Genomic DNA, 56443 nt, shown 5'->3' on the forward strand with positions numbered 1-56443 from the left:
AAGGGATAAAAGAAAAGAAAGAAGGACCCGCCATGACTGACGCAATGAAGACGCTTGCTCAGCTGAAAAAGGCAAGCAAACTGACCCGCCTCGCTTTCCACAAGAACGGCCCGAAGAGCTTCAAGCGCGGCCAGGGCGCACTGCTCAAGTTCCTGCTTGAGGACGACGGTGCTACCCAGCGCGATCTCGTGAAGAAGCTCGGCGTCGACCGTCGCGAGCTCAAGGGCATCGTGAAGAAGGCTGAGCGCAACGGCTACATCACCATCGAAGAGGCCGAGGGCGAGCGCACGTACGCCGTCAAGCTGACCGACGAGGGCAAGAAGATCGCCGAGAAGCGCGCTGCGGCGAACGAGGAAACCGCCGAGGACATCCTCGGTTGCCTGAGCGACGAGGAAATCGCCCAGCTCAACGCTATCACCGAGAAGCTCATCGTCTCCATCAAGGAGAAGGGTGTTAACGGCAAGAAGAAGGGCCGCAAAGCTCATCACTGCCACGGCCATCGCCATCATCGCCGCTAATCAAGGATCAGCGCTTCAAGCTGGCTTGCGGTCTTTTTGAAGGGACGCGTTTTTTCGCGTCCCTTTTTTACTTTTGCCGCGACTTTGCATTCAATACCTATAAAATATGAGGGTGTTTATCATCGGATGAAGGTGGGCATGTGCAATGAAAATCTCTACGAAGGGCTTGTATGCGGTGCGCTTTATGCTGAATCTTGCAGAGCGCGGCGGAGATAAGCTCGTTTCCTTGAAAGAAGTGTCCGAGGCCGAATCCGTTTCGAAGAAGTATCTCGAGCAAATCGTTCCCAATTTGGTATCCGCGCAGCTGGTCAAGTCGGTTCGCGGCGCTGCCGGCGGATATCGGTTGGCTCGTCCGGCGAGCGACATCACCGTCCTCGATGTGCTTGCCGTCACCGAGGGGACGCTTGCACCGGTGTCGTGCCTCGCCTGCGAAGATGACTTCGATTGCTCGCAGCCCCATATTTGCATCGAGATTGGGGTTTGGAAGGGTCTCGACAAGCTGATCAAGGACTATCTCTCTGGGATTACCTTGCAGGATATTCTCAATCAGGCATCTTCCGTTGCAGCTGATAGCTATTCGATTTAACAAAAACGTCGCCCAAAAAGTCGACTAATACTGTAGGATTTACCCAACAGCAATTGAGTCGAGGGGGCGCTCATGTCGAAAGTTGAGCAACGGCCTGTTATCGGGATTGTGCCAACGCAGGTTCCTGACGAAGATATCGTGCGTGTGAACGATCATTATACGAAGGCTGTCATTGCATCAGGTGCAGCCCCGCTCGTGCTGCCGATTGCATTTAACGTTCTCTTAACACTGCTAGTCCAACGCCTTCCCAGATGGGGGGCGTTTTCATTTTTCAGCGAAAAAAGTAGGCCAATCTTATTGACAAAACCTATAAGCATAGTAGGATAAATGCCATCACATAGGAATCGACGAAAGGCGAGAGTCATGACCATCCACAAAAGCGTATCGGAGCTTATCGGCAACACCCCTCTTGTAGAGCTTTCGAACTTTGAGAAGAACCACGATCTTGGGGCGACCATCCTCGGCAAGGTCGAACTGTTCAACCCGGCGGGGTCGGTGAAGGATCGCATCGCGAAGGCAATGATCGACGAGGCTGTGAAGGCTGGCAAGGTGAACGACGACACGGTGCTCATCGAGCCCACTTCGGGCAATACGGGTATCGGCCTTGCCGCGATAGCTGCTGCTCGGGGTAACCGCCTCATCATCACGATGCCGGAGACGATGTCAATCGAGCGTCGCAACCTCATGAAGTCCTACGGTGCCGAAGTGGTTCTGACCGACGGCTCAAAGGGCATGAAGGGGGCTATCGCCAAGGCTCAGGAGCTCGCAGGCGAGATTTCCAACTCATTCATTCCGAGTCAGTTCACCAATCCGGCGAACCCGTCAATCCATGAGGCGACGACTGGCCCTGAGATTTGGAGGGATACCGAGGGCAAGGTTGATATCCTCGTTGCGGGTGTTGGCACGGGTGGCACGGTTACCGGCACGGGTCGCTACCTGAAGTTCCAGAATCCTGACGTGAAGGTCGTCGCGGTCGAGCCGGCGGGATCCCCGGTTCTTTCCGAAGGCCATGCGGGTGCTCACAAGATTCAGGGCATCGGCGCGGGCTTCGTTCCCGATACGCTTGACACGTCGGTGTATGACGAGGTCATCGCTGTTGCCGACGAGGATGCGTTCGAAACGGGCCGTGAGCTCGCCGCAAAGGAGGGTCTGCTTGTCGGCATCTCGTCAGGTGCTGCCGTGTGGGCTGCAGGCCAGCTTGCGCAGCGCCCCGAGAACAAGGGCAAGACCATCGTGGCCATTCTCCCCGATACCGGTGAGCGCTACTTGTCGACGGCGATGTTCAAGTTCGAGTAGCGAATTAGCTTGGGAGCGCGGCGCTCTCGCCGCACAACCTGAGCACTGCTGATTCTTCTTCAAATACCCAAGGCGGCACGACGGCTTTCTTCCCCTCTCTCCGTCTAGGCTGTTGATGCCGCAAAGCGAAGCCCTCTCGATGAATGAACTCGGATCGAGAGGGCTTCGCTACATATCGATGATGGTGCCGCCGCCGACGACGGTGTCGCCATCGTAAAGGACGAGCGCTTGGCCTGGTGCTGCGGCTCGTTGCGGCTCATCGAACTCCATCACGAGCATGTTGTCCTCGATGCGCGCCCATCCAGGTTGCGCCTTCATGCGGTAATGCGTCTTGGCCGTCACGCGCAAAGGCTCGTCGATGGAGGCGACGGAAATCAGGTTCACGTCGTTTGCTCGCACGGTTGCGGCGCGCGTTTCGGAGTCGGTTCCCACGACAAGCGTGTTGGTCTCAGCGTCTTTGCGGAAAACGAATAACGGCTCACCTGCGGCAACGCCGATTCCCTTACGCTGGCCGATGGTGTAGCGGTCGATCCCCCTGTGCTCGCCGAGGACCTTGCCATGCACATCGACGATGGGACCGGGCCCGAAAGTGTGCCCGCAACGCCGTTCGATGAAGCTTGTGTAGTCGCCATCGGGCACGAAGCAGATGTCCTGGCTTTCGCTTTTCCCCGCGTTGTCGAACCCCGCCTCGCGTGCGAGCTCGCGAACCTCGGGCTTCGTCAGTTCCCCAAGCGGGAAAAGCATATGGGCGAGTGTGTCCTGCGTGAGGTGGAAAAGGACATAGCTCTGGTCCTTCTTTGGATCAAGCCCGCATTTTAGCAGGTAGCGGCCTGTTTTCTCATCGTAAACGCGCCTGGCGTAATGCCCGGTCGCCACGTAGTCGAAATTCAGCTGGCGGCGGCGCTTCTGCAGGGCGTCGAACTTCACGTAGCGGTTGCAGTCGATGCAGGGGTTGGGTGTTCGGCCGCAGAGGTACTCCTCGCAGAAGCGGTCAATCACTTCGCGTCCGAAAAGTCCCTGGTAGTTGAAGACGAAGTAGTCCATCCCCAAACTGAAGGCCACCTGACGCGCGTCTTCGATATCGCGCGAGGAGCAGCAGGTGCTCTCGCCCACGATGCCCGAGTCGGGGTTGCCCCCGTCGATTCCGCACGCTGATCCCTCGAGGTCGTCGTTGCCGAAGAGTTTGCAGGTGGTGCCCGTGGCCTCGTAGCCCTGACGGCACAGCAAGAGGGCGGCAACGGAGCTGTCGACGCCGCCGCTCATTGCGACAAGAACGCGTTCCCTACTCACTGCGCAACGCCTCCACCGGGTCTTTGCGGCTCGCCGCGCTTGAGGGGATAAGCCCCGACAGGAACGTGAGGAACACGCTGATGGCGACGAGGATCACCGCCGCTTGCCAGGGAAGGATGGCGACGTTTGGCACGTCGAACAGCGCATAGACGATCGCGTTTGCGGGAATGCACCCAAGTGCGGTCACCCCGATGCCGATAAGCCCCGCGACCAGGCCGACGATTACCGTCTCTGCGTTGAACACGCGTCCTATGTCGCCTTTGCTCGCGCCGATCGAGCGCAGGATGCCGATTTCCTTCTTGCGCTCGAGGACGCTGATGTAGGTGATCACGCCGATCATGATCGAGGACACCACAAGCGAGATGGCCACGAAGGCAACGAGCACGTAGCTGATCATGTTCACGATGGTCGTGACCGAGCTCATGAGCGCGCCGACGATATCGGTGTAGGAAACCGCCTTGTCATCTTCGCCTTCTGCCTTCATCTTGTCGTTGTACCCGTCGAGGATGTCGATGACGCTCTGCTTGCTCTCGAAGTCCTTCGGGTAGATGTCGATGCTCGCGGGCTTCGCGTAGTCGGCGTAGCCGAGCTTGTTGAGATTGCCGTCGAAGGACGTGGTCTCGGAGCTCATGAGCGACATCATGAGCTCGGTGAGCTCCTTCTCGTCCATGTTCATCTGGAACGCGTCGGCGAAGGCGCTCTCGTCCACGTGCATCGCGGTGGCCATATTGGCGGAAAGCTGCCCCATGACCTGGGTCATCGCCGCTTGCATCTGCGTTTGCATGGCGCTTACCACCTGATTCATGTAGCTGCTCATGGTGGCTTGCAGGTAGGCTTGGATCTTCTGCGCGAACTCGGCTTGCATCTCACTCGTGTCGATGATGCCCGGCAGCGCGTCGCTCACGAGCTTCTGTGCTCGTTCGGTTGCGAAGTACTCGTTGAAGCTAGGCGCCGGCTTGCCCTGTTGTACCTGCTCGCTGTAGTAGGCGAAGTAGTCTTTCTCGACTGCCGCCATGAGCGCCGCCGCCGCTTCCTTGTCGATGGTCGGCTGGCCGCTGACCTGGAACTCCGAGGGGTCCATCTCGGGTGCGGCGGGAAGGTCGCTCGCGGCGCTCGACAAATCGAGCGAGCTCATGTCGACCGAAAGCGCGTCGGGGTCGATCTGGAACGCCGCCTGCAGCTTGTTTCCGTCGATGGTGAACAGGGAGCTCATGTCGAAGCTCGAGCCCTCGGCGTCCGCTTCCTCCACGAACGACTTGCCGGTGAAGACGTTCGTCGCGCTGTCTGCCAGCTGGTCTTTGACGATCTGCGAATCTGCGGCCTCGTCGATGATGTGGCTCACCATGTCGCTCGTGTAGTAGAAGCCGGTTTGCAGCGAGGTGATCTTCGCGCCCGCCTTCGGCTTCACGATGCCGCAGATGTGCACGTCTTCTCCCGAGTTAACCAGGTCGCGCATGTAATCGGCGTCGTCGCTTTTGTTCTTCCACACGTGGTAGTCGGAATCGTATTGATAGTAGTCGGTGGCGGCGACCAGCTTGAGCGTCACGCCCATGAGCTGGTCGTACGTGAGCGTCATGTAGTCGTCGGGCGCGTTGACCTCTTCCTCGTTGGCGAACGCGCGCACCATGTCGTCGAGCTCGCTGTGATCGCGCAGCCCCATGGTGTAGAGCATGAAGTCGCTCACCTTGCCATTGGGGGTGAGCACGAGCACGATGTCGTTGTATCTTTGCGGCCATGTGCCCGCCACGACGTCGTATTGGTCCTGGTAGAGGTCGGGATCGCTCGGCATCTCATAGAAGACGTTGGTGGACATCATCGAGGACATGATGCTGTTGGTGGAAGTGGCCGATCCGAACCCGATGGAGGAAAAGGACTTGTCGGGGTTGACCTGCCGCACGCCGTCTTCGGTGTCGGAGCTGAACAGCTGCGGGGTGATGCTGTAGCCGTACTCGATGGAATTCACGTACTGGTCGATCCCCGAACCGCCGTTGTCCAGGTACTCCTTTAAGCTGGCAAGGTCGTTGCTGCCGATGCTGCCGAACATGCCGGTCACCATCTTCGACTCGCCGACGGTGCCGCCGTCCGCATCGCCGTTCGAGCTGCCGGTTTGCCCCGCGTCCTGCGAGTCCCCGCTGCTCGAGGAGCTGCCCTGGGCGCCCATGCCCATGGTCATGAGGCTCGTCATGTCGAAGCCCTGGTTCTCGATGGAAAGCGGATACTCGGAAAGCGTTTCCTCCTCGACGTTGGCGATGTAGCTGTTCACGCCGTTCGCGAGCGAGAGGATCGCGGCGATGCCGATGATGCCGATCGAGCCCGCGAAGGCGGTCATGAGGGTGCGGCCCTTCTTCGTAAGCAGGTTGTTCCAAGAAAGGGATAGTGCCGTGAGGAAGCTCATCGACGTGCGGCGGACTTGCTTCTTGCTCGCGCGCATGTCTTCGGGCGCTGGATCGAAGGGGTCGGAGTCGCTGCGAATGACGCCGTCCGCCAGGTTGACGATGCGCGTTGCGTATTGTTCGGCCAGTTCAGGGTTGTGAGTGACCATGATGACGAGCCGATCGTTTGCGATTTCGGTCAAGAGGTCCATGATCTGCACGCTCGTTTTGGAATCGAGCGCGCCGGTGGGCTCGTCGGCTAAGAGGATCTCGGGGTCGTTGATGAGCGCACGCGCGATCGCGACGCGCTGCATCTGCCCGCCCGACAGCTGGCTCGGCTTCTTGTCCACGTGATCGCCAAGCCCTACTTTCCGCAACGCATCGAGCGCGCGGGTGCGCCGCTCTGCGCGCGAGACGCCCGACAGCGTGAGCGCCAGCTCCACGTTCGCCAGGATGGTTTGGTGGGGAATGAGGTTGTAGGCTTGGAAGACGAACCCGATGCGGTTGTTGCGGAAGGTGTCCCAGTCGCGGTCCTTGTATTTCTTGGTCGAGATGCCGTCGATGACGAGGTCACCCGTGTCGTAGTGGTCGAGTCCGCCGATGATGTTGAGCAGCGTCGTCTTCCCCGAACCCGATGGCCCAAGGATCGCCACGAACTCGCTGTCGCGGAAGGAGATGGACACGTCGTCGAGTGCGGTTTGGGTGAAGCTGCCGGTGGTATAGGCTTTGCGGATATTGCGAAGCTGGAGCATCTACGTCGCCTTTCGATACTGATTGAATTGCCTTATTGTACGTACCCTACTCGCGTGCGTGGATCCTGTTTCCGAATCGACACGAAAGGACTTGTAAAAACTAATGAGACGAAATACTATTAACTGGTTGACATCCTAAACGGTGCCGACCGGCATCGGGAAAGAGAGGGCGGTAATGGACAAGAAGGTATACGAGCTTCTGAACGACCAGATCAACAAGGAGTTTTACTCGGCGTACCTTTATCTTTCGTTCGCCGACTACTACGAGGAGGAGGGGCTTTCCGGCTTCGCGAACTGGTATGAGATCCAGGCGCAGGAAGAGCGGGACCATGCGCTCATCTTCCGCAACTACCTGCACGAGAACGGGTGCAAGGTGAAACTCGGCGCGATTGCCCAGCCCGACCTAGAGTTCACGAGCCATCTTGGGCCGCTTGAGGCGGCGCTTGAGCACGAGAAGTACATCACGTCGACCATCAACGACATCTACGACGCCGCCATGGAGGCGAAGGATTGGCGCACGATGAAGTTCCTCGACTGGTTCATCTCGGAGCAGCAGGAAGAGGAAGACAACGCAGACACCATGGTTACGCGCATGAAACTCTTCGGTGGTGACGCGAAGGCGCTCTACGACCTCGACCAGGAGAATGCGGCGCGCGTTTACGTCGTGCCCTCGCCGCTCGCGAACGCGTAGCGCGGAGGGTCCTGCGCGCGGGGCTGCCTGGGGGCGCTGGGCGCTTCCCAAGGGCGCGATTCCCGTTGCCGTCCCGAGAAAGTGAAGAGCCCGCATGGATGTGCGGGCTCTTCTCGTTTTACCTGATAGTTCGCGACTCCAACTCGCGGCTACTGGTTGTTCTGCGTGGGGTCTTGGGGCGGCTGCTGCTCGCTGGGGGGCTGGCCCTGCGCGTCTTGTTGCTGCGCGAAAGGCTGCTGCGGCGCGCCTTGCGCGTACGGCTGCTCGTAGGGTTGGCCGTAGGGCTGCTGCGGCGCACCCTGCGCGTACGGGTTCTGTCCAGGCTGGACGTAGGGCTGCTGATAGTAGCCGGGCTGCGGCGCCTGGTATGCGCCCTGGTTGGCGTAGGGTTGCGCGCCCGCGTAGCCCATCTGCTGCTGTGCGAAGGCTTCGAGCGGCAGCTTCTTCATCTTGTTCACGTACACCGCCACGATGATGAACAGCACGAGCGTTATGACGCTGCAGGTGAGCACCGAGACGACGATGCCGGCAATCGTCCAGCCGAACAGCTTCGAGAACTTGCTCGGATCGGCGCAGCTCTTGATGCCGATGACGCCCGCGATAAGCTGCACGACGACGCAGAGCAGGCCCATCACCAGCAGGAATGCGGAAATTCCGACGGTGGCGTTCAGCATCGCGAGGATGTCGCCGCTGTCTATGCCGCCCAGATAGATGTAGTCGTCGTCGAAGTAGTTGCCGGAGCTGTAGGCGGTGCCGTTGAGCTCGTTTTGGATCTCGGCGATAACGGTGGGGTCGTTTACCGCAACGCCGAAAATCGCGATGATCGCGAACCCGACGATGACGCTAAGGATGCCCAGTGCGGCAAGCACCACGATGGCGATGCTCAGGCCGCGTACGGTTTTGGAATCGGAGTTCATTGTCTTCTCCTTTGGGAGGATTGTCGGACGGGTTCAGTATACTATGGGCAAATCGCGAGAGGTCTTTCGCGGAGGTCAAATTACAGTGACGGTTCTAAAACGGAAAGGTAACGCCGCACGTCGCAAGCGATTTTTTACAACGTGCGCATCGGGAAAGGATGTTTCCATGCTTGATTTCGAGTTCATGTCCCCGACGCAGTTCGTCTTCGGCCGGGGCGCCGAGGAGAAAGTGGGCGGCAAGCTCGCCGAGCGCGGCGCGAAGAAGGTGCTTCTGCACTTCGGCGGGCAGAGCGCGGTGCGAAGCGGGCTCATCGACCGCGTGTGCGCGTCGCTCGATGCGGCGGGCGTCGAGTGCGTGAAGCTCGGCGGCGTGCGACCGAACCCCGAGATCGGGCTCGTGCGGGAGGGCGTGGCCCTGTGCAAGAAGGAGGGCGTCGACTGGGTGCTCGCCGTCGGCGGCGGATCGGTCATCGACTCGGCGAAGGCGATCGCGAACGGCGCCTGCATCGACGAGGACGTGTGGGAGCTCTTCGCCACGAAGAGCCCCAACGAGAACGTGCTCCCCATCGCCGTGGTCCTCACCATCCCTGCGGCGGGCAGCGAGGCGTCGAAGAACACCGTGGTCAGCAACGACGCGCTCGGCATGAAGACGGGGTACGGCAACGAGCATCAGCGCCCGAAGCTTGCGTTCATGAACCCCGAGCTCACCTTCACGCTGCCCCCGTACCAGACGGCCGCGGGCATCACCGACATGTTCTGCCACCTGCTCGAGCGCTTCTTCGACGACGTGGGCGCGGTCCCCGTGACCGACAACCTGAACCTCTCGCTCATGAGGACCGTGCGCGCCGAGGCGCCGCGCGTGCTCGCGGACCCCGAGGACTACGAGGCGCGTGCGAACATCATGTGGGCGGGGATGCTCTGCCACCAGGGGCTCGCGGGCGTCGGGCGCCACGAGGACTGGGCGACGCACGGCCTGGAGCACGAGCTGTCCGCCTTCGACACCTCCATCACCCACGGCGCCGGGCTCGCGTGCCTGTTCCCCGCGTGGATGGAGCACGTGCACGCGGGGAACCCCGCGCGCCTGGCCTACTACGGGCGCGAGGTTTTCGGGCTCGCCCCCACGGGCGACGTCTGCGCCGACGCGCTTTCGGCTGCCGACGAGACGCGCCAGTTCTTCGCGTCGCTCGGCATGCCGACGACTCTGACCGAGCTCGGCATCGGCGAGGATAAGATCGACGAGGCCATCGAGAAGATGATCCCCACGCTGAAGAAGAACAAAGGCGAGGTGTTCGGCAGCTTCAAGAAGCTCACGATGGAAGACGCCGAGGAGATCTACCGCTCGGCGGTGTAGCGGGCGCGGCAGTGTGCTATTTGTCCCCGATGAGGGAGTTCACCAAAGACGAGACGATGCTGATGACGATGGAGGCGACAAACGCGCTCCCGAAGGTCGCGATATGCAGGCCCATGCCGAACAGGCCGTCGGTGAGCCATGATGCGATGTAGAGGAGCAACGTGTTCACAATGAGGTAGAAGATACCGAACGTGAGGAATGTGAGCGGCAGGCTCAGCGTCTGCAGGATGGGCTTCAGGCCGATGTTCACGAGCGAGAGCACGAGCGCGAACACGGCGATGATAATCCACGCGTTGTCGCCTCCGACGATGTCGATGCCGGGGACGATCCAGGCGGCGGCGGCCACGGCAACGGCGGTGGCGAGCCAGCGGGCGATGAAGTTCATGAGGGGGCCTTTCTCGTTGATGCGCCTGACGGCGCGGTGTTTTCGGTTCATTGTACGACACGTTCGCCTTCGCGTCCGTGCGGGTCGCTCTTTTGAAACGGTCTTGTAGCGAACGCGTTACTTGGGATGTTCGGCCTTGCCTGCTTGTTGGCGGGAAGCGGCGCGCGCTTCGACGGCGCGGGGCGGGCGAGTGACCTGAGGGGGTATGTGCTGTACTTTTTTCGCATGCGCGGGTTTTCTGAGAGATGGGCGCCGCTGCGGCGTTCTTGTGACACAATGAGTGGCATGGCTAATCATGAGAAACGGCGTCAAGAAGACGCGAAGAAAAAAGCAAAATCGAATACGCGCGCGAAATCGGGCGCAGGCTCGAAGAACGCGGGGCGCTCTCGCGCGCAATCGAACGCGGGGAAGTCGGGCGGCTCGGGGCAGCGCGGTCCCTCAGGCTCGAAGGGTCCCCAGCGCTCGCGTTCGAAGGCGCATCCGACCGCGAAGCCGGCATCTTCTCGCGCTGTTCGGCGCACAGCGGCGAGCGATTCGCCTTGCCCGGTCGATGCTCGCTGTGGCGGGTGCAAGAACCTGTGCGTCCCCTACACCAAGCAGCTTATCGACAAGCAGCTGCGCATTGAACGCCTGTTCGCGCCGCTCGCGCCCGACGGGACGATATCTCTCATCAAGGGTATGAAGGACCCTTATCACTATCGCAATAAGGTGATTTCGCCTTTCGCGCCGGGCAAGAAGCTGCCCTCGCGTGGGCAGGATCGCAAGGCGGCGGACGCGCGTGCTGCGAAGGGCGGTAAGGGGAAGCGCCCCCAGGCTCGCTATGAGATCCTCACCGGCATGTACGCCGCGGGGTCGCACGAGCTGGTTCCCACGGACAAATGCCTGATCGAGAACGAAACGGCGAAGAAAGTCGTGCTCGCGGTGCGCGACATCATGCGCAAGCACGATGTCGCCCCCTATCGCGAGGACACGGGTACGGGGTTCATGCGCCATGTCGTGGTGCGCATTGGCCACACCTCGGGCGAGGTGCTCGTCACGCTTGTCACGAACAGCGACGATTTCCCGTCGTCGAAGTCGTTCTGCCGCGAGCTCATCCGCCTCTGCCCTGCGGTGACCACGGTCGTGCAGAACGTGAACGAGCGTCAGACGAACGTCATCTTAGGTGACAAGGAGCGCGTGCTCTACGGCCCCGGGTTTATCCTCGATGAGCTGTGCGGGCTTTCCTTCCGCATCTCCTCCAAGTCGTTTTACCAGGTGAACGCGACGCAGACGGAAGTGCTTTACCGCGCGGCCATGGATCTTGCGGGCTTCGACGGCACCCAGGTCGCAATCGATGCGTACTGCGGCACGGGAACGATCGGCCTTGTGGCGGCGAAATCGGGCGCGGCGCGCGTGATCGGCGTCGACTCGGTGGAGTCGGCCATCCGCGACGCGCGGACGAACGCCCGCCACAACGGCGTCGAGAACGCGGAGTTCGTAGCTGGTGACGCCACCGATTTCATGTGCGAGCTTGCGAAGGAAGGTGTGCTTGGCGCGAGCGAGCAGGAGGAAAGCGTCCAGGCGGGCGGGCTTGTCGTGCTCATGGACCCGCCGCGCGCGGGCTCGACGGAGGAGTTTTTGCGCGCAGCGGCGGCACTCGCCCCGAAGCGGATTGTCTACATCTCCTGCAACCCCGAAACGCAAGCGCGTGACGTGGAGTTTCTCGACTCGATAGGTTATGCGGTCGTGGCGGTGCAGCCGGTCGACATGTTCCCGCACACCGACCATATCGAGTGCATCGTGGCGCTCGAGCCGGTGGATTCCCTTTCGCCCGAGCGCTGGGGCAAAGAAGGCGGGGAAGAAGATGCCGCTGAGGAGGAAGCCCCCGACGACGAAGAGGCCGCCGACGGGGAAGCCGACGGGCTCGCCGAGCCTGCCGACGTTGCCGCCGACCCTGCAATCGACGAGGAGGTCGAATAGTTGTGGACGTGATCGAGCGCATGAGGTCGGCCATCGCGGCGCACGGGATGGCCGATGCTGATACCCCGGTGCTCCTCATGGTGTCGGGCGGGTCGGACTCCACGGCGCTCGCCTATGCCGCCTGCGAGCTTGCCCAGGCGGGCGAGCTCGGGATGCTCGCGATGCTGCACGTGAACCACCATCTGCGCGGCGAGGACGCCGACGCCGACGCCGCCTTCGTGTCCCAGTTGGCCGACGCCTTGGCGATCCCCCTGTTCATGTGCGATATCGACGTGGCAGGAGAAGTCGCTCGCATGGGCGGCAACGTGGAGGCGGTCGCACGCAGCGAGCGCTACCTCGCGGCGAACGAGGCGCTCGAGAGTCTGTGCCGCCATGCGGGCGCGCCGCTTTCCAGCGGGCGCATCTTCACGGCGCACACCGCCGACGACCGCGTCGAGAGCTTCTATATGCGCTCGATCGTCGGCACGGGCCCCGGCGGCTTTCGCGCGATGCGCTACGAGAACGGCCCCATTGCGCGCCCGTTGCTCGACGTTGGTCGCGAGGATTTGCGCGACTACCTGCGCAAACGCGAACAATCCGGCGAGACGTGCGTATGCGATGCGCAGGGGAATCTCTGGCGCGAGGACGCCACCAACGCGCACACGGACCACTTCCGCGCCTTCGTCCGCCACGAGATCGTGCCGCGCGCGAAGGAGCGCAACCCGCAGCTGACAGAGACGCTCGGCCGCACGATGGACCTCATCGCCGACGAGGACGACTTCATGGAAAGCCTCGCTCGCGAGGCCGCGGGCAAGCACCTCACCTGGGTCTGCCAGGCGGAGGGTCGCGACCCCAACTGGCAGGAAGGCTTCAAGCTGTCTCCGTCGTTCGGGCAGGTGGCGATCCCCGTCGCCCGCCGTGCCATCACGGGCGCGCTCCAACGCATGCTCGGCGCTGACGCGCGGGTGGAGACGGCGGCCGTCGCGGGCGTGCTCGACGCGTTCGAGGAGGAGCGCCCGAAAAGCGGCTATGTGACAAATATCCAGGGCGACCTGGCCGTGAGCGCGAACAAGCGCGGCGTGCTGGTGGAACCCATGAGCGCCTTTCGCGCAAGGAGGAAGAAATAGATGAGCGATAACGCCAACCATCAGGAGAAACCCGTCGAAAAGCCCTTCCGTGTCGTGCTCGCCTCGGCAAGTCCTCGCCGTCGCGAGCTGCTCGAGCAGGCGGGCGTCACCTTCACCGTGCACGCCTCCGAGGTCGACGAGTCGCTCGAACCCGACCTTCTTTCCAACCCGCCCGAGGCATGCAAAAAGCTCGCCGAGCGCAAGGCGGGCGCGGTCGTGCAGGAAATCCTGGCAGACCCTGCCTTCGAAGGGATGCTCATCGTGATCGGCTCGGACACGATGGTCGTGAAGGACGGCGACATCTTCGGCAAGCCGAAAAGCGCCTCCGACGCCACGCACATGCTGCGCCGCCTGTCCGGCGCGACCCACGAGGTGATCACCGCGGTGTCGGTGTGGATGGTGTCCGCCGAGGCGGTCGACCCGGCGCTTGCGGCCGACGACGACTCGGGCAACATCTCGCTCGGCTTCCGCACCTTCTGCGACACCTCGCGCGTCACGTTCCACGAGCTCACCGACGAGCGCATCCGCGAGTACCTGGCGTGCGGCGAGTCTTTCGACAAGGCAGGCGCCTACGCGGTGCAAGGCGAGGGCGCCAAGCTTGTCAAGCACATCGACGGTTACAAGAGCACGGTGATCGGCCTTCCCGTCGAGCGGCTCGTGAAGGAGTTCCCCGACCTGATTTAGTTGTGTGTCGTTACCGTATCGTCGCTTTTGCGGGCTGACGTTGCGTTACACTTATCGGGTTACAGAAGAGAGGGCAGGCGCGCCTGCCGTATCGAATCAAAGGACTGCACGTGCATAAGGACGTTAGCGAGATTCTGTTCACTGAAGAGCAGATTCACGACCGTGTCGCCGAAATCGGCGCTGCCATTACGGAAGACTTCAGGGAAAAAGCCGGCGACGACGGAATTATCCTCATTTCGGTGCTGCGCGGTGCGGCTATCTTCATGGCCGACCTCGCTCGCGAGATCAAGATTCCCTGCGAGATGGACTACATGGCCATCTCCTCTTACGGCAACGGCGTGAAGAGCTCGGGCGTCGTGCGCATTCTGAAGGACCTCTCCTCGCACATCGAGGGACGTCACGTGGTCATCGCCGAGGACATCCTCGACTCCGGCCTCACGCTGACGTACCTGCTGAAGAACTTGGCCTCGCGCAACCCCGCGTCGCTTACCGTGGCCACGCTCCTTCGCAAGAAGACAAAGGTGCAGGCGGACGTCGATTGCGCGTACGTCGGCTTTGAATGCCCCGACCAGTTCATCGTGGGCTACGGCCTCGATTACGCGGAGCGATACCGCAACCTACCCTACATCGGCGTGCTTAAACCGGAAGTTTACGAATAGCATCGAGGCGGCGCCGCAAAAGGCGCCGTTTCGCGATAAACGCAACAGAAAAGGCTCACTCTACATGACGCAACAGAAGAAACCATCGTCTCCTCAGCAACCGAATCCTCGGGTGACCATCATCTCGGTCATACTGTTCCTTGTTGTGGCGTTTTTCGTCGGCCAGCAGTTCATGGTCATGTCGAACGCGAGCTCGACGCCCACCGACTCCCTCATCACCTCGGAGTTCACCCAGGCGGTCGAGCAGGATCGCGTGACGAAGGTCGTGTACTCCGCGGGCGATTACAAGGTCACGGGCACGTATTACCCGGCGATCACCGCGGGATCGAACGCGGCCGACGCGTTCAACAAGGCCTTCGACGCGATGAACGCCCGCATGGCCACGAAGAAGACCCCTGCGGGCGGCGTTCCCGCAGGCGTGGGCACGACTTCCATCGAGTCGTCCGCGCTCGGCTCCGAGCGCGGCTACTCCTCGACGTTTGTGGGCCAAGATGCGCTCGCTGCGCTCCTGAAGGACCATCCGGAGGTGTCCTACCAGGTCACGCTTCCTTCTGAGTGGCTTGGCATCCTGAGCACCCTGCTTCCCATCCTGCTTATCGGCGCGCTTTTGTTCTTCTTCTTCAATCAGATGCAGAAGGCGAACAACTCGCAGATGAGCTTCGGCAAGGCGAAGACGAAGAAGAACGCCGAGGAACGCCCCGACGTGAAGTTCTCCGACGTCGCCGGCGTCGATGAGGCAGTCGAGGAGATGCAGGAAATCAAGGACTTCCTGTCGAACCCCGCGAAGTACCAGTCCATGGGCGCGAAGGTGCCGCGCGGTTGCCTGCTCGTCGGCCCTCCGGGCACGGGCAAGACGCTGCTCGCGCGCGCCGTTGCGGGCGAGGCGGGCGTGCCCTTCTTCAGCATTTCCGGCTCCGACTTCGTCGAGATGTTCGTCGGCGTGGGCGCCTCCCGCGTGCGCGACCTGTTCCAGCAGGCGAAGGACGCCGCGCCTTCCATCATCTTCATCGACGAGATCGACGCCGTCGGTCGCCAGCGCGGCGCCGGCTTGGGCGGCGGTCATGACGAGCGCGAGCAGACGCTCAACCAGCTGCTCGTCGAGATGGACGGCTTCGAGTCGAATGAGTCTGTCATCCTGATCGCGGCGACCAACCGCGCCGACATCTTGGACCCGGCGCTTCTGCGTCCCGGCCGCTTCGACCGCCAGATCGTGGTAGACGCTCCCGACGTGCGTGGCCGTGAGCGCATCCTGCAGGTCCACGCGAAGGACAAGCCGATCGGCTCCGACGTCGACCTGAAGAGAATCGCCCAGCTCACGCCTGGTTTCACGGGCGCCGATCTGATGAACCTCATGAACGAGAGCGCGCTTCTGACCGCGCGCCGCGGCAAGAAGATCATCACGATGCGTGAAGTGAACGAGTCGATGGAGCGCGTCATTGCCGGCCCCGAGCGCAAGGGCCGCGTGATGGACGAGATCACCAAGCACACCATCGCCTACCACGAGAGCGGCCATGCCCTCGTGGGTCACCTGCTTCCGCATGCCGACCCGGTGCACAAGATTTCGATCATCTCCCGTGGTCGCGCGCTCGGTTACACCCTGTCCATCCCCAAGGAGGACAAGGTGCTGAACACCGTGGGCGAGATGCTCGACGAGCTGGCGGTCTTCATGGGTGGCCGTGTGGCGGAGGAAATCTTCTGCGACGATGTGACCACGGGCGCGAGCAACGACCTCGAGCGTGCGACGAAGATGGCGCGTGCGATGGTGACGCAGTACGGCATGTCCGCGGCACTCGGCACGCAGGTGTTCGGCCAGCCCAACCACGAGGTGTTCCTCGGTCGCGACTACGGCAACACGCAAGATTACTCCGAGGAGACGGCGCGCCGCATCGACGACGAGGTTGCGCGCATCATGAAGGAAGCGCACGACCGCGCCTACGAGATCTTGAGCTCGCATCGCGAGCAGATGGACCTCATGGCGAGCGTGCTTCTCGAGCGCGAAACGGTTGATGGCGCCGCATGCCAGGCGCTTCTCGACAATCGCTGGAGCGAGTATCTCGAGCACGAAGACGAGATCATCGCGAAGAAGGATCGTGAAGAGGCCGAGGCCCGTGCGCGTGACGCTAAGCTTGCCGATCCGAACTGGAACGGTAACGCGATGGACAGCAACGATGTGGACGGTTCCGACGGTGCGCCGACCAACGTGGAGGCCAAGCATACCGACGCGTTCACGCCCCATGGGATCTTGAGCGACCTCGAGGCTGGTTTCCGCGACATCGCCCACGGCGACCACGCCGACAACGGCAAAGACGACAAGGATAGCAAACACTAAGGAGCGCATACGTGAATTGGCAATGTGCCTCGTATAGCTTCGACGTCAAGATGCCCATCGTGATGGGCATCTTGAATGTCACGCCCGATTCGTTCTCCGACGGGGGAGAGCACAATACCCACGACGCCGCGATCGCGCATGCGAAGAGCATGGTCGATCAGGGTGCGAAGATCATCGACGTGGGCGGTGAGTCCACGCGCCCCGGTTCCGCCGAGGTGTCGGTCGCGGAAGAACTCTCGCGCACGGTTGAGATTGTCCGCGAGCTCGCTGGGGCGGGCATCTGCGTGAGCATCGACACGCGCCACGCCGAGGTTGCGCGCGCCTGTGTGGAGGCGGGTGCCGCCATCATCAACGATGTGTCGGGTTTTCGCGACCCAGCGATGGTCGAGGTCGCGCGTTCTTGCGATGCGGGCCTCGTCGTCATGCACATGAAGGGCGAGCCGCACACCATGCAAGACGATCCCGTCTATGACGATGTTGTCGTTGAAGTGCGCGATTACCTGGCAAAACGCGCGGCAGAACTGGAAGCGGCGGGTATTGCGCACGACCGCATCTGCCTCGACCCGGGCCCTGGGTTCGGCAAGACCGCCTCGCAGACGATGGAGCTCATGCGCAACTTCCATGAGATCGCGCGTCTGGGCTACCCTTCGATGGTCGCGGTCTCGCGCAAGAGCTACATCGGCAAGGCCTACGGAATCGAGGACCCTCACGATCGCGATCGCGCGTCGGCGGCCGAGGCGCTCATGGCGTGCGAGCTGGGCGCAGGTGTGGTGCGCGCCCATAACGTGGAGGAAACCCTGAAGGCGCTGAAGGATTTGCGCCCGTATTGCTACCTGGGCCTGGGTTGCAACGTGGCGCTCGTGGCGGAGCCTGGCGAGGAGCGCGAGGGCAAGATTGCCCAGATCGAGCACGCGATCGGCCAGCTGTGCATGATTCCCGACTCGCAGATCGTCGACGTGTCGAGCTACTACGAAAGCGAGCCTGCGTACTATCTTGATCAGGAGCCGTTCGTGAACGCCGTCGTGCTCATGCGCACGGGCGTGGCGCCGAAGGAGCTGCTGGAGTATCTGCACGCGATCGAGAACAGCCTGGGCCGTGTTCGTGAAGTCGAGAACGGCCCGCGTACCTGCGACGTCGATATCCTGGACTACCAGCTCTATGTCGTGGACAGCGATGTGCTCACGCTGCCGCACCCGCGCATCTGCGAGCGAGACTTCGTGGTGAAGCCCCTGCTCGAGATTTCCCCTAACCACGTTCTCGCCGATGGCACGCCCGTCGCGAGCGTTCCCGAAGACCAACGCGTCGGCCGCGCCGTGAAGCTGTAAGTGCCGCTCCGTCTGAGTTTCCCGACTAGCAATCCCGCCACCGAGCACCTCGATGGCGGGATTTTTGCTTCTTGAGGGCGCGGTGCTTTCGTGAACGAGTCGGCGAAGGCATTACACTTGATGACAGTCCTCAATTGTGTTCTGCGAAAATGTGCTGGGCTTTGCGGAAAATGAGGGGGTAACTGCCAGATAATCGGCAGTTTTCATCATCTGGCAGGCAATTTGCCGCCCAATCCAGCCCACCCTATGATGTCTCCTCGCAACGCAGGACCAAAAGACCAGGTCGAATTAGTGCAAGCGCCCGAGATGCCCTTCCCATTACCCACCTCGCCCCTTCCAGATGATGAAAACCACCCGATTTCTGGCAGGTCTCCCTTCCTCGCTTGATAAGTGGGCTCCCTATCGCGATTTGGGCTTCAAGAGGCTTGCGAACAGCCAGGTCACGCACATGCCGACGGCGATTCCCAGGGCAAACTGCCCCGTCCTCATTGCGTAGGCCGCCACTTGCGTCCAGTCGGCCGCCACAGCGAAGCTCATCGTGTAGTACAGCGGGGCGCCGGGAATGAGCGGCACGACGGAGGGAATAACGAACAGTAGCGAGGGAATATCGCGCCACTGGGCGAGCGCTTCGGAATACAGCGCGGAAAAGGCGCTCGCGACAAGCGCGGGGAAGAACACGCTGTTCGACACGCACCCGACGGCCAGATAGATCGCCCAGCTGAGGATGCCGCCGATCGATGCGGCTGCGAGATACTTGCGGGGCAGGTGAAAGATCATCGCGAAACCCGCCGCGCCGAAAAACGCTGCTATGAGCTGCGCGGTAACGCCCATCCAGTTGAGCTCGAATCCGGGGCCGACGTTATGGCTTCCGTCGAACAGGAAGATTGCGGTCATGAACCCGCCCGCCAGTGCCACCGCCCACAGCATCGTTTCCACAAAGCGCATGGTGCCGGCCACGGTGTCGCCGACGAGCATGTCGTGGATAGCGTTCGTCATGAAGATGCCGGGAATCAGCAGCATGACCTCGCCGATGAGAATCTTGTCCAGGTGGATGAGCGGGTTGGCGCCTTGAAGCGCGTTCGCGCTGCTTGCATCCACGCCGAGAATGCCCGCCGCAATAGCCTCGACGAACGCAACGCTTGCGCACGTTCCCACGCCGGCGAGAAACGAGCACAGCAGGTTGAACATGAGCATGTTGGGACAGCGCGGCGCGAGCTTCTCTTGCAAAAGGCAGATGAGCACAGCGAACACTGCGGCGAAAATGGCGTCGACTGCCGTGCCGCCGAAAAACACGGTGAAGCCCGATGCGGCGAAGATGCTCCCCAGGTAGAACGTCGCACGATCGGGGGGCTGATTGGTGCAGCGCTTGATGCTCTCGGCGAGCTCCTCGACGCTTGGGGTCCTCTTGCAGCATTGCTTCCCGAGTTTGTGGAAGGCGGCGACGACGCGGTAGTCCGTCGGTCCCGGCGCGACGATGCGCCGCGTTTGCGTGAGGCGCTCGCCGTCGGGGAAGTCCATCGTGACAACAAGCGTCGCCGTGATGGCGAACACGTTCATGGCGCTCGCCCCAAAGGCGCGCCCGACGTTGGAAAGTGTGCTTTCCACGCGGCTCACCTCGGCGCCCGCGAGCAACATGGCTTCGCCCATGTTCAGAAGCTCGTAGAGTATGTCGCTGCGGTTTTCCATGGCTGCCATTATACGCGAGCAAGCTGCACAACCCGCCGTTTTCGGGCATAATGCGTGAGGAAGATGACGCGGGAAAGGAAGCGGTGCGGTGTTTCGCTTGCAGGTGCTCGAATCGGTGGACTCCACCAATGAGGTGATTAAGCGTGCGATTGAGGATGGTGAACCGGAAGGGCTCGCCATCAGGGCATATCGTCAAACTGGCGGCTATGGGCGACAGGGCCGTGCATGGAAGAGCCCTCGCGGCGGCATGTACGAGTCGATTCTTCTGCGTCCCGAGGTCGACATGCGCGAGCTTCCCACGCTGGCGCTCGTCGTCGCAATCGCGGTGCGCCGCGCGCTAGCGAGCCTTGTCGTGGACGATCAGACGCGCCGCATCTGCATCAAGTGGCCGAACGATGTCGTGCTGGTGGGCGGGGACTTCGGGGTCGATTGCTCGACTTTCGGCACCGCTCCTGAGCTTGCCGGGCATGCGCCGTGCTTTGCCAATGCAGCGGAAACGCGCGTGCGGGGAGTTTCGCGCGCAGTTCCGCACGACGAAAACAGCCCAGTGGGCTGTTTTCCAAAGCAGGACTGTCTGAGCACGGAATTCCCCGCACGTGCGTTTCCGCAGGCGGGTACCCCAAGCATCAAGAATCTCTACTCCAAGCTTGCCGGCATCTCCTCGGAGGTCCATGCGGGCGGGATATGCGTGGGAATCGGCGTGAACGTCGAGCCGCCCGAGGACGCGATGGAAGTCGGCGGGAAGAACGCGCCGGCGTATCTGGCCGATCTTGGCTTCGGGTTCACCTGCGAGCGCGAAGCTGCGATCAATGCCGTGGGCGATGCGGTTCTCCACGAGTTCGAGCCCCTGTATCGCCGCTGGTGCGACGGTGGGTTCGCGGCGCTTTCGGGCGAGTTCGCCGAGCATTCGATGCTCGAGGGGCGTTTCGTCCGTATGGCCAACCAGCTGGGAGATGTCGTTTGCGAGGGCACGGTGCGCGGAGTCGATGCGTCCGGGCGGCTGCTCCTCCGACTGGAAGACGGCGAGACGAAAGCCGTCGCTTCGGGCGAGGTGCACCTGCTTTAGCGAGCCCGAGCGCCATAGTGCACGTCGTGTTGTGCGTGGTCGCGGTGCACGTCGCAGCATGCATGGCTCGCGGCGCACGCCTCATCTTGCGTACTCCACGGCGCGCTCCTCGTCTTGCGTGGCCCGCTTCGGGTTCCCCGCCTTCCCATTTCGCCTTCCGTTTGCCGTCGCTTTCGCGCGGTGGGCGTGATAAACTCTTCCTTCTTATGCGCAGATATGCATACAATCAAATGTTTCCTAAAAATGGCAAATGAGACGATTGAAGCATGAGGTATGCATATGACGGCACAAGAAGAACAACGTGGCCAATCCTTGAAATCAACCCCCGAAACCTCGGTGGGCACCCCCTCTTCTCCTAAAGGAACTCCCGCGCGCAAGCCGCAGGGCAATGATCGCGTCACCCGCATGGGCACGGCGTCCCTCCCGCGGCTCATCACCGAGTTCGCCATCCCCGCTATTCTGGGCATGCTGGTGAACGCGGCGTACAACCTGATCGACTCCATCTTCCTCGGGCAGGCGATGGGGGAAATCGGCCTGTCGGCGGCAACGGTCGCGGCGCCGCTCATGATCGTGTTCATGGCGCTCGCGATGCTTGTCGGCAACGGCGGCAACGCGCTTGCCGCACTGCGTTTGGGCGAAGGGCGCAAAGTGGATGCGGAAATCAGCCTTGGCAACACGGTGACGCTCGGCATTATCCTCTGGATCATCATCGCCGCCATCGCGGCATACCCGCCGCTGCTCGACGCGTTCCTCACCTTCTCGAGCGCGACCGACGAGGTGCGTCCGTACGCTGCGACGTTCATCCAGATCCTGAGCTTCGGTTTCGTGTTGCAGATGATCGGCATGGGCGTGAACAACTTCATCCGCACGGCGGGCGCCCCCAACCGCGCGCTTCTGACCATGGTCATCGGCGCGGTGGTCTGCACCATCTTCAACTATATCTTCGTTTTGAAGCTTGGCTGGGGCGTCGCTGGGTCCGCTTACGCCACGCTGATCGGCCAAGCTGCGTCGTGCGTCTCGGTGCTGTGGTTTTTCATATTCACGAAGAACGCGCCGCTCAAGCTCCATCTGCACTGCATGCGCCCTCACGCGAAGATCATCCGCGCCATCCTCTCGCTTGGTCTTGCGAGCTTTGCTGTGCAGGCAGGTGCCGCGGTCGTGAACTTCGCCGTGAACTTCCTGCTGGTGAAGTACGGCAGTGCGAGCGCTATCGGCGCCGAGGGCGCGCTCGCCTCCATCGGCGTCGTGCAGCGCATCGCCATGTTCACGGTGATGCCGCTCGTCGGCGTCTCGATTGCTATCCAGCCGCTGCTCGGGTTCAACTACGGCGCGAAGATCATCGCGCGCGTGCGCAAGACGCTCTGGCTGGGTGCGGCGTTCGCTACCTCGCTTGCCGTTATGATGTGGGCGCTCGTGCACCTGTTCCCGAACCAGATTGTGGGCCTGTTCGGCATCACGAACGCGTCGCTCGCCGAGTTCACCATCTTCGCGCTGAAGGTTCAGCTGCTTATGCTCCCGTTCGTGGGCTTCCAGATTGTGGGCTCGAACTACTTCCAGGCGACCGGCCAGCCGATGAAGTCGACGATCCTCTCGCTCACGCGCCAGGTGCTGTTCCTCTTGCCGCTCATGTTCTGGCTGCCCGAGGTGCTGCCCGGTTGGTTCCCGCAGTTCACGGGCTTGGATGCCCTCTACATCGCGACGCCGGTGGCGGACTTCCTCGCCATCTTCACGGTCGCCATCTTCATTGCAATCGAGATGCGTCGCTTGAAGGACGTCGAGAGTGGGAAGATTACCTCGAAGTACTAGGCGTCTTGCGTCCCCCGGCCGCGTGTCGCTCGTTGTCGTGAGGAGTGCCAAGGCGCTGGGGCGGCGTGGCGCCGGGGCCCTGGGCTGGGGTGAGCGGGGCAGCAGGCCCTGCGCAAGCTAGCTTTCTTGTGGAATTCCGCGTTCGAACCACGTAATTCGAAGTTGACTGGTAGAGTTTCAACGTTATTGTCATCTGACCCGAAAGAGGTACAGCAAGTGGAACAAGTTAAGAAGGGCGCTAGCACGGCGTCGCGCACCCGCTCGATCGCATTCATCGGCTTGGCTGTTGCCATCATGGCAGTGTCCGCCTGGGTTACCGTGCCGCTCGGACCGGTACCTTTCACGCTGCAGATGTTCGCCATCACCTTCGCCATTGTGATGCTCTCCCCGAAGGAGTGCATCGCCGCCATCGTGCTGTATCTCGCGCTCGGCGCCATCGGTCTGCCGGTGTTCTCCGGCATGAGCGGCGGAATCGCCAAGCTCATGGGTCCGACCGGCGGCTTTCTGTGGGGCTATATCTTCGGCGTCGCCGCTGCCGCGGGGCTGCTCTATGTGCTGCGCCGTCGCATGGGTGCAGCTGACAAGGCAAACGCCTCCGACCAGCGCGGTTTCGTTGCGTTCCTGAAGAACGCCGCCGCCGAAATCGTCGCGGGCCTCGTGTTCACCGCGATCGCGTACTTCTGCGGCTGGCTGCAGCTGATGCTCGTCATGGGCATCTCGCCTGAGGCCGCGTTCCTTGCCGGTGTGGCGCCTTTCGTGGTGGTCGACGTGCTGAAGATTCTTGCCGCCGTCGCGTGCGCTCGCACCGTGAAGGCTGCGGTTCGCTAAATACCCATTTCGCGCACATTTGGGGTGCGTGCTATAATCGCTTGGAAACAAGCAACCATCATGCGCAGGCGATTTTCGCCTGCGCTTTCTATGAGGGAGTGACTAGTGGGCTGCGCAATCATCGGTTGCGGGAAATCTCTTCCCGCGCTTGCCGTCGCGAACGACGACCTTACCCAGCTTGTCGACACGAGCGACGAGTGGATCACCACGCGCACGGGCATCAAGTCCCGCCGCATCGCCGTTGGGGAAACGAACGTCGATATGGCCGAAGGTGCCGCGCGTCAGGCGATGGGCCTTGTCGAGGGCGGCTATTGCGAGGCTCCTATCGACCCTGAGTCCATCGACCTTGTGGTGTATTCCACGTGCACGCCCGATGTGCTCGTGCCCTCGTGCGCGGCGCTCGTCCGCCGTCGCCTGGGCCTGGTGAACGCCGTCGCTTTCGATGTGAACGCGGCGTGTTCGGGCTTTATCTATGCGATGAGCGTTGCGGAATCCATGATGGCGGCAAGCGCGGCGGGCGTCGCGGGCGCTGGCCGTCGCAACAAGGTTCGCCGTGCGCTTGTGATCGGCTCCGAGCGCCTGACGCGCATCACCAACTGGGAGGATCGCACGACCTGCGTGCTCTTCGGCGATGGCGGCGGGGCTGCCGTGGTCGAATGGGACGAGGACCGCGCGGGCGTGCTCGCTACCTACATGAAGAACGACGATGACGACACCAATGCGCTCACCTGCCCCTCCGCGTTCGACTCGCCTCAGCCCTTCGATGTGAACGGCGTTTCGAAGGAAGCTGCCGTTGCGGGCGACCCAGGCAACGCGCGCATCGACGAGGAACTTGGCGTGACTGAGGCTGTCGCCGCCGGTCGTCCGCGTCAGTCCCTTTTCATGCACGGGCAGACTATCTTCAAGTTCGCCGCCAGTGCGATGGGCAACGCCATCGACGAGGTGTGCAAGCGCGCCGACGTGGACATCGACGACGTGAAGCTTATCGTGCCTCACCAGGCAAACGAGCGCATCATCAAATACGCTGCCAAGCGTTGCGGGCTTTCGCTCGACCGCTTCCAGGTTTCCATTGGCGATCGCGGAAACGCTTCTTCCGCCTGCGTGCCGATGGCGCTTTCCGACGCGTACGAATCGGGGCGCATCAAGAAGGGCGACAAGGTGATTCTCGTGGCCTTCGGCGGCGGGCTTACCAGCGGCGCCGTGCTCTACGAGGTGTAAGCAAGCCGAGGCTCAGCTGTTTTGCGGGCTATGTTCGAGGGCGTGGCCCGAAGCGTAGTCAACTTGCGCTGCGCTCTTACGCAATCGAGGGGATGGCCACGAGGAAGCAGGCGCCTCCGTCGGGCAGGTTAAACGCCTCGACCGTGCCGTCGTGCGCATCGACGACGGACTTCACGATGGCAAGCCCGAGTCCCGTGCCTCCCGTGCCGCGGTTGCGCGACGGGTCGCCTCGATAGAACCGATCGAACAGAAGCTTCGGGTCAGCATCGCCCAAGCCGCAGCCGTCGTCGCGCACGGAGAGGACGGAATTTCCCCGTGCTCCCATGAGCTCAACGGTGATATGCCCGCCTGGCTCGATGAAGCGGCTCGCATTCTCCACCAAGTTGAACACGACCTGTTTTAACCGGTCGCGGTTGCCGAGCACGTCGGGCGCCTCGCCTATGACCTGGCAATTTGCCTCTCTTTCACGCAAAAGCGGCGAAAGGGAATCCACCACTTCGCGTGCCACCTGTCCCAAATCGACGCGCGAGAACTCGGTTGCGATGTTGCCGCTTTCCAGCCGCTGCAATGCAAGCAAGTCGTTCACCAGGTTCGAAAGGCGGCGGCTCTCCTCCACGATGATGCCCGTGAACTTCTCGCGCATTGCGGGCGGCAGGTCGGGATCCGACAGCATCTCGGCGTTCCCCCGAATCGCGGTGAGTGGGGTGCGCAGCTCGTGTGCCACATCGCTCACAAACGTGCTCTCGCGGCTTTCGCGCGAGGCGAGGCTTTCCTGCTGCGTTCGGATAGTCTCGGAAAGCCTGTTCAAGCTCACCGTAAGCCGATCGACCTCCTCGATACGCCCATCGATGGGAATGGTCGTCGGCGCGGGGTCGCCGGTGCGGAAGTCGCGAAGGCGCGCCGCCAAGCGGGTGAGCGGCTCGGAGAGAAAATGCCCAATGAGCAGGCTAAAGGCGAACGTGAATACGGCGACTGGCACCAAAAGGAAGAACGCCAAGGGTCGAAGTCCGAACGCGAAATGCGACACCGCGATTGCGAAGACGGCCGCGAGGATGGCGAACAGCGTTGCGAGAAGCGCGAAATATGTCTGCAGTTGCTTTATTTCTTGAACCTGTATCCGTAGCCGCGAACCGTTTCCACGAGGCCGGAATCGTATCCGGCGCTCGAAATCTTATCACGCAACCGCTTGATGTGTGTATCGACCGTTTTCGTTTCCGTGAGGTATTCCCAGCCCCACGCATCGCGCAGCAGGTCCTCGCGGGAAACGACTTTTCCCGCGTTTTTCATCAGCGCTGCGAGCAGCTCGAACTCGCGCGGGGTCAAGTCGATGTCTCCCGCGTCGCCGGTTGCGGTGTGCGCATCCTCGTTCAAGGTGATGCCCCCTGCGGTGATGGCGCTCGAGTTCTTCGCGAAATCCTCGCCCTGGCTGCGGCGCAGGAGGGCGCGAACGCGCGCGATCAGCTCGCGCACGCCGAAGGGCTTGGACAGGTAGTCGTCCCCTCCGATTTCAAGTCCAACGACCTTGTCGAGCTCGGAGTCGCGCGCGGAGAGGAACAACACGGGGGACGAGGTGTGCGTGCGAAGCCGTCGACAGAGCTCGTAGCCGTCGATTCCCGGCAGCATGATATCGAGAACGAACAGGTCGTAATCGTTTTTCATCGCACGGGAAAGGGCGTCCTCGCCGTTGTCGACCACATCGACCGAGAATCCTTCCTTGCGTAGCGCGTACCCGACGAATTCCGTGATGGAGGGTTCGTCGTCGACTACGAGAATGCGTGCGGGCGCATCGGGCATGGCATTCCTCCTCGTTGCTGTTGTGGGCGCTTGCAGCCGTCGCCGTTCGCGCACGGGCGGTGCTTGCGGCGTCTTTCCTGGTAGTATTATGCCAGCTACCACTATAGACAATTCGCGTTTGCCGTGTGCGGCGAAGGGAGACTGTCAAAATCATGTTACTTGTCATCGATGTGGGGAACACCCAGACGGCAATCGGCGTCTACGAGGGGGAAAGCCTCGATCGCATGTGGCGCGTCGCCACCAACCGCGACCATACCGCCGACGAGCTGCGCGTGAAGCTTCTGCCGCTGCTCCAGTCCGAGAACCTCCAGGCGAGCGACATCACGGGTGCGGCGCTCGCGTCGGTGGTACCCCAGCTCACGGGAGCTTGGACGCGTGCGGTGCAGGATTTGGCGGGCGTTCGCGCCGTTGTATGCTCGGCAAAGACGGCGGGCTCGCTTTTCGACGCAGACTATCCCAACCCGCGCGAGATTGGATCGGATCGCGTGGCCGACGCCGTCGCGGCGCGCGAGCTGTTCGGCTCTCCTGTCATTGTCGTCGACTTCGGCACGGCGACCAACATAGAGGTGGTCGATAAGCAAGGGCGCTTTTTGGGCGGCATCATCGCGCCGGGTGTCCAGACGGGTGCGGCGGCGCTGTTCTCCCACGCCACACGTCTGGCTGCGATCGACCTGATCGATCCCCATCACGCCATCGGGCGCAACACCGAGGAGGCCTTGCAGGCGGGCATCGTCTATGGCGAGGCTGATCGCGCCGACGGTCTTGTGCGCCGTGTGGTCGAGGAGCTCGGATACGACGCCCCAGTCGTCGCGACGGGCGGGCTTGCGCCCCTTATCGCCGGGCACTCGCGTACCATCACCGCCGTCCAGCCCGATTTGACGCTCGTCGGGCTGCGCCTTGTGTATGCTGAATGCACCAAGGCGGGAAATTAAACATCTGAAGGGAAGGGTCGACATGCAAAGTGATATCGAAATCGCACAGGCTGCGCAGCCGCAGCGCATCGACGCGATTGCCGAGAAGGCGGGTATCGACGATAAGTATCTCGAGATGTACGGCAAGTACAAGGCGAAGGTCGACTACAACCTTCTGCGCGAGAACGAGCATACGCCGGGCAAGCTCGTGCTCGTGACGGCGATCAACCCCACGCCGGCGGGCGAGGGCAAGACCACCACGACGGTCGGCCTGGCCGATGCTCTCGCGAAGCGCGGCAAGAACGTGATGGTCGCCTTGCGCGAACCGAGCTTGGGCCCCGTGTTCGGCATCAAGGGCGGAGCTGCGGGCGGCGGATATTCCCAGGTCGTTCCCATGGAGGATATCAATCTGCACTTCACCGGCGATTTTCATGCCATCGGTGCTGCGAACAATCTGCTTGCGGCTATGCTCGACGCGCACATTCACAACGGCAACCAGCTCGGCATCGATGTGCGCAAAATCACCTGGAAGCGCGTGGTCGACATGAACGACCGGCAGCTGCGCAACATCGTCGACGGCCTGGGCGGCAAAGCCAACGGCGTGCCCCGCGAGGACGGCTTCGACATCACCGTGGCATCCGAGGTCATGGCGATTTTCTGCTTGGCAACGAGCATTACCGATTTGAAGGAGCGCCTCGGCCGCATCGTGGTGGGCTACACCTTCGACGACCAGCCCGTTACTGCTCACGATCTGCACGCCGAGGGCGCTATGGCCGCGCTGCTCAAGGACGCGCTCAAGCCGAATCTCGTGCAGACGCTCGAGGGCACGCCCGCGTTCATCCACGGCGGCCCCTTCGCCAACATCGCGCACGGCTGCAACTCCATCATGGCGACGCAGATGGCCTTGGCGCTTGGCGACTACGCCATCACCGAGGCTGGCTTCGGTGCCGATCTGGGCGCGGAGAAGTTCCTCGACATCAAGTGCCGCCTGACAGGCCTCAAGCCCGACGCCGTCGTCGTCGTGGCCACGGTTCGCGCGCTTAAGAACCACGGCGGCGTGGCGAAAGACGCGCTCAACGAGGAGAACCTCGAGGCGCTCGAGGCGGGCCTTCCCAACCTGCTGCAGCATGTGGAGAACATCACCCAGGTGTTCAACCTGCCCTGCGTGGTCGCGATCAACCGCTTCCCGTCCGACACCGAGGCAGAACTGAAGCTCGTCGAGGACAAGTGCCGCGAGCTGGGCGTGAACGTGGCGCTCTCCGAGGTGTGGGCGAAGGGCGGCGAAGGCGGCCTGGCGCTGGCAGACGAGGTCGTGCGCCTGTGCAACGAGGGCGACGAGGCCGGCCGCGGCGCCGACACGTTCCAGTTCGCCTATGACGGCGATTTGAACCTGCGCGAGAAGATTGAAGCCATCGCCACGCGCGTCTATCGCGCCGACGGGGTGGATTTCGATGCCAAGGCGGCAAAGGAGCTGGCCAAACTGGAGAAGCTCGGCTTCGGCGACATGCCCGTGTGCATGGCGAAGACCCAGTACAGCTTCAGCGACGACCAGAAGAAGCTTGGCGCGCCGCGCGGGTTCCGCATCACGGTGCGCGACGTCAAGGTGAGCGCCGGCGCCGGGTTCGTGGTGGCTCTCACGGGCAACATCATGACGATGCCAGGCCTGGGCAAATCGCCTGCCGCCTTCAAGATCGACGTCGACGAGACCGGAAAGATCACGGGGCTGTTTTAAAGAAAACCCGCTTCGACAGCTCTGCGCTCGTGCAGTGGTGCGCGAGCGCTCGCGGCAGTCGTTGCATGCTCGAAACAATGGTGGGTTACCGTACCCTAATTGTCCTATCAGTTTGAGGGCTTGAAACGAGGAAGAGACTTTGATGGTAGACACCTGTTTCGTTGAAGAACTTGCATCCGCGGCCCCCGCTCCCGGCGGGGGCGGGGCGTCGGCGTACGTCGGCGCGCTCGCCGCGGCGCTCGCGTCCATGGTGGGCAATCTCACGGTGGGAAAGAAGACATATGCCGAGGTCGAGGGTGAAGCCATGCATCACCTTGAGGAGCTTAAGGGGCTTCGCTCCCGCCTGATCGAGCTTGTTGATGCCGATGCGCGCGCGTTTAAGCCCCTTGCCGCGGCGTACCGCATGCCGAAGGGCACGCCAGAAGAGCTTGCGGCGAAGCAGGATGCGATCCAGCGAGCGCTTGTCGGGGCGACCGAGGTGCCGCTTGATATCATGCGCACGGTGGCGCGCGTGGTCGACCATGCCGACTATCTGGCGCACCATGGCAGACGAATGGCCAGGTCGGACGCGGGCGTTTCGGCTGCATTCGCCCGGGCGGCGGTCGATGGCGCAAGCTTGAACGTGTATATCAACGCGGCTTCGATGGACGACCCCGCAAGGGCGCTCCGCGTTCGCGAGGAGGCTTCGGCGATCGCGTCGACGACGCGCGAGCGCTGCGATGAGCTGTTCGATTTTGTGGTCAAAGAGGTTTCGTAGGTAAGGGACCTCAAGGGTTAAGGTGTATTATGGCAACGCTTCTCAAAGGAAAACCAGTCGTCGATCATATGGCGGTTGATCTGCGCAGTCGCATCGAGGCGCTCAAATCGCGAGGCGTCGAGCCCACGCTCGCGCTCGTGCGCATGGGGGAGCGCCCCGACGATTTGTCCTACGAGCGCACCGCGAAGAAGCGCGCCGCCAGCCTAGGGCTTGCCACCAAGCCATACGTGCTGGACGACCTGGCGCCGCAGGCTGCTGTGCAAGCGACGCTGCAATCCATCAACTACGACAAGACCGTGCATGGCTGTCTGATGTTTCGTCCCCTGCCGAGCTTTCTCGACGAGAAGGCGCTGTGCAACATGCTTTCGCCGGAGAAGGACATCGACGGCATCTCGCTTGCGTCGCTCGCCTCCGTGTTCACCGACTCGAGCGATGGGTTTCCTCCTTGTACGGCGCAAGCGTGCGTGGAGATTCTCGACTTCTACAAGATTCCCCTGGTGGGAAAGCACGTTGTGGTTATCGGCCGAAGCCTTGTGGTGGGCAAGCCCGTCTCGATGATGCTCCTGCGCCGCAATGCGAGCGTCACCATCTGCCATTCGCGCACCGAGAACCTGCCCGAGCTGTGCCGGACGGCCGACATCGTCATCTGCGCCGTCGGTCGCGCGCGCGCGTTCGGCAAGGAATACTTCCGTGCGGGGCAGACGGTGCTCGATGTGGGCATCAACTTCGATTCGCGCGGTACCCTGTGCGGCGATGTGAACTTCGACGAGGTCGAGCCCGTCGTTGACGCTATCACTCCCGTACCCGGTGGTATCGGCACCGTCACGACGAGTGTCACCATGGCACATGTGGTGGATGCCGCCGAGAAGATGGCGGGGAGGTAGGGCCGCCGTGCGGCGGCCTCTCGCGTGCGCGATTCGCTTCGCACCGTCGAGCTATCGGGGGCCTAGCACCGCAAGTTCGCGGGGGTAGCTGTTGAGTACCTCGCAGCCGTCGTCGGTCACGCACACCAAGTCCTCGATGCGCACGCCGAACTCGCCTGGCAGATAGATTCCCGGTTCGATGGAGAAACACATCCCGACCTGGACTTCCTCGTCGTGAACCGAAGAGACGTCTCCCGGCTCGTGCTCGTCAAGGCCGATCTGATGCCCTAAGCGATGGGTGAAATACTCGCCGTATCCGGCTTCGGCGATGACATCTCGCGCCGCCTTGTCGATGTCGCAGAAGCGTGCGCCGGGGTGTACCGCTGCGCGGCCCGCTTCGTTTGCGCGGCGCACCAGTTCGTACACCTCGCGCTGCTTGGCGGTCGGCTCGCTCCAGAAGAAGGTGCGCGTCATGTCCGAGCAGTACTCGCTTTGGCGGCATCCCACATCGAAGAGCACGACGTCGCCGACTTTCAACTTCGTGTCATCGGGCATATGGTGCGGGTCTGCCGCGTTTGCGCCGAAGCTCACGATCGGGTCGAAAGAGTGTCCCGAAGCGCCCAGCTCGCGGTAGATTCCCTCGAGCTCGTCAGCGATTTCCCGTTCGGTCGCACCTTCATGCACGAGCTCGCGAAAACGTATCATGGCCTGGTCGTTCGTCGCCGACGCCGCGCGCATGAGCTCCTGCTCCTCGACGCTTTTGATGGCTCGCGCGCCATCGACGGCGGGAGACCCCAGGGCGAAGGACTTCGCCGCATGCGCCTCCATAAGCGGCACGAGGAAGCGGGCGGCGAGGTTCTTGTCGACGCCGCAGGTCTCCTCAGCGTGCAGGAGCTTTGCCACCTCAGGAAGCGGGTTGTCCACATCGTCGAACGAGAACACTTCGCAGGGAAGTGATTTCGGGGCTGTGAACAGGCGGTTCAAGAAAAGGACGGGCACTTTCCCCTTGGTGATCACGAGTGCCAGGAACCGCTCGCCCGGTTCCACGTAAGCGCCGGTGAGATACTGGATGGAACGCGGGTCGCTCACGATCATCTGCGTGAGACCCATCTCTCCGAGCAGGTGGTGAACGGTTTCTATGCGCTGTTCGTACATGGTGGTCCTTTCTCGTGCTGCGCCGCGACCGGGCGTCGGCGGTCTGAGCTCTCGCAGCGCGCAAATCGGGGCGCTTACGACGCATGGGCTGCGGTGTTTGCGCCATGCGCGCTGCGACGAGCGGATTCGTTTCGTTTACTATAGCGTGAATCGCGCGGGCGGGCGTCGGGGCGAGCAAAATCCCTTGTTCGCGGCCATTTGAGCGAGTTGGAGCAGCGCCCAACATGGCGGAACATCGAAGGCGACTCGGCTCAGGCAGATGGGGTGCTTGCCTCTTGCGCGGCGGAGGGCACCAAGGAAGTGCGCTTTCATGCGTTTGTTGTCGGGTTGCTCCGTCCGCCTGGCGCAGGGCGTATGATGGGCGCATGGCAAACGGACTTTCATACATGCGGAAAACCACTTCCACCGAGGCGACCAAGAAGCTCGGCCAGACGCTCGCGCCGTATCTCCATGAGGGCGATGTCGTGGTGCTCTCGGGCGATCTGGGCGCGGGGAAGACGCAGTTCGTCCAAGGCGTCGCGGCTGGTCTGGGAATAACCGATGACGTGGTCAGCCCGACCTTCAACATCGTGATCGAATACTCCTCGGGCTCGGTTCCGCTCTACCACTTCGACCTTTACCGTCTGGAAGATGCCTCGGAGTTGGAAGACGTCGGCTATTACGACCTCGTCGAAGGTGATGGCGTCGCGTTCCTCGAATGGGGCGAGAAGTTCCCTGAGGAACTGCCCTACGGTTATCTCGATGTTTCGATTACCGTCAGCGACGACGGCTCCCGCGTCGTGCGGGTTCACTCCGTCGGCGACAGGGCGCGCCAGCTTCTGTGTGTATGGTCGAACGATTCGCGCTCTCATCTGGTGAAAACGTCATCGAAGCTGAACTGACGCGCGTGGTGCGCTATCATGCGCACGAACGATTCTCCCTCTGAAACGGAAACATTGCATACTATGAGCGAAACGAAATCTCCGGCATCGGCTGCGCTTGGCGTCGATGCGCCCTGCCACGAACCCGCCTACGTGCTTGCCTTCGACACTGCCAACGAGGTGATTGCCATTGGCGTGGGCGTGCTTCACGAGGAAGCGCGCGCGATCGAGCTTGTCGCACATGCTGAAATCGAGGCGCGCCGCCAATCGAACACCCAGCTCATCCCCCGTATTGATGCGCTACTCGCCGAAAACGGGATCGCGCGCGGGGACATTGCGTGCGTGTGTGTCGGGCGCGGCCCCGGCTCGTTCACCGGCGTGCGCATCGCCATGGCGACGGCAAAGGGCATTGCGAGCGCGCTCGAGGTGGGGCTTGTTGGCGTGTCCTCGCTCGACGCGGTGGCTTGGGGCGTTTGGGAATTTGGCGCACGCGGCGAGGTCGCCGTGGTGGCCGACGCTATGCGCAAGGAGGTCTATCCCGTCCGCTATCTCGTCGACGATGCGGGTGCGCATCGCCTTGAGGCCGACCGCGTCGTGAAGGCGGATTTGGCCGCTGAAGAGCTTGCGGAATGCGATACGACGACCCCTGGCGCTTCCGGCTCGTGCGGAACTCGTTTTGTGAAGGGCGTCGAAAGCGGCGATGATGAGCTGCTATCTTATGCTGACGCTCCTGAGGCTGGGGGGCATGCTCCGCGCGCAGTTCCGCAGCGCAGCGAGGACTGTTTGAGCACGGAGTATGCCCCCCAGCCTCTTCGGGCCTCAGATCCATGTGGTCAGCGGCTTCTCCTTGCGGGGGATGCGCTGAAGAAGTATCGCGACCTGTTCGCGCCATGCGGGGAGGCTCTTCCCGAGAACACATGGACGCCGACGGGCGCAGGGCTTCTCCTTGCGCTTCAGGCTGGGTGGCGCAGCGGGGAATGCGACCCGTTCGACGCAGTGCGTCATAACCCGGCGTTTGCGCTCCCCGTGTACACGCGCCTGTCCGATGCGGAAGAAAACGAGCGTGCCCGTGCAGCCCGCGCGGCTCGCGAAGGTGCGGCCCGTGAGGGCGAGGCGAAGCCGGGCGTTCCCGATGCGAACCTTCGCACGGGCGTCCAAGACGCCGAGGCGGTGGCCCATCCGTCGCTCGTCCATTCGCTCGCGGGGAAGACACCCGCTTACGAGGAGACCTCGCCTGCACATCATGCCACGCTTCACGAGCAGTCTATTCTCGTGGCTCCGCCCGATGAGCAGGGAATATCGTACAAGCCGCTCGACGTTTCCCATGTGGGGTGCGTCGCGGCGCTCGAGTCGCGCATCATGGGAAGCGATGCGTGGAACGAGTCGCTCGTGGCCGACGAGATCCCGCGGCGCGATCGCACCTGGTGGGCGGCGTACGCGAGCGAAGGCAAACCAGGCGAGGTGGGCACGCTTGTGGGGTATGCCGGCGGCTGGGTGGTCGACGGCGATGTGCAGATCCTGAAAGTGGGAACGGACCCGGCGTGGCGCCGCCGCGGCATCGCTCGCGAGCTGCTCGCGCATGTTGCGGCCGACGCGCGCAACCTCGGTGCGCAGACGGTTTCGCTCGAGGTCCGCGCGGGCAACGAGGGCGCGCAGGCGCTCTACAAGGCGCTTGGCCTTACGCCCGTGGGCACGCGTCCCCGCTATTACTCCGACCGCGAGGATGCGCTTATCATGCAGGGCGATCTGGCGGCTCTCGTGGGTGCGACAGAGCCTGCCGAGGAATCATCGCGGCTGGTCGCGGGCATGGAGCTGCAAGTCGACGCCTCGCACGACGTGCAGGCGACCGCCGTCGGTGCGGCGGGGGCATCGCGTCCGCTTATCCTGGCGATCGAGTCTTCATGCGACGAGACCGCCGCGGCGATCGTCGACGGGGAAGGGGCGCTTGCCTCGGACGTGGTTGCAAGCCAGATTGACTTCCACGCGCGCTTCGGTGGCGTCGTCCCCGAGATCGCAAGCCGCAAGCACATCGAGGCCATCTGCGGCGTATGCGACGAATGCCTCGAGGTCGCAGCGAAAAACTTGGGGATGAGATCGCTTCGCTGGCGCGATCTTTCCGCGGTGGCCGTCACATATGCGCCGGGGCTCGTCGGCGCGCTCGTGGTGGGCGTTGCGTTCGCGAAGGGCGCGGCGTGGGCGGCGGACGTGCCGCTCATCGGCGTGAACCACCTGGAGGGCCATCTGTACGCCAATCGTATCGGATGTCCCGATTTCACCCCACCTGCCGTGGTGTCGCTCGTGTCGGGCGGCAACACCATGCTCGTCCACATGAAGGGCTGGGGCGACTACGAAACGCTCGGCACCACCATCGACGACGCGGTGGGCGAGGCGTTCGACAAGGTCGCGAAGGCGCTCGGGCTGGGATACCCCGGCGGGCCCGTGATCTCGCGCTACGGTGCGAAAGGCGACCCGCGCGCCATCGCCTTCCCGCGCGCGATGATGCACTCGGGTGATTTGCGCTTCTCGCTTTCGGGATTGAAGACGGCGGTCGTCACCTATATCAACGGCGAGCGGGAGGCTGGGCGCGAGCTCAACGTGCCCGATATCTGTGCGAGCTTCGAGGCGGCGGTGGTCGACGTGCAGGTGGCGAAGGCGAAGCGTGCTCTCGATATGACGGGCGCTCGCACGCTTTGCGTGGGCGGCGGCGTCGCGGCGAACCCCGTGCTCCGCGCATCGTACGAGAAGATGTGCTCGAAGGCGGGTGTGCGCCTGGTGCTGCCGCCCCTTTCGGCATGCGGCGACAATGCGGGGATGATCGCGCTCGTCGCGCTCGATCGTTACAAGCAGGAAAAGTTCTTCCCCTTCGATTTCGACGCTAAGGCGCACGTGAACCTCGACGAACCCTACTAGGGCGGGACGCGCTCCGCTCGCATCGGCGTGCCCGCGTCTCGCCCTCTAATCCTCTTTCGGGTAGACGGCGCGCGCGACGAAGTACGACGCCACGGCGCAGCATATCACGCAGCAGATGGTGACGGGGAACCCGAAGCTGTCGTTTACGAGGCCCCAGATGACGCTCGCGCAGCCGATGCCGACATCGATCGCGAGCTGGAACAGCGCGTTCGCGGCGCCCCAGCGCTCGGGCGGTGTGTTCTTCACTGCCACCGCCTGATTGAGCGGGTTCACGATGCCGATGCAGGGACCGTACACGATTCCCGCCAGGTAGAACACCGCGTCGCGTGCGGGCGAGCTGTCGAGGACGGTCCCGCAGGCGATGAGCATGGCGAACGCGACGACGCCGAACGCCAAGGCGACGGGCAGGATCTTGATGGGAGCGAAGCGGTCCATGAACGCGCCCGACTTCAGGCGTACGATAATCATGCTCACGGCGGACAGGGTGTAGAACAGCCCCGCGTTCCCCACGCCGAGCGAGGTGCCGTAAAGGCCGACGAAGAAGATCACGAACCCGAACGCCGGGGCGATCACGAGGGTGGGCAGGGTGCCCGGCAGCGCGCGCTTCTCGAAGATGCGCGAGATGAAGCCCTCGCGCCGTGCTCCCTCGCTCTTGGCACCCTCGCTCTTGGCACCCTCGCTCCTGGTGCGCTTTTCCTCGCGTTCGCGCCGGTAGACCGCCTCTTCGGGCAGCGTTTCGGGATGCTTTTCGTAGCGGCAGAAGAAGATCAGCGCGAGCCCGAGCGCGGCGGCGGCCGTCGCGCCGATGAAGAGGTTCTCAGCCGGGTCCATCGACACGAGGGCGAGTGCGAAGGCGGGCCCTATTGACATGGCGATCGCCTGGCCTAGCCCGTAGTAACCGATGCCCTCTCCCATGCGCGAGGAGGGAAGCACATCGGCGGCGGCGGTGGCGGATGCAGTGGTCGCGGCGGAAAAGCCCGCGCCCTGTAAAAAGCGGAAGGTCACGAAGGGAACGACGTCGTGGGTGAACAGCGGCCCCATCGTGCCAACGATGAGCACGAGGAATCCCACGAGCATCACGATGCGGCGCCCGCGCCCGTCGATCAGCGGCCCCGAGAGCAGGCGCACGACGGCCGCCGCTCCCGAAAACACGGCTGCCAAAACGCCAGCGTACGCGGCGGTTCCGCCATAGAGGGCGACATAGACCGACGTGCTCGAGTTGAGCCCTTGGCCCACCATGAAGCAGCACAACGTTGAGGCGACAACCAAGACGAAGGTGGTCGACCATAGCTGCTCGCGTGGGCTTCCTCCGCGCGAATCGTCGTTTTTCGAGGCTCGTTTTCCCATGTGCCCATCATAGCGATTTCTCGGGACCTGCATAGATGGCGCGAAAGATTCGCAAGCTGAGCGATGATGCGCAAGGGGCAATACTGGGAGGAATCTAATGATAAGTGGTGAAAACGATGTCCCCATCCCGTGCAAAAATGGACGATTTTTGGAGAAAGCATGCGTCAACAATAATTTTACGATTACACGTAAAATCTGGTGATACTGGTGCATTTTCGTCCCAGTCGCAACTTTGTGCGGTAACTGTGTAGTGTGACCTTAGATACCTTGTTGCATAAGGGAAAAAAGTGTATCAAATGAGCAAGTCAAAACACCGCCTCGAAACGAGAGGGGAGACCTCATGGCATCCCAGAGTAAGAAGCCGAAGAACAAGGATGCACAGCTCGTCGATTTGTTCCATCATTGTGCGCACGTCGCTGTCCATCGCGGAAACCGATCCGGTGGGCGCTCCGGCACCCTGTCGGCGTTGTTGAAAACTGGTCCGGTGAGCCAACGTGAGCTTGCGGAGGTCATGAACGTCCGCGCCGCGACGCTCTCCGAGCAGATCGCTCGCCTTGATCGCGCAGGTCTTGTGGAGCGCACCCCGAGCGAGAAGGACCGTCGCTCGGTAATCGTCTCGCTTTCCGAGGAGGGTAAGAAGGAAGCCCGCCGCTGCTCCCGCGAGCGCACGAAGTACAACGAGCAGCTGTTCTCGGTTCTCTCCGACGACGACAAAGCCGAGCTCATTAGCCTGCTCGAGAAGCTCTCCGACCACTGGAGTGAGAGCAATCTCGACGGCGGCAAATAGAAGTCAAGCTGCGCGAGCTGTCCGGTTCGCACCGTCCTCTGCGGGCGGTGCCGCTCGGACAGCCCGCTCAGCCTAAAAGGCGCTGCTTTCAGCGGAGCTTGCATGGGCATCGCGCATCAGCGCTTACGAAACGAGGACCCCGCATTGAACTGCGGGGTCCTCGTCGTTACGCCTCGCATCACGCTGCGGGGTCCTCGTCGTTACTCGGGCTTTTTCGCCACATGCACCGCGGCGATGCCGCCGGTGTAGTTCTTCCAGGTGACGTCGATAAACCCCGCCTCGCGCATCATCTTCGCGAGGCCCTCTTGGTTCGGGAACGCCTTGATGGACTTCGACAGGTACACAAACCCTGCCTTGTCCCCGGTGATAAGGCCGCCCCAGAAGGGGATCAGGTGCTTCAGGTAGAAGTTGTACAGCGCGCGCCACACCGCGTTCGGCGGCGTGGAGAACTCCAGGCACACCAGATGCCCGCCCGGCTTCAGCACGCGGAACATCTCGGAGAGCGCGCGCGGGCGGTCGGGCATGTTGCGGATGCCGTATGCCATGGTGAGAGCGTCGTAGCTTGCGTCCGCGTAGGGGATGTCCTGCGCGTCGACCACCTCGAAATCGACGGGCACGCCGCATGCGGCCCCGTCGGCGTAGTGCGCTCGTGCCACGTCGAGCATCTCGTTTACCAGGTCGGTGCACTGGATATGGCGCGGATGCTTCGCGCGCGCCACCGTGAAGGTGACGTCCCCGGTGCCTCCCGCGATGTCGAGCACGTCGTCGGTCGGCTCGATGGGGGCCTGCCTCATCATTCCTGCGAGCCATGACTTGTAGGCGCCAAAGCTCGATACGGCGTTGAACCGCTCGTATTTCTTGGCGATTGACGAGAAAATATCCTTCACGCGTTCGGAAGATATCTCGGCGGGCGCTTCCTTGCCCGTTGCGGTGTCGATGCTCATGGTGGTCGTGCTCCTGATGTGACGCTTTCGCTTGTCTGCGGGACGCTTCAGTATACGCCAAATCGCCCGCCTTCTCCCCGTCGCCGATTGCCAAGGTGTGGATTCGGGGGATGGGCGAACCCAGTGTTATCATATCGTGACTAATGAAACCAAGGGCGAGTGAGGCTCAAGCTATGTTGTTGTGCGCACAATATGTTCTGCCCGTCACCTCCGACCCCATCGTCGGGGGCGCCGTTCTCGTTCGAGACGGACGAATTCGGGACATCGGCAAAACCGAGATGCTCAGGCTGCGCTATCCGGACGAAGAGGTGCTCGACTACGGAACGGCCGCCATCATGCCCGGTCTGGTCGACCTCCACACTCATATGGAGAACTCGATCATGCGGGGCATCGTGCACGACGTACCCTACATCACCTGGCTCGCTTCCGTCGCCGCCCTCTCCGCGAAGATGGAAGTGTCCGACTGGTACGACTCCGCCATCTTGGGCGGCCTGGACGCGCTTGCATCTGGCATCACCTGCGTGGCGGACATCACCACCACGGGTGCTGCCTGCACGGCGGCCCAGAAGCTCGGCCTTCGCGGCGTGGTCTATCGCGAGGTGGGCGTCATGGACAAGCGCCGCATCGACTACGCCATGCGCGCCGCCGAAAACGACATCATGCATTGGTCCCAGGAAGTGGATCCCGACCGCATCTCGATCGGCATCGCGCCCGCTCCCATCTACATGTGCCACCCCGCTGTGTTCGGCAGGGTCTCCGAGCTCGCCACGCGCGACGACCTGCCCGTGGCCATGCACCTTGCCGGCAGCCGCGAGGAGTACTACTTCGTGAAGCGCGGCTCCTCGTCGTTCTCCGTGCACGGCGAGTCGGTCCGCCGCGGCTTCCTCGAGATCCCGCCTTGGCTCCCGACGGGCGTTTCCCCTGTTCGCTATGCGCTGAACTGGGGCGCTTTCGAGTCCCCCAACGTGCTTGCCATCCACTGCGTGCACACCGACGAGGAAGACGTGAGGAAGCTCAAGGAGTACAACGTGGCCATCGCCGTGTGCCCGCGCTGCAACGCGCAGCTCGGCATGGGCGTGGCGCCCGTCGACGAGTTCATGCGCGCCGGCCTGCGCGTTGGCATCGGCACCGACTCTCCCGCCGCCACCGACTCGACCGACATGCTCTCCGAGATGCGTCTTGGCATGCTTATACAGCGCGCTGTCAACGTCGGGCGCTTCCTCGATTCCGAGTCGATGCTCGAGATGGCGACCATCGGCGGCGCCCGCGCGCTCAAGCTCGACGACGAGATCGGGTCGCTTGAAATCGGCAAGCGCGCTGACATCATCGCGGTCGATCTTTCGAGCTCGCAGCAGTCGCCTTCGACAAACCCCGTCTCGGCAATGGTGAACACCTGCACCTCCGCCGACGTCATCATGACGATGGTCGACGGCAAGACGCTCTACGAGCGGGATAAGTGGCACATCGACGTGGAGGTTGCCAAGCACATTGCCCGCGTCATCGAGATCCGCGGAAAGCTGAGGCTGTAACCCATGGCCAAGAAATCCGGCAACAAGCAGCAGAAGCTGACGGCGCAGCAGAAAAGCGACCGCATCAAGGCGGCGAAGGAACGTGAGGCGCGGGCGCAAGCGCAACGGGAGCGCTCGGCTAAGATGAAGAAGATCTTCACTGTGGTCGTGTGTGTGATTCTAGTTCTGGCGCTCGGCATTCCCACGATCGCGCTGTCCGTGCTCACGGCGTAACGGTGGCAGTCGGACGGTCTTGCGGCGAGCCGCAGGGCTGCCCGGCTGTTTTTTCGTTTGAGGGGAACGTGCGGAAATCGTGGCGTGGTGCGCGGTGTGCTACCATAGACCGCTGCTGTGCTCGATAATGGTTCGGTACGCGTGGCAACCCTTTCCGGTTTGTTCCTCCGAAGGAGTTTATTTTGTTTGGCATAGGTGGATTTGAGCTTTTCCTCATTCTGCTGTTCGGTTTCCTTATCTTCGGCCCCGACAAGCTTCCCGCCATGGCGAAGACGCTTGGCAAGGCCATCGCGAAGTTCCGCAGCGCCCAAGATGAGATGAACAAGGTCATCAAGGAAGAGAAGATCTTCGACCCCGACGCAGAAGACCCGTTCAAGAACCCGCTCGACGCGCTCGAGAAGATGGGCAACGCCGCAGAATCGGGTGCGAAGAACGTGAAGAAGGCCGCAACGTCTACAGTGAACGCCGCGAAGGACGCGAAGCAGGAGAGCTTCTCCGAGCGCAAAGCGCGCTACGACCGCGAGCGTGCTGCTCGCAAGGAGGCTGAGAAGGCCGAGGCCGAAAAGCAGGCGGCTGCCGATGCGGTTGCTGCGACCGCGGCACGCGCCGAGGCGAGCAAGGCCGACGCGAAGCCGACGGCCGACGAGCTCTACGGCAACGCCAGCGTGTCTGAAAGCAAGGAAGCGAAGGCGCCAGCCGCCGACGCGCCCGCAAGCGAAGAGAAGGGGGAGTAAGCGATGCCTATCGGTCCTGCCCGAATGCCCCTTTTCGACCATCTGGGCGAGCTGCGCATGCGCCTTGTCCGTATCGTGGTCGTGCTGCTCATTGCCGTCTGCGTGTTCTACATGGCAACGCCGACGCTTTCGGTCATCCTGTTCGCGCCTATCTCGGAGTTCCTTCCCGAGGGATTCCAGCAAGGCATGTACACGACGCCCTTCGACGCGTTCGCGACGCGTTTCAAACTGTCCTTCTGGGCATCGGTCGTCGCGTGCTCGCCTGTCATCCTCTGGCAGATTCTCGCGTTCTTCCTGCCGGCGCTCAAGCCTAAGGAGCGCAAGTGGTTCATCCCGACGTTCGCGATCGCGGTGTTCCTGTTCATCTTCGGCACGCTGTTCTGCTACTTCATCATCCTGGACCCGGCGTTCCAGTGGCTCACCGACCAGGCGTACGGCATGAGCGCGCAAGTGCTTCCGCAGGCGTCGTCGTACCTTGACATCATCATCAAGTTCGAGATCGGCTTCGGTTTTGCCTTCGAACTGCCGGTCGTCGTGTTCTACCTGGTTATCTTCGACATCATTCCCTACAAGAAGATGCGCGGGCAGTGGCGCACCATCTACGTCGTGCTCATGGTGCTCTGTGCGATGATCACCCCGGACGCGAGCCCGATCACGATGCTGCTCATGTTCGCCGCGCTCATCGTGCTCTACGAGGTGTCGCTTCTGCTGGCGCGTATCGTGCTTTCGAAGCGCATCAAGAAGCAGAACGCCGAGCTTGCTGCGGAGGAAGCGGAGGGGTAGCTCGCCTCGCTTTGTTGATTCGGTTAAGGCCACTCGTCTAGGGTGGCCTTACGTGTATATCTGCGTTCTACTACCATAGAAGGCGGATGGACGGCGCGTCTGGGAAGACGCCTTTCGCGATGGGGGTTTCATGCACGAACTGGGAATCATGACGGGCGTCATCGAGGCCGCTGAGAAAGCTGCGCGCGATTCGGGCGCGACCCGTCTTCTGAAGGTCAACCTGTCGATCGGCGAGATGACCGAGGCGATCGAGGACGCGCTCGTGTTCGCGTGGGAGGCCCTCACCGAGGACGACCCGTATGCGAAGGGCGCCGAGCTTACCATCAATATGATCAAGCCGAAGAGCCGCTGTCTCGAATGCGGCGCCGTCTTCGAGCACGATAGGTTCCATATGTTCTGCCCGGAATGCGATGGGTTCGCAACCGAGCTTCTGTGCGGGCGGGAGCTGCAGATCGATTCGATCGAAGTCGACCTGCCCGACGATGAGGAAGGAGATTCCCATGAAGATTGATATGAAGCAGCTCATTCTCGATAAGAACGACGCAATTGCGCGTGAGCTGCGCGAACGGTTCGCGGAGCACCACGTCTACGTGGTCGACCTTCTAGCGAGCCCGGGGTCGGGCAAGACCTCGACCATTCTGGCCACGATCGACGCGCTGCGCGACGAGTTCAACATCGCCGTCATCGAGGGTGATATCGCGAGCAGTGTCGACGCCGAGAAGATCAAGGCGCAGGGAATCGCCGCCGTGCAGATCAACACCGGTGGGGCATGCCACCTGGAAAGCGCCATGATCAAGCGCGCCATCGACGTGCTCGACCTTGAGCGCCTCGACCTGATCATCGTGGAGAACGTGGGCAACCTTGTGTGCCCGACGGACTTCGATTTGGGTGAGAATGCTAAGGTCATGATCTTATCGGTGCCGGAAGGCGACGACAAACCGCTCAAGTACCCTGGCGTCTTCCAGGTTTCTGAGGCAGTCATCTTGAACAAGGTGGACACGATGCCGGTGTTCAACTTCAATCAGGAAGCTTTCGAGGAAAGCGTGAACCAGCTGAACCCGCAGGCTCCCATTTTCCCTCTCTCCGCGACGACGGGCGAGGGCTTGGAGGCGTGGACGAGCTGGCTCGCCGAGCGCATCCGCAAGGCGTAATTCGACCTGCGGGGTTGCCTGCCGTAGTTCAACCTGCGAGGTTGTGGTCGTGGCCAGGGGTCCCGTGCTCAGACAGTCCTCGCTGCGCTGCGGAACTGCGCGCGGGACCCCCGCCCGCGGCCTTTTGGGTCGAAGGTGGAGTTCAACCTGTGAGGTTGTAGGTTGCAACGCGCCTGAAACAATTTGCTGGCATACTTAGTCGCATCACGCGGATTATTGCGCAAGGAGGCTCCATGAAAGCTGGGGACAAGTATCAGGCATGTGTCGATGCGCTCGCAGCGTACGCGAAGGGCGCTGGCTTCTCGCAAGTCGTCATCGGTCTTTCGGGCGGCATCGACTCGTCGGTGACGGCGGTCATGGCGGTTGACGCGTTCGGCGCCAAGAACGTGCACGGTGTGCTTCTTCCCGGTCCCTACTCGACTGGTCATTCCATCGATGATGCCCTCGCCTTGGCGGAAAACCTCGGCATCGAGAGCCATACGGTGTCGATCTGCGAGCCGTTCGAGGCATTTGAGCAGGTCATCCGCAAGTCCTATAAGGAAAAGCTCGAGGGTTTGGCTTCCGAGAACACGCAGGCGCGTTGCCGCATGGTGATTCTCATGGCCCTTTCGAACGCGAATCGCTGGATGCTCGTGAACACCGGTAATAAGTCCGAGGCTGCCATGGGCTACTCCACTCTCTACGGCGACACGGCGGGCGCGTTTGCCCCGCTCGGCGGCTTGTACAAGACCGACGTCTACAAAGTGGGCCGCTGGCGCAACGAGCAGGCGCGCACGGCGGGCGACGTCGAGCCCATTCCCGAGAACGTGTTTGTGAAGCCGCCGAGCGCAGAGCTCGCTCCCGGCCAGAAGGACGAGGCCTCTATGGGCATCGACTATGAGACCCTCGACAAGTTGCTGATTGCCGTGCAAGAGCAGGGGCAGTCGGTAGAGGACGCGTGCGATGCGCTGGGCTTCGACATCATGCAGGCGACAGGCCTGCTCGCGCGAGTGGATTCCTACGCGTTCAAGCGAGCCCAAGAGCCTCCCTTCCCCGACGTGAAGTTCTACGGGTAAGGTTGATAAATGGGCGGCGCACGGAAGTCTGCGAGATCTTCCGTACGCCGCTTGCGAGGGAATTGGTATTGGGGGAGGATGGCCTCCTGGGATAATGGGAGGCCATCCGTTCGGAGGGCTATTTTCCGCCGAGGGGGATGAACATAGTTTCCGCGCTGCCGTCCCATTTGTCCTTGGCGCCGATGATGGCGCTGTGGAGCGCTTGAGCTCGTGGGGTAATCAATTGCACGGCGAAGCCAAGTTCCTTGCGCATATCGCATACCATAAAGGATGCCTTGCCGGCGTTCTTTTTGATCGCTTCGACGTCCGCGCCAGTCGCTTTCGCCTTTTCAATCGCGTTCGCCATGTCGGGGTATCCCACCGTGATAACCGGAATTTTGAGGAACTCGCATGCGTCCTGCGCTTCTTCCAAATCTTCAACGAAGATATGCAGGTGATTGAAGCCAGGCTCGCCTTCGCTATTGATCTCGCTGAACATCGTAGGAACGCTGAAGGGAACGGGCTCGACGACCTCGATGGTATGGCTTCCCCAGGCGCCGTAAGCGGCATGGAACTCCAGGCCCGTGCAGTCGATTTCGTCGCCATGGAAGAGCAGGCGCGAGAAGGTGTTGGTGGTGTAGAAGAACGGACCGGAACCGAAGACGCGATTGTGATCGGTCATGAACTTGCGCCAATCTTGCGCGTAAAAGCCCGGCATGTGGACCCAGTCGCGGCCCTTGAAGTAGTCGGTGTAATCCTTCGTGATAACGTTACTCATGGGAATGATTCCTCTCTTGAAGGCGCCCGCGGACGGGTGCGCCGCGCGGCGAGCGATGCTTTCAATTGACGAGGGCCCTCTAGCCTTCCATCTCCTCGGGCGCAGGCTTTTTCAGCAAGAAAGTGATGAAGAGCAGGATGATCCAGGCGACGAGCGCCACGACCATGCAGATGCGCATGCCGCCAGCGGGGTCGACAGCCAAAATCAGCGTGAACACGGCCATGCCGATACCCGCGCCCAGGTTCTGGCCGAGCTGGATGGTGGAGTTGCCGATGGTGCGTTCTTTGGCGGTGAGCATGATCTGGGGTGCTGCCGACTGCGTGACCTGCTGCTGCGAGTTGAAAATGCCAGCCAGGAACATGAGCACGTAGATGACCCACACGGGTACGCCGGGCACGAGGAAGAGCACGAAGCATGCCATGACGACGACGCGCACGACGTTGCCGATGGTCATGACGGTCTTGGCGGTGCCAGCCTTGGCGATCATCTTGCCGAAGATCGGGCCGAGCACCAGGCCGAGCACTGCCATGAGCGCGGATGCGAGCCCGGCGGCGGTCGCAGAGCCTATGGTCTGGCAGATGGGGTCGTTCGTCAGGGTGCGCATGATGAAGCCGGCGATGAAGAAGACGATAGTCATCGAACCGAAGTTATGCAGGAAGTTGGAAGCGGTGAGAACCAGCACGTTGCGGTTTCTGAGGGTATCGATCGGGATGATGGCGTCGTCGCCCTTTTTCTTGATGTTGATGGCCAGAAGGATGAGAAATACGACTGCGATGACGAGCAGTGCCGTGTTGAGCGGCGTGCCGAACTTCACATAGCTCGTGCCCATAGAGAGGCCGACGATGAGCGCTGCGAAGGCAATCATGACGCAGATGGCGCCGAAGCCGTCAAAGCTCTTGCCCGCAGAAGCCAGGTCGGCGACCTCTTCTTTCTTCACTTTCACGCCGAAGAACGTGACGAGCGCGCCGATGACGAGAACGGCGACGCAGATCCACGTCCACACGCGCCAGCCAAGCGTGTCGATGACGAAGCCGGCGACAATGGGGCCGATGAGCGTTGCGGCGGACATGACCGTACCCACAAGACCTAGGTAAAAGCCTGCTTTCTTGCGGTCGTAGACGTCGCGGATGATGGTGAAGCCCACGCCGAAGACGGCGGCGGACACCATACCCCAGAAAACGTTTGCTACCACAATTATCATCATGTTGGTGGCAACGGCTCGCACCAGAAGCACGCAGGCGCCGCCGGCGAGGCCGATTGTGCACAGAATGCGCTTCAGGTGCGGGTTGCGTGCGGCGATGAAGCCGAAAACGGGCATCAGGGCAACGGAGAGCACGCTCGAGATGCTCTGCGCCAGGCCGTAGATGTCCATGCCGCCGATGTCCGCTGCGGCGGCGGGCAGCACGGTGGCGTTCGAGGTCGAGATGAGGAGGTTTGCGATGATTCCGCAGTACACACCTATAACGGTAAGGAGTTTTTTCCCTTCAGGGGCTCTCATGAAAGCATTGGTCTGCTGGACCTGCTCTGCAGTGTTCTCAGGCATTGTTACTCCTTTGTAACGTTCGCGATATTGGAAGGCGCTCTTCAATGCGCTACTATCACGAACAAGCCGATTGTTGTTTGGCCGAGAAAGGCGGGGTCCGGTTTTGCGGCGGGGCCCCGCCATCTTCCCGAGGTTTCTTTAGGCGAGCTCGCCGCCATCGATGACGAGGTGCTGCCCGTTCATGAAGCTCGATGCGTCGCTTGCCAGGTAGAGCACGGCATTCGCGCAGTCGTCGACGTTGCCATAGCGTCCCAAGGGGATTTTTCCGATAACGGAGTTGATATAGGATTCCATCTTAGTGGCGCCGTGGGTCATGTCGGTGTCGATGAAGCCGGGATAGAGCGTATTGACGCGAATGCCCTTGGGCCCGAGCAGCTTGCCCCACTTCTGCGTAAGCGCGCGGATGGCTCCCTTGGTGGCCGTGTAGGCCGTAGATCCGGCGGCGTGCCAGGATGCGAGCGATCCGACGGGGATGATGGCGCCCACGCCGTTTTTGGCGCATTCTTCCCAGCCATACTTCACCATGAAGAAGACGATATCCAGATTAACGGCCAAGATGTTGCGCCAATTCTCCGTGTTGAAGGCATCTTCCATGCTGCGCTCGGAAAGGCCCGAGGTGCCCGCAGCCAAAACCATAATGTCCAAACGTCCGAAGTCGGCGATGCACTTCTCGACCGCCGCCTTGCAGATTTCCTCACTCGAGGCGTCGCCCGCGAAATACGATGCCTCGCCACCGTTCGCCTCGATTTCGGCGACGGCCTCTTGAAGCTTCTCCTCTCGACGGGCAACCAGAAACACTTTTGCCCCGTGCGCGGCGAGCGTCTTTGCGCTCTGATTGCCGATGCCATGCGAGCTTGCACCGGTAATGAGCGCCACGCGCCCGCTCAAGTCGTAGTAATCCCTCTCCGTCATTTCCCTCTCCTCTCGGTATGCAGAAAGGCCCGCCCGCTTGTGCAGACGGGCCCAGAACCCACATTGATTCGTCCCGATTGGGAAAGCCTTGTCCCTTACTTTCCGCCCATGAGCGCGGACATGGGGATAAGCGCCGGTGTGCCCTCCTGGGCGTTCTCGTGAAGGGCCTTTGCGCCCTGCCAGAGCTGCTCGATCGGCTCGTTGCATTCGATGAAGCAGCCGAGCTGCTCGCGTGCATCCATGTACACGACCTTAAGCCCTTGGCCGGAGACCATCTCCATGGCGACTTCAACACCTGCGGCCTTGAATTCCTCTGCCACTGCATCAACGTCGTCCGACCAAATGCAGAGGTGGTGGATGCCGAAGCCGTTATCCTTGTACACGTCGGGCTCGTCTGTAACAACTTCGATGAGCTCGATCTGCACGTCTTTGATATGGCCCAGTGCGCAGCGGCTGCGCATGCCCGAGTCCTTGCCGCGATACGTTAGCGAGGCTGGTTCGGACACGCCCAGGTCAACAAACGGGCCTGCGCCGATCAGCTCGTTGAACATCTTGGCGGATTCTTCCAGATTCTTGACGTAAAAGCCGATTTGCTTGATTCCGTACTTTCCGAGTAAATCCTTCATCCCTTGCCCCCTTTCGGCAGGTGACCCATAAGAGCCGCCCACCTGCGTGATTTATTGATGAAGTTCTGTTCGAAAACGAAAAACGTGCGAAAACAGATGAAGCTTTTCGGCCCTCTAGGCTTGCTTGCCCAGAAGGCTCACCCACTGCCCGCCCGTGAAGATAAGGGCGGGCAGCAGGTTGATATGCCCCGCATGAGATCCGCTTCCCCAATAGCGAATGCTTCCCTCATGCACCGGGCCGAACTCGGTCCAGAGGCTCCCCGGCAGCTCGTAGTAGCCGCGGCCAGCCTTGTCGTAGAGCTCATTTCTCTCGTAGTCGACGCGCACGATGTGCACCCAACCCTGTTGGGAGTCGGTCTCGCCCACAGGCGGCTGCTCGGTGCTTGTCATGCGTTCGACTGCCAACTCTACACCAGCGCGATGTCGCCGAGGCCGCGGTCTTTCTCGACCGTGCTCACCGTCAGGGTCTTTTCCTTGCCAGCGCCTTCGATGGTAACCGTCCACTCGTCTTCAGCCAGCTCGTCGATCCAGAAGTCGCCCCAGCTGTTGGTGGTGTCGGTGTAGGTGTCCGTCCCGTTGGTGATGGTGACGGTTGCGCCTTCGACGATTTCCTCGTCCTCGGGCGTGAACACCGTGCCCGCGATGAAGCGCTTCGGCAGGCCTGTGTAGTACACGTGCGGCTTGGTCCCGTATTCCGGATGCAAGACTTCCGTGCCCTCGAGGTCGAGCTCGTCGAGCTCGCCGAATTCTATAACGTGCACGGGGCAGTTATCCACGCAACGTGGGGTTTTGAGCGGCTCGTCGCCGTCGAGGATATGTGCGCATCCCGTGCACTTCTGCGGAATGTCGAGCTCTTCGTTCCAGAAGATCTTGCCGTAGGGGCAGGACTTGACGATTTGCTTTTGACCCTTGGACTTAACGGGATCGATGATCACAAGGCCGTCGTCGCGGCGATAGACGGCGCCATCTTTGCCCGCAGCGATGCAGGGAGCGTTTTCGCAGTGCTGGCAAGGCACGGGGATGTAGCTCACCTTAACCTGGGGACGCTGGCCGCGCTCTTTCTGGTTGACTTTCATCCAGAACTGGCCGGACTCCGGCTGCTCCTGGGTATACGGCATCCAGCAGTTTCCGCAATGCTCGTCTTTGCAGCCGATCTGGCAGGCGTGGCAGCCCATGCATTTTTCGGCGTGAATCACGAAGCCTTTCATCTTGTTGTCCTCTCTTCCTACGCCTCGACGACCCAGGCATCGCGGGTGATGCCCTGACCGGCGTCGTAAGCACGATCGAATGCCTCGGGATAGTCCTTCTTCCAGCTGTCGTATTCTTCCTGGGTTAGCTTCTCAGCCTCGATCAGGTAGCCGGTGACCGCGAAGCCCTTGCAGTTCTTGGACACGGTCGCCTCGGGGCTGATCAGGTTGATGGCGCCGCCGCGGTCGATGTGCGGGGCGATTGGGTCGACGCGCGAACCCTTTGCTACGACTACCGAGCCAGGCGTGATGCGCTGGGAGATGCGGGCGCCCGTGAGGATGATGCCACGCTCGTTGTAGACCTTGACGATGTCGCCGCTCTTGATGCCGCGGGCCTCGGCGTCCTCGGGGGCCATCCAGACGGGCTCGTACAGATAGCCGTCGGGACCCTTCACCTTGGTCGTTTCGATTTCGCGGTACCAAGCGATGTCGTCGCCCTGGACGTGCACGCGGAAACGCGCGGGGTTTGCCGTGACGAGCAGTGGGTATTTCTTGCAGCGCTCGCCCCAGAGCGACTCGTCGTGCGTCCAGCCCTCCTCGGCGGGGCCGCCCGTAATCCACTTGGCGATGGGCTGACGCTCTTTGTCATTGGGGAAGTTGTCTGCGAGTGCCTGGGAGTAGAACTCGAGCTTGCCAGAGGGCGTGTCGAGCGGGTAGTTTTCTGGGTCTTCGTAGAAACCGCGCATGCCGGGCAGCTCGTCGCGCCAGTTCTCCTCGAGCTTGGGATAGTAGAGACCTTTTTCGACGAGGGTGTCCCAATCGACCTCGGTGGTGAGGTGAGAATTGGTGAAGCCGTACTCGAGCCACTGGTCGGTGGTCATGCCGAGGTCGAGCTCTTCGCGCTTGCCAAAGCGATCGAGCACTTCGAGGGCGATTTCCCAGTCGGACTTCGAAACGCCCACGCGATCGCATGCGTGCGGGGTGTAGCCCGCCCAGCGCATGCCGACGGTCATCGATGCGCCCATGGTGTCATCGTCTTCGAGGCATGTGGTGACGGGAAGTACCAGGTCGGCGAAGAGCGAGTCGTTCTCCATCCATTGATGGTTGGTGACGAAGAACTCAACCTCGTCGCTGCGGATGGCGTCCTGGAACTCGAAGCCCCCGTTCCAGCAGTTCATGTTGCAAGGCTTTTCGGACCAAAGCATGTGCACGGGGTTGATGCGCGGCTCCTCGGTGGGAACAGGCAGACCCGCGCGCTGCGCCATGGCCTGCGCCATCATGAGGCCCATCTTGGGATCGCCAGGGTAGGTGAACTTCTTGAATTGCTCGTCGGTCGGCACGTAGACGATGCAGGGGCTGCCGTACCACTCGACGTGGCCGTTGCGGATGGCTTCGGCGATGGCGGTGCGGGGCAGGCTCTGGGCGGAGGGATAGAACATGCGGCAGTGGTTGAGCAGGGAGAACGGGCGGGTGGAGGACTCGGCGAGTTTCTCCTTGGCTACCAGGGTGGCCTCGAGGTGCAGCTGCTGGACGCCGGGCTTGCCCATGCCCTGCATGGCGAGCAGGTACGCCTGCGTGCGGCCCGGCTCGTGGGAGTAGGGGGTCTTGATGGAGCCTGAGCTATAGTGCACATGCGATGCGCGCTTCTTGCACAGATTGCGTGCGTAGGCCTTGATGGTGTGCGGGGGGATGCCGCAGCGCTCGCTCGCCCATTCGGGGGTCTTCGGGATGCCGTCTTCCTTGCCGAGGACGTAATCAGCGACCTTATCGAAGCCGATGGAGTGCGTGTCGATGTATTCCTTGTCGTAGATGCCCTCGGTGATCATGACGTACATCGCGCCGAAGTCAAGTGCGGCATCGGTGTTCGGCAGGATGGGGATCCATTTGAAGGTCTTGTGGCAGACGGCCGTGTAGTTGCAGAACGGGTCGACGGACACGAATTCCTTGCCGAGCTCTTCCCAGTACTTGAGCAGGCGGGAGAAGAACATGGACGCGTAGTTCTGCGTGAGCTCCCAGTCACCCGCGTCGAAGACGAGCAGATCGGCGTTCTCGCTGACGTCCTTGACGACGTTGTAGTTGCTGTAGCCGTTCTGCGGGGGCGCGATCAAGCCGCCGCCGCGGTTGAAGCCGGAGCCCCAGAAATGCTTGGCGCCCCAGTACCAACCCTCGACGGAGTCGGGCGTGCGCGTTTCACGGGTGTAGCCGCCCAAAAGGTTCATGGCGGTCATGTGCATACCGCCGCCTGCATGCAGGTCCTTGGACTCGCGGTGGCCGTCTTCGCCGATGCACAGCACGCTGTAGGGACCGTACTGGTCGATGACGCGCTTGATCTCGGATTCCATGATATCGAGCGCTTCGTCCCAGGAAATCTCGACGAATTTCGATTTACCGCGGTTTGCCGCGTTCATGGTCGCAGGGTCGCCGCCTGGCTCCCAGTCGACGCGCTTGAGCGGCTTCATCACGCGGTTCTTGGAATAGACGCGCTCCTTGTAGGCGAGCGCCATGTAGTTGGGGGCCGCCTTGTACTCGGGGCGGAATTTCTTGCCGTCGACCTCGAGCTCCCACATGGAGTCGGCAAGCTCTTCGTGCGTATACTTCTCATCGATGTGCAGGGGGCGGATTCGTACGATCTTCCCGTCTTTGCTGTCGACTGCGGTGGGCTCACCGCCCGTGCCGCCGCTCGCGATGCTCTGCACCGTTGTGGTGTAGATTTCCTTCTCGCTCATCCTCGCTCCTTCCTCTCTCACCTGTTTGGGCTGTTCTGCCCTTGGGTTCTTCGGCGGGCTTGTTGGGCCCGTCGCCCCTTGCATTCAGGTTACAGGGCGCGCAAAAAGAGCCGCAATTGATGAAATTGCGGCTCTTCCAATGCTTTTGCAGGCAAAGTGAGGATTTCGAGAGGGAAAGGGTTGCACAATCCCGAATGTGTTAAGGAGCTAGATGTCTTTCGAATTGTCGAGCCAGTAGAAACCCGTCATCTTCTCGTACAGGGTTCCCAGCTCCTGCGGCGTGAAGAGCATCCCGTCGAAGATCCATTTCTGCATGAACATCGCTTGGGATGATGCGAAGTAGTAGGCTACATATTCACGTTCGAGGCCGCTCGAGATTTCGGAATCGCCCATGATCTCGAGATTGAGTTGCTCGAGGGAGTGCGTGACGACGCGGACGAAGGTGTCGTCGACCCCTTTCATCGGGCGGATAAGTTTCTGATAGAACTCTTTGTCTTCGTATATGGGGACGTAGACGTTTTGCATGTAGATCCCCTGCAAATCGCGAGATTGCCTTACGGAGAGCAGCGTATTCATCGTGCGGACGGGCTTTACGACGTCGTCCTCGAAGATGGCCTGAAGAATCTCTTCTTTGTCTTGGAAGTTGTCGTAGAACGTCTTCCTGGAAAGATGGGCCTTGCGACAGATCTCCGTAACCGTGATCTTCTGGTACGGCTTCTCCATCACGAGTTCTCTAAAGCACCTCTCGAAAGCTTCCCTTGCCCCCATGGCTCCCCCTGGCTATTGGCGTGCGCGTTCCGCGAATTGCGTGCTATTTCATTGTAGCGGGTTTCAGTGATGTGCGTGCTCGTGATCGCAGTCGCATCTTCCAAGGGACTTGCGCAGGCGATTGCACCCGCAGCCGGTTGAGCTGCCTTCGGCTTCGAGCGCTGTGGTCGTGCCGTCGTCGACGAGTTCTACTTCGAAAGACAAGTCGTGTCCCGCCAGCTCGTGGTTCGTATCGAAGAGAACCTGCCCGTCTTCGATGGCAAGGACTTTCGCACGCGCTTTGCCGCCAGGAATGGAAAACTCGATGCATTGCCCGATTGGCAGCTCGCTCGCATGGGGAAACATATCAGCTGCGACGGAGATGACCCCTGAGGGGTCGTAGGCTCCGTAAGCCTTCTCGCAGGGGATGGAGAAGGTGCGGCGCATGCCGTTTTCCATAGGCAAGAGCTGCTCTTCGAAGGCAGGGAGGAGCCCGCTTGCCCCGACGGTGATGGTAACGCTGTCGGGCACTAGCCAGGTGTTCACGAATTCCGTGCCGTCTTCCAGCCATCCTGCGTAGTTGATCGCTACTTTTTGTCCTCTTTCCAGCATGAATGCCTCCTTTGCTCGGGTTCGTTCTCCTTTCAACAACTCTACAGGGGTCTTACTGCGGGTGCATCTACCGAAAGGCGGGGTATGTTAAACGCGGGGTGACATATCGGCGGAGACGTTACCCGAGGCGAGGATCCATGGCCCATGTTTCGATGCGCTTTGTGTCGTTTTCGCTTTGGCTGGCAGGACCCCCTCCCTCTTTCCCCCTCCCTTCCCCGACGTGAAGTTCTACGGGTAACTTCTCGTGCGCTCCTTTGCGCGTGATAAAATAACTGCTTGCCCGCATGGCGTCCGATGACGCGCGGGTGACGTGAATTCGGCATAAGGGCACCATTCGCCTGACCTGCCACGATGCAAAGGAACACATGATGTCAAAGGGAACCTATTCGTTCACCACACCGATTTACTACGTGAATGCCGCCCCGCACCTGGGCACGGCGTACACCACCGTCGCGGCCGACACGGTTGCGCGCTACCAGCGCATGAACGGCTACGACGTGGCGTTCGTCACCGGCATGGACGAGCATGGGCAGAAGGTCGCCGACACGGCCGCCTCGAAGGGCATGACGCCGCAGGAATGGTGCGACTCCATGGAGCCGGCTTTCCGTGACGTGTGGGATCTTCTCGACATCACCTACACCGATTTCGTGCGCACGACCGAGCCGCGTCACGCCCGCACCGTGCAGAAGTTCTGGCAGGACCTCTACGACAAGGGCTACTGCTACAAGGGCAGCTACGAGGGCTGGTACTGCGTGCACGAGGAAACCTACTACGCCGAGTCCGACCTCGAGAAGAACGAGGACGGCGAGTTCGTCTGCCCCGACTGCAAGCGTCCGGTGCAGAAGGCCGGCGGCGAGGAGAACTGGTTCTTCAAGCTGTCCGAGTTCCAGGAGCCGCTGCTCAAGTTCTACGACGAGCACCCCGACTTCATCCGCCCGGAAACCCGTCGCAACGAGATCGTCTCGTTCGTGAAGAGCGGCCTGAAAGACCTCTCCATCAGCCGTTCCACGTTCGACTGGGGCGTGCCCATGCCGTTTGACGAGGGGCATGTCGCCTACGTATGGGCCGACGCGCTGCTCGCGTACCTCACCGGCATCGGCTACGGCGACGAGTCCCGCGAAGGCGAGTTCGAATCCCGCTGGCCCATGCAGTACCACTTCGTCGGCAAGGACATCACGCGCTTCCACTGCGTGATCTGGCCGGCTATGCTCATGGCGGCGGGGCTGCCCGTCACGCACACCGTGTTCGGCCACGGCTTCCTGCTCACCAAGGGCGAGAAGATGTCGAAGTCGAAGGGCAACGGCATGAAACCCGCCGACCTCGTGAAGATCTTCGGCGTGGACGCGTACCGCTACTACTTCATGAGCGACGTGCAGTTCGGCCATGACGGCAACATCTCGATGGAGCGTATGGTGCAGGTGTACAACGCCGATCTGGCGAACACCTGGGGAAACCTGTGCAGCCGCGTCTTCAACATGACGAAGAAGTACTTCGATGGTAAGGTTCCTGAGGTTCCCACCGACGCCGCCGCGCGCGTGGCGAACCCGATGCTGCCGATCGCCGAGGGGCTTTACGCGAAGTACGACGCGTGCCTGGGGCAGGTCGACTTCACCGGTGCCGCCGCCGCGGTGCAGGAGCTTGCGGGCCGTGTGAACCTCTACGTGGAGGAAAGCGCCCCGTGGAACCTGGCGAAGAAAGAGGAGACGGCGGGCGATCTGGCGGCCGTCATCTACAACTCGCTCGAGGCGATCCGCATCATCGCGCTCTACATGGCGCCGTTCATGCCGAACACGTCGGCTGAGGTCTTCTCCCGTCTTGGGCTGGGCGACATCGCTGCTTGCACCGACATCGAAGCGGCCACCAAGTGGGGACAGCTGCCCGCCGGCAACGCTGTCACCGTGGGCGACCCGCTGTTCCCGCGCCTGAACATGGACGAGATCGACCTCGACGCCGAATAGCGCATCGGGTTTACGATTTTGGAGATGAGCGACATGGGCATGACCGCATCTGAAGCGTCGACGCTCGAGGCGGCTGGCGCGCAAACGGCGGGCGAGCCGACCGCGATGCCTGCTGCGACCGAGCCGACCGAGCCTGAGTTCTTCGACAGCCTGTTCCGCAAGCGGAAGAAAAACGGGGAATGGAAAATCGTGGAAACGCCTGACCTGGGCGTTTTGGCGGTCGATGCCCATTGTCATCTGCAGTACCAGAAAAATCCCGGGCTCGCGCTCGCCCGCGCGGGCCTGCATGGGGTTGGCTTCATGTGCACGGTGGTCGACGTCTACGAGGACGGCTCGACCACCTACGACAGCCTCTCAAAGTGGAACCACGAGGCCGCGCTTTCCATGCAGCGGCTTTTCTCCCGCTGTTGAGGCCAGCCGTCTCCGCGCGTGCCGCGGATGCGCATCGCAGCCGGCCTTCACCCGCATAACGCGAAGCACTGGGGTCCCGAAATCGAGGAGCGCCTGCGTGCGCTGCTGCACGATAAGCGCACGTCGTGTTTGGGCGAGATCGGGCTCGATTACCACTACGACCTCTCACCGCGCGAAGATCAGGAGCGCGCGTTCCGCGCGCAGGTGCGCATCGCGAAAGAGGCGGGGTTGCCCGTGATGCTGCATGTTCGCGAGGCGCACGACGACGCGTTCGCCATCATGCGCGACGAGGGATGGCCCGAGGCGGGCTGCATCCTGCATTGCTTCACGAGCGATTGGGAAACGTTGGAGCCGTGGATCGAAGCGGGCTGCTCGGTCACGTTCGGCGGCGCGCTCACCTTCAACAACGGCGACGCTATCCGCGATGCGGCGGCGCGCGTGCCGGAGATGCAGCTCATGGTGGAGACTGACTCTCCCTATATGGCGCCGAAGCCGTTGCGCGGCGAGGTGTGCGAACCCGCCATGGTGGTGTTCACCGAGAGCGCGCTCGCGGATGTGCGCGGCGCGGAGGGGGAGGAGCGCCTGGCCTTGTTCCGCCGCGTGCTCACGAACGCA

The 56443-nt window shown here is 61.9% G+C and carries 52 protein-coding genes (1 of these 52 cut by a window edge); 33 read left to right on the forward strand and 19 right to left on the reverse strand.

The genetic code is table 11. The annotated features are described in order from the left end of the window. Window positions 1-32: 32 nt before the first annotated feature. The 4 genes from ACMRQN_RS08600 (at window position 33) to cysK (ending at window position 2400) form a co-directional block, all read left to right on the forward strand. Window positions 33-518: a MarR family winged helix-turn-helix transcriptional regulator gene (locus tag ACMRQN_RS08600; protein ID WP_418734644.1), complete on the forward strand. Its 486-nt coding sequence runs from the start codon at window positions 33-35 to the stop codon at window positions 516-518. Between the two features lie 145 nt (window positions 519-663). Next, on the forward strand, window positions 664-1104 hold the full coding sequence (locus tag ACMRQN_RS08605; RefSeq protein WP_296059909.1) for an RrF2 family transcriptional regulator: 441 nt from the start codon (window positions 664-666) through the stop codon (window positions 1102-1104). Window positions 1105-1176: 72 nt separating this feature from the next. Next, a complete protein-coding gene (locus ACMRQN_RS08610; RefSeq protein WP_418734645.1) occupies window positions 1177-1431 on the forward strand; it encodes a hypothetical protein in 255 nt (84 codons plus the stop codon). A gap of 36 nt (window positions 1432-1467) precedes the next feature. Continuing rightward, the gene (gene cysK, locus ACMRQN_RS08615) at window positions 1468-2400 is read left to right on the forward strand and encodes a cysteine synthase A (RefSeq protein ID WP_418734646.1); all 933 of its coding nucleotides are present in this window, start codon (window positions 1468-1470) and stop codon (window positions 2398-2400) included. Window positions 2401-2568: 168 nt separating this feature from the next. Here cysK and mnmA read toward each other — a convergent pair whose 3' ends face one another. Both mnmA and ACMRQN_RS08625 read right to left on the reverse strand, forming a co-directional pair. Continuing rightward, a complete protein-coding gene (mnmA, locus tag ACMRQN_RS08620) occupies window positions 2569-3690 on the reverse strand; it encodes a tRNA 2-thiouridine(34) synthase MnmA (RefSeq protein ID WP_418734647.1) in 1122 nt (373 codons plus the stop codon). Then, entirely contained in the window at window positions 3683-6814 is a 3132-nt protein-coding gene (locus tag ACMRQN_RS08625) for an ATP-binding cassette domain-containing protein (RefSeq protein ID WP_418734648.1), read from the reverse strand. The genes mnmA and ACMRQN_RS08625 overlap by 8 nt, the downstream gene beginning before the upstream one ends. A 175-nt stretch (window positions 6815-6989) precedes the next feature. Between ACMRQN_RS08625 and ACMRQN_RS08630 the strand changes: the two genes are divergently transcribed. Next, window positions 6990-7505, forward strand: coding sequence for a ferritin (locus ACMRQN_RS08630; protein ID WP_418734649.1), 516 nt, complete (start codon window positions 6990-6992; stop codon window positions 7503-7505). A 149-nt stretch (window positions 7506-7654) separates the two neighbouring features. Here the strand turns inward: ACMRQN_RS08630 and ACMRQN_RS08635 are convergent, their stop codons facing one another. Then, window positions 7655-8422 carry a hypothetical protein gene (locus tag ACMRQN_RS08635; RefSeq protein ID WP_418734650.1) on the reverse strand — a complete coding sequence of 256 codons (768 nt, stop codon included), beginning with the start codon at window positions 8420-8422 and terminating at the stop codon, window positions 7655-7657. A gap of 166 nt (window positions 8423-8588) precedes the next feature. Here ACMRQN_RS08635 and ACMRQN_RS08640 point away from each other — a divergent pair, with 166 nt between their 5' ends. Beyond that, the gene (locus ACMRQN_RS08640; protein ID WP_418734651.1) at window positions 8589-9773 is read left to right on the forward strand and encodes an iron-containing alcohol dehydrogenase; all 1185 of its coding nucleotides are present in this window, start codon (window positions 8589-8591) and stop codon (window positions 9771-9773) included. Between the two features lie 16 nt (window positions 9774-9789). Here the strand turns inward: ACMRQN_RS08640 and ACMRQN_RS08645 are convergent, their stop codons facing one another. Continuing rightward, the gene (locus tag ACMRQN_RS08645; protein WP_418734652.1) at window positions 9790-10209 is read right to left on the reverse strand and encodes a phage holin family protein; all 420 of its coding nucleotides are present in this window, start codon (window positions 10207-10209) and stop codon (window positions 9790-9792) included. A 234-nt stretch (window positions 10210-10443) separates the two neighbouring features. On the opposite strand from ACMRQN_RS08645, the gene rlmD reads away from it, so the two are divergent. From rlmD to folP, 6 genes are all read left to right on the forward strand, one after another. Then, window positions 10444-12117: a 23S rRNA (uracil(1939)-C(5))-methyltransferase RlmD gene (rlmD, locus tag ACMRQN_RS08650; protein WP_418734653.1), complete on the forward strand. Its 1674-nt coding sequence runs from the start codon at window positions 10444-10446 to the stop codon at window positions 12115-12117. Between the two features lie 20 nt (window positions 12118-12137). Further along, window positions 12138-13223 carry a tRNA lysidine(34) synthetase TilS gene (gene tilS / locus ACMRQN_RS08655; RefSeq protein ID WP_418734696.1) on the forward strand — a complete coding sequence of 362 codons (1086 nt, stop codon included), beginning with the start codon at window positions 12138-12140 and terminating at the stop codon, window positions 13221-13223. Next, the gene (locus ACMRQN_RS08660) at window positions 13224-13907 is read left to right on the forward strand and encodes a Maf family protein (RefSeq protein ID WP_418734654.1); all 684 of its coding nucleotides are present in this window, start codon (window positions 13224-13226) and stop codon (window positions 13905-13907) included. 110 nt (window positions 13908-14017) lie between these two features. Continuing rightward, window positions 14018-14566 carry a hypoxanthine phosphoribosyltransferase gene (gene hpt / locus ACMRQN_RS08665; RefSeq protein WP_158050031.1) on the forward strand — a complete coding sequence of 183 codons (549 nt, stop codon included), beginning with the start codon at window positions 14018-14020 and terminating at the stop codon, window positions 14564-14566. A gap of 64 nt (window positions 14567-14630) precedes the next feature. Next, window positions 14631-16895, forward strand: coding sequence for an ATP-dependent zinc metalloprotease FtsH (gene ftsH, locus ACMRQN_RS08670; protein ID WP_418734655.1), 2265 nt, complete (start codon window positions 14631-14633; stop codon window positions 16893-16895). An 11-nt stretch (window positions 16896-16906) separates the two neighbouring features. Then, entirely contained in the window at window positions 16907-18220 is a 1314-nt protein-coding gene (gene folP, locus ACMRQN_RS08675) for a dihydropteroate synthase (RefSeq protein ID WP_418734656.1), read from the forward strand. Between the two features lie 399 nt (window positions 18221-18619). Here the strand turns inward: folP and ACMRQN_RS08680 are convergent, their stop codons facing one another. After that, the gene (locus ACMRQN_RS08680; RefSeq protein WP_418734657.1) at window positions 18620-19906 is read right to left on the reverse strand and encodes a threonine/serine ThrE exporter family protein; all 1287 of its coding nucleotides are present in this window, start codon (window positions 19904-19906) and stop codon (window positions 18620-18622) included. An 88-nt stretch (window positions 19907-19994) separates the two neighbouring features. On the opposite strand from ACMRQN_RS08680, the gene ACMRQN_RS08685 reads away from it, so the two are divergent. From ACMRQN_RS08685 to ACMRQN_RS08700, 4 genes are all read left to right on the forward strand, one after another. Continuing rightward, on the forward strand, window positions 19995-20972 hold the full coding sequence (locus tag ACMRQN_RS08685; RefSeq protein ID WP_418734658.1) for a biotin--[acetyl-CoA-carboxylase] ligase: 978 nt from the start codon (window positions 19995-19997) through the stop codon (window positions 20970-20972). 279 nt (window positions 20973-21251) lie between these two features. Then, window positions 21252-22778 (forward strand): MATE family efflux transporter, encoded by a 1527-nt coding sequence (locus ACMRQN_RS08690; protein ID WP_418734659.1) that lies wholly within the window; start codon window positions 21252-21254, stop codon window positions 22776-22778. A 216-nt stretch (window positions 22779-22994) separates the two neighbouring features. Next, entirely contained in the window at window positions 22995-23606 is a 612-nt protein-coding gene (locus ACMRQN_RS08695) for a biotin transporter BioY (RefSeq protein ID WP_418734660.1), read from the forward strand. A gap of 105 nt (window positions 23607-23711) precedes the next feature. Continuing rightward, window positions 23712-24824, forward strand: a complete 1113-nt coding sequence (locus ACMRQN_RS08700; RefSeq protein WP_418734661.1) for a beta-ketoacyl-ACP synthase III — start codon at window positions 23712-23714, stop codon at window positions 24822-24824. 76 nt (window positions 24825-24900) lie between these two features. Here the strand turns inward: ACMRQN_RS08700 and ACMRQN_RS08705 are convergent, their stop codons facing one another. Together ACMRQN_RS08705 and ACMRQN_RS08710 are read right to left on the reverse strand one after the other, a co-directional pair. Then, the gene (locus ACMRQN_RS08705) at window positions 24901-25821 is read right to left on the reverse strand and encodes a sensor histidine kinase (protein ID WP_246155865.1); all 921 of its coding nucleotides are present in this window, start codon (window positions 25819-25821) and stop codon (window positions 24901-24903) included. Between the two features lie 101 nt (window positions 25822-25922). Beyond that, window positions 25923-26618 (reverse strand): response regulator transcription factor, encoded by a 696-nt coding sequence (locus tag ACMRQN_RS08710; protein ID WP_418734662.1) that lies wholly within the window; start codon window positions 26616-26618, stop codon window positions 25923-25925. Between the two features lie 152 nt (window positions 26619-26770). On the opposite strand from ACMRQN_RS08710, the gene ACMRQN_RS08715 reads away from it, so the two are divergent. From ACMRQN_RS08715 to ACMRQN_RS08730, 4 genes are all read left to right on the forward strand, one after another. After that, the gene (locus ACMRQN_RS08715; RefSeq protein WP_330033350.1) at window positions 26771-27550 is read left to right on the forward strand and encodes a type III pantothenate kinase; all 780 of its coding nucleotides are present in this window, start codon (window positions 26771-26773) and stop codon (window positions 27548-27550) included. Window positions 27551-27572: 22 nt separating this feature from the next. Next, a complete protein-coding gene (locus ACMRQN_RS08720; protein ID WP_418734663.1) occupies window positions 27573-29261 on the forward strand; it encodes a formate--tetrahydrofolate ligase in 1689 nt (562 codons plus the stop codon). 142 nt (window positions 29262-29403) lie between these two features. Further along, a complete protein-coding gene (locus ACMRQN_RS08725) occupies window positions 29404-30018 on the forward strand; it encodes a cyclodeaminase/cyclohydrolase family protein (RefSeq protein WP_418734664.1) in 615 nt (204 codons plus the stop codon). A gap of 29 nt (window positions 30019-30047) precedes the next feature. Continuing rightward, on the forward strand, window positions 30048-30902 hold the full coding sequence (locus ACMRQN_RS08730; RefSeq protein ID WP_417304524.1) for a bifunctional 5,10-methylenetetrahydrofolate dehydrogenase/5,10-methenyltetrahydrofolate cyclohydrolase: 855 nt from the start codon (window positions 30048-30050) through the stop codon (window positions 30900-30902). Between the two features lie 51 nt (window positions 30903-30953). Here ACMRQN_RS08730 and ACMRQN_RS08735 read toward each other — a convergent pair whose 3' ends face one another. Further along, window positions 30954-32036, reverse strand: coding sequence for a M24 family metallopeptidase (locus ACMRQN_RS08735; protein ID WP_418734665.1), 1083 nt, complete (start codon window positions 32034-32036; stop codon window positions 30954-30956). A 386-nt stretch (window positions 32037-32422) separates the two neighbouring features. Here ACMRQN_RS08735 and tsaE point away from each other — a divergent pair, with 386 nt between their 5' ends. Next, entirely contained in the window at window positions 32423-32917 is a 495-nt protein-coding gene (tsaE, locus tag ACMRQN_RS08740) for a tRNA (adenosine(37)-N6)-threonylcarbamoyltransferase complex ATPase subunit type 1 TsaE (protein ID WP_158050045.1), read from the forward strand. Window positions 32918-32980: 63 nt separating this feature from the next. After that, window positions 32981-35806, forward strand: a complete 2826-nt coding sequence (tsaD, locus tag ACMRQN_RS08745) for a tRNA (adenosine(37)-N6)-threonylcarbamoyltransferase complex transferase subunit TsaD (RefSeq protein ID WP_418734666.1) — start codon at window positions 32981-32983, stop codon at window positions 35804-35806. 45 nt (window positions 35807-35851) lie between these two features. On the opposite strand, the gene ACMRQN_RS08750 is transcribed toward tsaD, so the two are convergent. Next, the gene (locus ACMRQN_RS08750) at window positions 35852-37153 is read right to left on the reverse strand and encodes an MFS transporter (RefSeq protein ID WP_418734667.1); all 1302 of its coding nucleotides are present in this window, start codon (window positions 37151-37153) and stop codon (window positions 35852-35854) included. 340 nt (window positions 37154-37493) lie between these two features. On the opposite strand from ACMRQN_RS08750, the gene ACMRQN_RS08755 reads away from it, so the two are divergent. Further along, entirely contained in the window at window positions 37494-37940 is a 447-nt protein-coding gene (locus ACMRQN_RS08755; RefSeq protein WP_158050047.1) for a MarR family winged helix-turn-helix transcriptional regulator, read from the forward strand. Between the two features lie 200 nt (window positions 37941-38140). Here the strand turns inward: ACMRQN_RS08755 and ACMRQN_RS08760 are convergent, their stop codons facing one another. Beyond that, window positions 38141-38884: a class I SAM-dependent methyltransferase gene (locus ACMRQN_RS08760; RefSeq protein ID WP_418734668.1), complete on the reverse strand. Its 744-nt coding sequence runs from the start codon at window positions 38882-38884 to the stop codon at window positions 38141-38143. A 173-nt stretch (window positions 38885-39057) separates the two neighbouring features. Here ACMRQN_RS08760 and ACMRQN_RS08765 point away from each other — a divergent pair, with 173 nt between their 5' ends. The 7 genes from ACMRQN_RS08765 (at window position 39058) to nadE (ending at window position 44349) form a co-directional block, all read left to right on the forward strand. Further along, the gene (locus ACMRQN_RS08765) at window positions 39058-40413 is read left to right on the forward strand and encodes an amidohydrolase family protein (protein ID WP_418734669.1); all 1356 of its coding nucleotides are present in this window, start codon (window positions 39058-39060) and stop codon (window positions 40411-40413) included. A gap of 3 nt (window positions 40414-40416) precedes the next feature. After that, the gene (locus tag ACMRQN_RS08770) at window positions 40417-40626 is read left to right on the forward strand and encodes a CASC3 protein CASC3 (protein ID WP_158050050.1); all 210 of its coding nucleotides are present in this window, start codon (window positions 40417-40419) and stop codon (window positions 40624-40626) included. A 182-nt stretch (window positions 40627-40808) separates the two neighbouring features. Continuing rightward, window positions 40809-41360 (forward strand): Sec-independent protein translocase subunit TatA/TatB, encoded by a 552-nt coding sequence (locus ACMRQN_RS08775; RefSeq protein WP_418734670.1) that lies wholly within the window; start codon window positions 40809-40811, stop codon window positions 41358-41360. A 3-nt stretch (window positions 41361-41363) separates the two neighbouring features. Beyond that, a complete protein-coding gene (gene tatC / locus ACMRQN_RS08780) occupies window positions 41364-42143 on the forward strand; it encodes a twin-arginine translocase subunit TatC (protein ID WP_418734671.1) in 780 nt (259 codons plus the stop codon). A 130-nt stretch (window positions 42144-42273) separates the two neighbouring features. Next, the gene (locus tag ACMRQN_RS08785) at window positions 42274-42654 is read left to right on the forward strand and encodes a hydrogenase maturation nickel metallochaperone HypA (RefSeq protein ID WP_296060354.1); all 381 of its coding nucleotides are present in this window, start codon (window positions 42274-42276) and stop codon (window positions 42652-42654) included. Then, on the forward strand, window positions 42644-43294 hold the full coding sequence (gene hypB / locus ACMRQN_RS08790; RefSeq protein WP_418734672.1) for a hydrogenase nickel incorporation protein HypB: 651 nt from the start codon (window positions 42644-42646) through the stop codon (window positions 43292-43294). Before ACMRQN_RS08785 ends, hypB begins: the two co-directional genes overlap by 11 nt. Before the next feature lie 233 nt (window positions 43295-43527). Beyond that, a complete protein-coding gene (gene nadE, locus ACMRQN_RS08795; RefSeq protein WP_418734673.1) occupies window positions 43528-44349 on the forward strand; it encodes an NAD(+) synthase in 822 nt (273 codons plus the stop codon). Window positions 44350-44467: 118 nt separating this feature from the next. Here the strand turns inward: nadE and ACMRQN_RS08800 are convergent, their stop codons facing one another. The 9 genes from ACMRQN_RS08800 to ACMRQN_RS08840 form a co-directional block, all read right to left on the reverse strand. Continuing rightward, window positions 44468-45106: a hypothetical protein gene (locus ACMRQN_RS08800; RefSeq protein ID WP_418734674.1), complete on the reverse strand. Its 639-nt coding sequence runs from the start codon at window positions 45104-45106 to the stop codon at window positions 44468-44470. Window positions 45107-45185: 79 nt separating this feature from the next. Next, window positions 45186-46649 carry an MFS transporter gene (locus ACMRQN_RS08805; RefSeq protein WP_418734675.1) on the reverse strand — a complete coding sequence of 488 codons (1464 nt, stop codon included), beginning with the start codon at window positions 46647-46649 and terminating at the stop codon, window positions 45186-45188. A gap of 138 nt (window positions 46650-46787) precedes the next feature. Further along, complete coding sequence (locus ACMRQN_RS08810; RefSeq protein ID WP_418734676.1) at window positions 46788-47561, reverse strand: SDR family NAD(P)-dependent oxidoreductase; 774 nt, start codon at window positions 47559-47561, stop codon at window positions 46788-46790. Between the two features lie 95 nt (window positions 47562-47656). After that, entirely contained in the window at window positions 47657-48187 is a 531-nt protein-coding gene (locus ACMRQN_RS08815; RefSeq protein WP_418734677.1) for a VOC family protein, read from the reverse strand. A 114-nt stretch (window positions 48188-48301) separates the two neighbouring features. After that, on the reverse strand, window positions 48302-48577 hold the full coding sequence (locus ACMRQN_RS08820; protein ID WP_296060331.1) for a hypothetical protein: 276 nt from the start codon (window positions 48575-48577) through the stop codon (window positions 48302-48304). Window positions 48578-48594: 17 nt separating this feature from the next. Next, complete coding sequence (locus ACMRQN_RS08825) at window positions 48595-49395, reverse strand: 4Fe-4S dicluster domain-containing protein (RefSeq protein WP_418734678.1); 801 nt, start codon at window positions 49393-49395, stop codon at window positions 48595-48597. A gap of 17 nt (window positions 49396-49412) precedes the next feature. Beyond that, window positions 49413-52100 (reverse strand): molybdopterin-dependent oxidoreductase, encoded by a 2688-nt coding sequence (locus ACMRQN_RS08830; protein WP_418734679.1) that lies wholly within the window; start codon window positions 52098-52100, stop codon window positions 49413-49415. Window positions 52101-52307: 207 nt separating this feature from the next. Beyond that, window positions 52308-52868 carry a TetR family transcriptional regulator gene (locus ACMRQN_RS08835; protein ID WP_418734680.1) on the reverse strand — a complete coding sequence of 187 codons (561 nt, stop codon included), beginning with the start codon at window positions 52866-52868 and terminating at the stop codon, window positions 52308-52310. Window positions 52869-52931: 63 nt separating this feature from the next. Next, window positions 52932-53459: an FKBP-type peptidyl-prolyl cis-trans isomerase gene (locus tag ACMRQN_RS08840; RefSeq protein ID WP_418734681.1), complete on the reverse strand. Its 528-nt coding sequence runs from the start codon at window positions 53457-53459 to the stop codon at window positions 52932-52934. Between the two features lie 368 nt (window positions 53460-53827). Here ACMRQN_RS08840 and metG point away from each other — a divergent pair, with 368 nt between their 5' ends. The 3 genes in view from metG to ACMRQN_RS08855 are tightly spaced (at most 39 nt apart) and all read left to right on the forward strand, a layout consistent with a single transcriptional unit that may run on beyond the window. Then, window positions 53828-55417, forward strand: a complete 1590-nt coding sequence (gene metG, locus ACMRQN_RS08845; protein ID WP_418734682.1) for a methionine--tRNA ligase — start codon at window positions 53828-53830, stop codon at window positions 55415-55417. A 39-nt stretch (window positions 55418-55456) separates the two neighbouring features. Next, complete coding sequence (locus ACMRQN_RS08850) at window positions 55457-55828, forward strand: nitrate ABC transporter substrate-binding protein (RefSeq protein WP_418734683.1); 372 nt, start codon at window positions 55457-55459, stop codon at window positions 55826-55828. Window positions 55829-55855: 27 nt separating this feature from the next. Further along, window positions 55856-56443: the 5' portion of a TatD family hydrolase gene (locus ACMRQN_RS08855; RefSeq protein WP_418734697.1), read on the forward strand. 48 nt of this gene lie beyond the right edge of the window; only the first 588 of its 636 coding nucleotides appear in the window; it begins with the start codon at window positions 55856-55858; its stop codon lies beyond the right edge, outside the window.

It is taken from the genome of Ellagibacter sp. (assembly GCF_048412355.1).
Classification (GTDB): Bacteria; Actinomycetota; Coriobacteriia; order Coriobacteriales; family Eggerthellaceae; genus Ellagibacter.

What these genes read in the sequence shown, in the direction of transcription:
- ACMRQN_RS08600 (WP_418734644.1), top strand. Translation starts at nt 33, where the DNA reads ATGACTGACGCAATGAAGACGCTTGCTCAGCTGAAAAAGGCAAGCAAA.
- ACMRQN_RS08605 (WP_296059909.1), top strand. Translation starts at nt 664, where the DNA reads ATGAAAATCTCTACGAAGGGCTTGTATGCGGTGCGCTTTATGCTGAAT.
- ACMRQN_RS08610 (WP_418734645.1), top strand. Translation starts at nt 1,177, where the DNA reads ATGTCGAAAGTTGAGCAACGGCCTGTTATCGGGATTGTGCCAACGCAG.
- cysK (WP_418734646.1), top strand. Translation starts at nt 1,468, where the DNA reads ATGACCATCCACAAAAGCGTATCGGAGCTTATCGGCAACACCCCTCTT.
- ACMRQN_RS08625 (WP_418734648.1), bottom strand. Translation starts at nt 6,814, where the DNA reads ATGCTCCAGCTTCGCAATATCCGCAAAGCCTATACCACCGGCAGCTTC.
- ACMRQN_RS08630 (WP_418734649.1), top strand. Translation starts at nt 6,990, where the DNA reads ATGGACAAGAAGGTATACGAGCTTCTGAACGACCAGATCAACAAGGAG.
- ACMRQN_RS08635 (WP_418734650.1), bottom strand. Translation starts at nt 8,422, where the DNA reads ATGAACTCCGATTCCAAAACCGTACGCGGCCTGAGCATCGCCATCGTG.
- ACMRQN_RS08640 (WP_418734651.1), top strand. Translation starts at nt 8,589, where the DNA reads ATGCTTGATTTCGAGTTCATGTCCCCGACGCAGTTCGTCTTCGGCCGG.
- ACMRQN_RS08645 (WP_418734652.1), bottom strand. Translation starts at nt 10,209, where the DNA reads ATGAACCGAAAACACCGCGCCGTCAGGCGCATCAACGAGAAAGGCCCC.
- rlmD (WP_418734653.1), top strand. Translation starts at nt 10,444, where the DNA reads ATGGCTAATCATGAGAAACGGCGTCAAGAAGACGCGAAGAAAAAAGCA.
- tilS (WP_418734696.1), top strand. Translation starts at nt 12,138, where the DNA reads ATGAGGTCGGCCATCGCGGCGCACGGGATGGCCGATGCTGATACCCCG.
- ACMRQN_RS08660 (WP_418734654.1), top strand. Translation starts at nt 13,224, where the DNA reads ATGAGCGATAACGCCAACCATCAGGAGAAACCCGTCGAAAAGCCCTTC.
- ftsH (WP_418734655.1), top strand. Translation starts at nt 14,631, where the DNA reads ATGACGCAACAGAAGAAACCATCGTCTCCTCAGCAACCGAATCCTCGG.
- ACMRQN_RS08680 (WP_418734657.1), bottom strand. Translation starts at nt 19,906, where the DNA reads ATGGAAAACCGCAGCGACATACTCTACGAGCTTCTGAACATGGGCGAA.
- ACMRQN_RS08690 (WP_418734659.1), top strand. Translation starts at nt 21,252, where the DNA reads ATGACGGCACAAGAAGAACAACGTGGCCAATCCTTGAAATCAACCCCC.
- ACMRQN_RS08710 (WP_418734662.1), bottom strand. Translation starts at nt 26,618, where the DNA reads ATGCCCGATGCGCCCGCACGCATTCTCGTAGTCGACGACGAACCCTCC.
- ACMRQN_RS08715 (WP_330033350.1), top strand. Translation starts at nt 26,771, where the DNA reads ATGTTACTTGTCATCGATGTGGGGAACACCCAGACGGCAATCGGCGTC.
- ACMRQN_RS08720 (WP_418734663.1), top strand. Translation starts at nt 27,573, where the DNA reads ATGCAAAGTGATATCGAAATCGCACAGGCTGCGCAGCCGCAGCGCATC.
- ACMRQN_RS08725 (WP_418734664.1), top strand. Translation starts at nt 29,404, where the DNA reads ATGGTAGACACCTGTTTCGTTGAAGAACTTGCATCCGCGGCCCCCGCT.
- ACMRQN_RS08730 (WP_417304524.1), top strand. Translation starts at nt 30,048, where the DNA reads ATGGCAACGCTTCTCAAAGGAAAACCAGTCGTCGATCATATGGCGGTT.
- ACMRQN_RS08735 (WP_418734665.1), bottom strand. Translation starts at nt 32,036, where the DNA reads ATGTACGAACAGCGCATAGAAACCGTTCACCACCTGCTCGGAGAGATG.
- tsaE (WP_158050045.1), top strand. Translation starts at nt 32,423, where the DNA reads ATGCGGAAAACCACTTCCACCGAGGCGACCAAGAAGCTCGGCCAGACG.
- tsaD (WP_418734666.1), top strand. Translation starts at nt 32,981, where the DNA reads ATGAGCGAAACGAAATCTCCGGCATCGGCTGCGCTTGGCGTCGATGCG.
- ACMRQN_RS08750 (WP_418734667.1), bottom strand. Translation starts at nt 37,153, where the DNA reads ATGGGAAAACGAGCCTCGAAAAACGACGATTCGCGCGGAGGAAGCCCA.
- ACMRQN_RS08755 (WP_158050047.1), top strand. Translation starts at nt 37,494, where the DNA reads ATGGCATCCCAGAGTAAGAAGCCGAAGAACAAGGATGCACAGCTCGTC.
- ACMRQN_RS08760 (WP_418734668.1), bottom strand. Translation starts at nt 38,884, where the DNA reads ATGAGCATCGACACCGCAACGGGCAAGGAAGCGCCCGCCGAGATATCT.
- ACMRQN_RS08765 (WP_418734669.1), top strand. Translation starts at nt 39,058, where the DNA reads ATGTTGTTGTGCGCACAATATGTTCTGCCCGTCACCTCCGACCCCATC.
- ACMRQN_RS08770 (WP_158050050.1), top strand. Translation starts at nt 40,417, where the DNA reads ATGGCCAAGAAATCCGGCAACAAGCAGCAGAAGCTGACGGCGCAGCAG.
- tatC (WP_418734671.1), top strand. Translation starts at nt 41,364, where the DNA reads ATGCCTATCGGTCCTGCCCGAATGCCCCTTTTCGACCATCTGGGCGAG.
- ACMRQN_RS08785 (WP_296060354.1), top strand. Translation starts at nt 42,274, where the DNA reads ATGCACGAACTGGGAATCATGACGGGCGTCATCGAGGCCGCTGAGAAA.
- hypB (WP_418734672.1), top strand. Translation starts at nt 42,644, where the DNA reads ATGAAGATTGATATGAAGCAGCTCATTCTCGATAAGAACGACGCAATT.
- nadE (WP_418734673.1), top strand. Translation starts at nt 43,528, where the DNA reads ATGAAAGCTGGGGACAAGTATCAGGCATGTGTCGATGCGCTCGCAGCG.
- ACMRQN_RS08800 (WP_418734674.1), bottom strand. Translation starts at nt 45,106, where the DNA reads ATGAGTAACGTTATCACGAAGGATTACACCGACTACTTCAAGGGCCGC.
- ACMRQN_RS08805 (WP_418734675.1), bottom strand. Translation starts at nt 46,649, where the DNA reads ATGCCTGAGAACACTGCAGAGCAGGTCCAGCAGACCAATGCTTTCATG.
- ACMRQN_RS08810 (WP_418734676.1), bottom strand. Translation starts at nt 47,561, where the DNA reads ATGACGGAGAGGGATTACTACGACTTGAGCGGGCGCGTGGCGCTCATT.
- ACMRQN_RS08815 (WP_418734677.1), bottom strand. Translation starts at nt 48,187, where the DNA reads ATGAAGGATTTACTCGGAAAGTACGGAATCAAGCAAATCGGCTTTTAC.
- ACMRQN_RS08820 (WP_296060331.1), bottom strand. Translation starts at nt 48,577, where the DNA reads ATGACAAGCACCGAGCAGCCGCCTGTGGGCGAGACCGACTCCCAACAG.
- ACMRQN_RS08825 (WP_418734678.1), bottom strand. Translation starts at nt 49,395, where the DNA reads ATGAAAGGCTTCGTGATTCACGCCGAAAAATGCATGGGCTGCCACGCC.
- ACMRQN_RS08830 (WP_418734679.1), bottom strand. Translation starts at nt 52,100, where the DNA reads ATGAGCGAGAAGGAAATCTACACCACAACGGTGCAGAGCATCGCGAGC.
- ACMRQN_RS08835 (WP_418734680.1), bottom strand. Translation starts at nt 52,868, where the DNA reads ATGGGGGCAAGGGAAGCTTTCGAGAGGTGCTTTAGAGAACTCGTGATG.
- ACMRQN_RS08840 (WP_418734681.1), bottom strand. Translation starts at nt 53,459, where the DNA reads ATGCTGGAAAGAGGACAAAAAGTAGCGATCAACTACGCAGGATGGCTG.
- metG (WP_418734682.1), top strand. Translation starts at nt 53,828, where the DNA reads ATGTCAAAGGGAACCTATTCGTTCACCACACCGATTTACTACGTGAAT.
- ACMRQN_RS08850 (WP_418734683.1), top strand. Translation starts at nt 55,457, where the DNA reads ATGACCGCATCTGAAGCGTCGACGCTCGAGGCGGCTGGCGCGCAAACG.